Source organism: Flavobacterium sp. CFS9 (assembly GCF_041154745.1).
Taxonomy (GTDB): domain Bacteria; phylum Bacteroidota; class Bacteroidia; order Flavobacteriales; family Flavobacteriaceae; genus Flavobacterium.
Genome location: NZ_AP031573.1, coordinates 4,092,675 through 4,150,345, shown reverse-complemented (window position 1 = coordinate 4,150,345; position 57,671 = coordinate 4,092,675). Strand labels below are relative to the sequence as shown.

General features: G+C 37.5%; 47 protein-coding genes (2 of these 47 cut by a window edge). 27 read left to right on the top strand and 20 right to left on the bottom strand.

Annotated elements, in window-relative coordinates; translation table 11 throughout:
• The 3 genes from ACAM30_RS17460 to ACAM30_RS17450 all read left to right on the top strand — a co-directional run.
• A protein-coding gene (locus ACAM30_RS17460) for a RagB/SusD family nutrient uptake outer membrane protein (RefSeq protein WP_369615852.1) crosses the window boundary here: on the top strand, positions 1-388 show its 3' end. The gene continues 932 nt to the left of window position 1, outside the view; 388 of the gene's 1,320 nt are visible here — the last part of the coding sequence; its start codon lies beyond the left edge, outside the window; its stop codon occupies positions 386-388.
• A gap of 60 nt (positions 389-448) precedes the next feature.
• Positions 449-1,207 carry a LytR/AlgR family response regulator transcription factor gene (locus tag ACAM30_RS17455; protein ID WP_369615851.1) on the top strand — a complete coding sequence of 253 codons (759 nt, stop codon included), beginning with the start codon at positions 449-451 and terminating at the stop codon, positions 1,205-1,207.
• Between the two features lie 276 nt (positions 1,208-1,483).
• Positions 1,484-2,512, top strand: a complete 1,029-nt coding sequence (locus tag ACAM30_RS17450; protein ID WP_369615850.1) for an alpha/beta hydrolase — start codon at positions 1,484-1,486, stop codon at positions 2,510-2,512.
• Between the two features lie 193 nt (positions 2,513-2,705).
• Here ACAM30_RS17450 and ACAM30_RS17445 read toward each other — a convergent pair whose 3' ends face one another.
• Positions 2,706-5,057 carry a TonB-dependent receptor gene (locus ACAM30_RS17445; protein WP_369615849.1) on the bottom strand — a complete coding sequence of 784 codons (2,352 nt, stop codon included), beginning with the start codon at positions 5,055-5,057 and terminating at the stop codon, positions 2,706-2,708.
• Positions 5,058-5,267: 210 nt separating this feature from the next.
• Between ACAM30_RS17445 and ACAM30_RS17440 the strand changes: the two genes are divergently transcribed.
• A complete protein-coding gene (locus ACAM30_RS17440) occupies positions 5,268-6,356 on the top strand; it encodes a sensor histidine kinase (protein WP_369615848.1) in 1,089 nt (362 codons plus the stop codon).
• A 4-nt stretch (positions 6,357-6,360) separates the two neighbouring features.
• Positions 6,361-7,065: a LytR/AlgR family response regulator transcription factor gene (locus tag ACAM30_RS17435; RefSeq protein ID WP_369615847.1), complete on the top strand. Its 705-nt coding sequence runs from the start codon at positions 6,361-6,363 to the stop codon at positions 7,063-7,065.
• A 17-nt stretch (positions 7,066-7,082) separates the two neighbouring features.
• Here the strand turns inward: ACAM30_RS17435 and ACAM30_RS17430 are convergent, their stop codons facing one another.
• On the bottom strand, positions 7,083-8,096 hold the full coding sequence (locus tag ACAM30_RS17430) for a zinc-binding alcohol dehydrogenase family protein (RefSeq protein ID WP_369615846.1): 1,014 nt from the start codon (positions 8,094-8,096) through the stop codon (positions 7,083-7,085).
• A 200-nt stretch (positions 8,097-8,296) separates the two neighbouring features.
• On the opposite strand from ACAM30_RS17430, the gene ACAM30_RS17425 reads away from it, so the two are divergent.
• The 5 genes from ACAM30_RS17425 to ACAM30_RS17405 all read left to right on the top strand — a co-directional run bounded on the left by ACAM30_RS17425 (position 8,297) and on the right by ACAM30_RS17405 (position 11,895).
• Positions 8,297-8,734: a DoxX family protein gene (locus tag ACAM30_RS17425; RefSeq protein ID WP_369615845.1), complete on the top strand. Its 438-nt coding sequence runs from the start codon at positions 8,297-8,299 to the stop codon at positions 8,732-8,734.
• Positions 8,735-9,020: 286 nt separating this feature from the next.
• Positions 9,021-9,263, top strand: coding sequence for a hypothetical protein (locus ACAM30_RS17420; protein WP_369615844.1), 243 nt, complete (start codon positions 9,021-9,023; stop codon positions 9,261-9,263).
• A gap of 188 nt (positions 9,264-9,451) precedes the next feature.
• Positions 9,452-10,288, top strand: coding sequence for a sulfite exporter TauE/SafE family protein (locus tag ACAM30_RS17415; protein WP_369615843.1), 837 nt, complete (start codon positions 9,452-9,454; stop codon positions 10,286-10,288).
• Positions 10,275-10,682, top strand: a complete 408-nt coding sequence (locus ACAM30_RS17410) for a DUF1634 domain-containing protein (RefSeq protein ID WP_369615842.1) — start codon at positions 10,275-10,277, stop codon at positions 10,680-10,682. Before ACAM30_RS17415 ends, ACAM30_RS17410 begins: the two co-directional genes overlap by 14 nt.
• A 190-nt stretch (positions 10,683-10,872) precedes the next feature.
• Complete coding sequence (locus ACAM30_RS17405) at positions 10,873-11,895, top strand: LLM class flavin-dependent oxidoreductase (protein WP_369615841.1); 1,023 nt, start codon at positions 10,873-10,875, stop codon at positions 11,893-11,895.
• A gap of 167 nt (positions 11,896-12,062) precedes the next feature.
• Here ACAM30_RS17405 and ACAM30_RS17400 read toward each other — a convergent pair whose 3' ends face one another.
• Positions 12,063-14,450 (bottom strand): TonB-dependent siderophore receptor, encoded by a 2,388-nt coding sequence (locus tag ACAM30_RS17400; RefSeq protein ID WP_369615840.1) that lies wholly within the window; start codon positions 14,448-14,450, stop codon positions 12,063-12,065.
• Positions 14,451-14,658: 208 nt separating this feature from the next.
• Here ACAM30_RS17400 and ACAM30_RS17395 point away from each other — a divergent pair, with 208 nt between their 5' ends.
• The 4 genes from ACAM30_RS17395 to ACAM30_RS17380 all read left to right on the top strand — a co-directional run bounded on the left by ACAM30_RS17395 (position 14,659) and on the right by ACAM30_RS17380 (position 20,428).
• A complete protein-coding gene (locus ACAM30_RS17395; protein WP_369615839.1) occupies positions 14,659-15,939 on the top strand; it encodes an acetyl-CoA C-acetyltransferase in 1,281 nt (426 codons plus the stop codon).
• 288 nt (positions 15,940-16,227) lie between these two features.
• Positions 16,228-17,328, top strand: coding sequence for a hypothetical protein (locus tag ACAM30_RS17390; RefSeq protein WP_369615838.1), 1,101 nt, complete (start codon positions 16,228-16,230; stop codon positions 17,326-17,328).
• A 425-nt stretch (positions 17,329-17,753) separates the two neighbouring features.
• A complete protein-coding gene (locus ACAM30_RS17385; RefSeq protein ID WP_369615837.1) occupies positions 17,754-19,664 on the top strand; it encodes a fumarate reductase/succinate dehydrogenase flavoprotein subunit in 1,911 nt (636 codons plus the stop codon).
• Positions 19,665-19,681: 17 nt separating this feature from the next.
• The gene (locus ACAM30_RS17380) at positions 19,682-20,428 is read left to right on the top strand and encodes a succinate dehydrogenase/fumarate reductase iron-sulfur subunit (RefSeq protein WP_369615836.1); all 747 of its coding nucleotides are present in this window, start codon (positions 19,682-19,684) and stop codon (positions 20,426-20,428) included.
• Between the two features lie 225 nt (positions 20,429-20,653).
• Here the strand turns inward: ACAM30_RS17380 and ACAM30_RS17375 are convergent, their stop codons facing one another.
• Positions 20,654-21,403: a 4-hydroxy-tetrahydrodipicolinate reductase gene (locus tag ACAM30_RS17375; RefSeq protein ID WP_369615835.1), complete on the bottom strand. Its 750-nt coding sequence runs from the start codon at positions 21,401-21,403 to the stop codon at positions 20,654-20,656.
• Positions 21,404-21,876: 473 nt separating this feature from the next.
• Between ACAM30_RS17375 and ACAM30_RS17370 the strand changes: the two genes are divergently transcribed.
• From ACAM30_RS17370 to ACAM30_RS17330, 9 genes are all read left to right on the top strand, one after another.
• Positions 21,877-22,227 (top strand): hypothetical protein, encoded by a 351-nt coding sequence (locus ACAM30_RS17370; RefSeq protein ID WP_369615834.1) that lies wholly within the window; start codon positions 21,877-21,879, stop codon positions 22,225-22,227.
• Between the two features lie 293 nt (positions 22,228-22,520).
• Positions 22,521-23,216: an ABC transporter ATP-binding protein gene (locus tag ACAM30_RS17365; RefSeq protein ID WP_264529922.1), complete on the top strand. Its 696-nt coding sequence runs from the start codon at positions 22,521-22,523 to the stop codon at positions 23,214-23,216.
• Between the two features lie 33 nt (positions 23,217-23,249).
• A complete protein-coding gene (locus tag ACAM30_RS17360; RefSeq protein ID WP_369615833.1) occupies positions 23,250-25,550 on the top strand; it encodes a TonB-dependent siderophore receptor in 2,301 nt (766 codons plus the stop codon).
• 8 nt (positions 25,551-25,558) lie between these two features.
• Positions 25,559-27,007 (top strand): ABC transporter permease, encoded by a 1,449-nt coding sequence (locus ACAM30_RS17355; protein WP_369615832.1) that lies wholly within the window; start codon positions 25,559-25,561, stop codon positions 27,005-27,007.
• Between the two features lies 1 nt (position 27,008).
• Positions 27,009-28,364 (top strand): ABC transporter permease, encoded by a 1,356-nt coding sequence (locus tag ACAM30_RS17350; protein WP_369615831.1) that lies wholly within the window; start codon positions 27,009-27,011, stop codon positions 28,362-28,364.
• A gap of 289 nt (positions 28,365-28,653) precedes the next feature.
• Entirely contained in the window at positions 28,654-28,980 is a 327-nt protein-coding gene (locus tag ACAM30_RS17345) for an ArsR/SmtB family transcription factor (RefSeq protein WP_369615830.1), read from the top strand.
• A gap of 58 nt (positions 28,981-29,038) precedes the next feature.
• Positions 29,039-29,503 (top strand): DUF6428 family protein, encoded by a 465-nt coding sequence (locus ACAM30_RS17340; protein ID WP_369615829.1) that lies wholly within the window; start codon positions 29,039-29,041, stop codon positions 29,501-29,503.
• A 133-nt stretch (positions 29,504-29,636) separates the two neighbouring features.
• A complete protein-coding gene (locus ACAM30_RS17335; RefSeq protein ID WP_369615828.1) occupies positions 29,637-30,062 on the top strand; it encodes an arsenate reductase ArsC in 426 nt (141 codons plus the stop codon).
• A gap of 175 nt (positions 30,063-30,237) precedes the next feature.
• Positions 30,238-30,888, top strand: a complete 651-nt coding sequence (locus ACAM30_RS17330) for a VOC family protein (protein WP_369615827.1) — start codon at positions 30,238-30,240, stop codon at positions 30,886-30,888.
• 75 nt (positions 30,889-30,963) lie between these two features.
• Here ACAM30_RS17330 and ACAM30_RS17325 read toward each other — a convergent pair whose 3' ends face one another.
• The 9 genes from ACAM30_RS17325 to ACAM30_RS17285 form a co-directional block, all read right to left on the bottom strand.
• Complete coding sequence (locus ACAM30_RS17325; protein ID WP_369615826.1) at positions 30,964-32,952, bottom strand: heavy metal translocating P-type ATPase; 1,989 nt, start codon at positions 32,950-32,952, stop codon at positions 30,964-30,966.
• A 236-nt stretch (positions 32,953-33,188) separates the two neighbouring features.
• Positions 33,189-34,421 carry an efflux RND transporter periplasmic adaptor subunit gene (locus ACAM30_RS17320; protein WP_369615825.1) on the bottom strand — a complete coding sequence of 411 codons (1,233 nt, stop codon included), beginning with the start codon at positions 34,419-34,421 and terminating at the stop codon, positions 33,189-33,191.
• A 1-nt stretch (position 34,422) separates the two neighbouring features.
• Positions 34,423-35,685, bottom strand: a complete 1,263-nt coding sequence (locus ACAM30_RS17315; RefSeq protein ID WP_369615824.1) for a TolC family protein — start codon at positions 35,683-35,685, stop codon at positions 34,423-34,425.
• 132 nt (positions 35,686-35,817) lie between these two features.
• A complete protein-coding gene (locus tag ACAM30_RS17310; RefSeq protein ID WP_369618662.1) occupies positions 35,818-38,943 on the bottom strand; it encodes an efflux RND transporter permease subunit in 3,126 nt (1,041 codons plus the stop codon).
• 107 nt (positions 38,944-39,050) lie between these two features.
• Positions 39,051-39,374: a DUF6660 family protein gene (locus tag ACAM30_RS17305; protein WP_369615823.1), complete on the bottom strand. Its 324-nt coding sequence runs from the start codon at positions 39,372-39,374 to the stop codon at positions 39,051-39,053.
• A 1,170-nt stretch (positions 39,375-40,544) separates the two neighbouring features.
• A complete protein-coding gene (locus ACAM30_RS17300) occupies positions 40,545-41,594 on the bottom strand; it encodes an NAD(P)-dependent alcohol dehydrogenase (RefSeq protein ID WP_369615822.1) in 1,050 nt (349 codons plus the stop codon).
• A gap of 164 nt (positions 41,595-41,758) precedes the next feature.
• On the bottom strand, positions 41,759-42,163 hold the full coding sequence (locus ACAM30_RS17295) for a cupin domain-containing protein (RefSeq protein ID WP_369615821.1): 405 nt from the start codon (positions 42,161-42,163) through the stop codon (positions 41,759-41,761).
• A gap of 94 nt (positions 42,164-42,257) precedes the next feature.
• On the bottom strand, positions 42,258-42,674 hold the full coding sequence (locus ACAM30_RS17290; RefSeq protein ID WP_369615820.1) for a cupin domain-containing protein: 417 nt from the start codon (positions 42,672-42,674) through the stop codon (positions 42,258-42,260).
• Positions 42,675-42,857: 183 nt separating this feature from the next.
• Complete coding sequence (locus ACAM30_RS17285; RefSeq protein WP_369615819.1) at positions 42,858-43,730, bottom strand: helix-turn-helix domain-containing protein; 873 nt, start codon at positions 43,728-43,730, stop codon at positions 42,858-42,860.
• 291 nt (positions 43,731-44,021) lie between these two features.
• Here ACAM30_RS17285 and ACAM30_RS17280 point away from each other — a divergent pair, with 291 nt between their 5' ends.
• Positions 44,022-44,405, top strand: coding sequence for a hypothetical protein (locus ACAM30_RS17280; RefSeq protein ID WP_369615818.1), 384 nt, complete (start codon positions 44,022-44,024; stop codon positions 44,403-44,405).
• Positions 44,406-45,126: 721 nt separating this feature from the next.
• On the opposite strand, the gene ACAM30_RS17275 is transcribed toward ACAM30_RS17280, so the two are convergent.
• Together ACAM30_RS17275 and ACAM30_RS17270 are read right to left on the bottom strand one after the other, a co-directional pair.
• Positions 45,127-45,606: a hypothetical protein gene (locus ACAM30_RS17275; RefSeq protein ID WP_369615817.1), complete on the bottom strand. Its 480-nt coding sequence runs from the start codon at positions 45,604-45,606 to the stop codon at positions 45,127-45,129.
• Positions 45,607-45,658: 52 nt separating this feature from the next.
• Positions 45,659-46,153 (bottom strand): TlpA family protein disulfide reductase, encoded by a 495-nt coding sequence (locus ACAM30_RS17270; RefSeq protein ID WP_369615816.1) that lies wholly within the window; start codon positions 46,151-46,153, stop codon positions 45,659-45,661.
• Positions 46,154-46,382: 229 nt separating this feature from the next.
• On the opposite strand from ACAM30_RS17270, the gene ACAM30_RS17265 reads away from it, so the two are divergent.
• Both ACAM30_RS17265 and ACAM30_RS17260 read left to right on the top strand, forming a co-directional pair.
• Positions 46,383-46,682, top strand: a complete 300-nt coding sequence (locus ACAM30_RS17265; RefSeq protein WP_369615815.1) for an ArsR/SmtB family transcription factor — start codon at positions 46,383-46,385, stop codon at positions 46,680-46,682.
• 6 nt (positions 46,683-46,688) lie between these two features.
• On the top strand, positions 46,689-47,795 hold the full coding sequence (locus ACAM30_RS17260) for an NADH:flavin oxidoreductase (RefSeq protein ID WP_369615814.1): 1,107 nt from the start codon (positions 46,689-46,691) through the stop codon (positions 47,793-47,795).
• Positions 47,796-47,988: 193 nt separating this feature from the next.
• On the opposite strand, the gene ACAM30_RS17255 is transcribed toward ACAM30_RS17260, so the two are convergent.
• From ACAM30_RS17255 to ACAM30_RS17245, 3 genes are all read right to left on the bottom strand, one after another.
• Positions 47,989-49,125, bottom strand: coding sequence for an acyltransferase family protein (locus tag ACAM30_RS17255; protein ID WP_369615813.1), 1,137 nt, complete (start codon positions 49,123-49,125; stop codon positions 47,989-47,991).
• Between the two features lie 555 nt (positions 49,126-49,680).
• The gene (locus ACAM30_RS17250; RefSeq protein WP_369615812.1) at positions 49,681-51,897 is read right to left on the bottom strand and encodes a glycoside hydrolase family 3 C-terminal domain-containing protein; all 2,217 of its coding nucleotides are present in this window, start codon (positions 51,895-51,897) and stop codon (positions 49,681-49,683) included.
• A gap of 208 nt (positions 51,898-52,105) precedes the next feature.
• Positions 52,106-53,749 carry a DUF6377 domain-containing protein gene (locus ACAM30_RS17245; protein WP_369615811.1) on the bottom strand — a complete coding sequence of 548 codons (1,644 nt, stop codon included), beginning with the start codon at positions 53,747-53,749 and terminating at the stop codon, positions 52,106-52,108.
• 190 nt (positions 53,750-53,939) lie between these two features.
• Here ACAM30_RS17245 and ACAM30_RS17240 point away from each other — a divergent pair, with 190 nt between their 5' ends.
• Positions 53,940-54,284, top strand: coding sequence for a 5-carboxymethyl-2-hydroxymuconate Delta-isomerase (locus tag ACAM30_RS17240; RefSeq protein WP_369615810.1), 345 nt, complete (start codon positions 53,940-53,942; stop codon positions 54,282-54,284).
• A 234-nt stretch (positions 54,285-54,518) separates the two neighbouring features.
• On the opposite strand, the gene ACAM30_RS17235 is transcribed toward ACAM30_RS17240, so the two are convergent.
• On the bottom strand, positions 54,519-56,780 hold the full coding sequence (locus ACAM30_RS17235) for an acyl-CoA dehydrogenase (RefSeq protein WP_369615809.1): 2,262 nt from the start codon (positions 56,778-56,780) through the stop codon (positions 54,519-54,521).
• A 563-nt stretch (positions 56,781-57,343) separates the two neighbouring features.
• Positions 57,344-57,671: the final stretch of an EamA family transporter gene (locus ACAM30_RS17230; protein WP_369615808.1), read on the bottom strand. 590 nt of this gene lie beyond the right edge of the window; only the last 328 of its 918 coding nucleotides appear in the window; the start codon falls outside the window, past its right edge; its stop codon occupies positions 57,344-57,346.

Below are 57,671 nucleotides of genomic sequence, written 5' to 3'. Positions count from 1 at the left end.
AAAAGGTGGTGATATCGCTCAAAAATGTACTTTTAGAACCGCTGAATTGTATTTGACAAAAGCAGAAGCATCGGCACAATTAAACGATCTGCCAACAGCAAGAACAACAATAATCGCTTTCATCAAAAACCGATATAAAACTGTGGCTTTTGATCAGCTAAGTGCATCAATTAATACCATGACACAAACGCAGCTTCTTGATTTTATCGCTCAGGAAAGACAACGTGAGTTTGCTGTAGAAGGTCACCGTTGGTTTGATTTACGTAGAACAACTCAAAAACAAATCATTCATACTTTCAATGGAGAAAATTATACGCTAATAGAAAATGATCCGCGATATACATTGCCATTTCCTTTAGATGCCCGATTAAACAATCCTGAATTGTAAAATGAATTAGCTCCGTTTTTAACGGAGCTTTTTTTTTAACTTTACACAAAAATAAACGAAATGAAAGTAGTCATCATTGAAGATGAACATCTCGCCTCCACCTATCTCAAAACCATTTTGGAAGAGCAGACTATCCTTCCGGTCAGAGAAATTACAGTACTGAAATCTGTAAAAGATGCTGTTGCTTTTTTTGCAGGGAATACGGTTGATCTGGCTTTTATGGATATTCATTTGGGAGACGGTAAAAGTCTTGACATTTTTGAGCAGGCTCTGGTTTCATGTCCCGTTGTTTTTATCACTGCTTACGACTCTTATGCAGTAAAAGTTTTCAAGCATTTCACTATCGATTATCTTCTTAAGCCTTATGAGGAAGAGGAATTACTGGAAGCTTTACACAAATACAAAAACATAAAAGAAAGCTTTAACAGCAATTCAGTTGTCGAGTCTTTGGTTGAAATTGAGAATCAAAGTAACATTCAGCATCATTTTTTGGTGAGCCACAGAGACAAGCTCATTTCTGTTAATGATACTTCAATTCCCTTTTTCTTTGCCACCGGAAAACACCTGTTTATCTACACCAATTCCGGCAGCAGTTATCTGTACAATAGTAATTTGAAAGACCTCATCAATAAACTCGATCCGGTACTTTTCTTTAAAATCAACAGAAAGTATATTATCAGCCGTCATTCTGTTCAGGAAATCGTGAAGCATTCGAGTCAGAAAATCGAAATTTTACTGAAAGTTACCGTTCCGGATACCGAACCTATAATTCTAAGCAAAAAAGAAATCAATAATTTCAAAAATTGGCTTAATTCCTAAAAAAGTTTCAGGTTTAGAATATTTATAAAGTCTGTAAAATTTAAAACTTTTTGATCTTAAAGCTCCGCTGCCAGTAACAAATAACTCCGTTTAGTACAGCTGTTTTATCCAATCAACACCGCACCAACCAGGGATTTTAAGAAATTTGAGGTTCTGTGTAGAATGGAACAGTCATTTTGTATATTTGGCACCTTGATAAAACAAATTATTAAGGAGTAAAAGTTGCCGCTTCCACAAAGTAAGGGGACCTTAACAGCAAAAGTAAAAAGCATTAGGATGAAAAAATTTATACTAAAATTTACAAAATGGGCAATTTTTATCTGCCTCGCAATATTCATAGTTAAAGGATGTATTCCAACATCGCCTGATGTACCTTATATTAAACCTCGTACAACTACTCAATACTGGGATTTACCTACTGGTTCAAGAATTGCATACACACACATTGCAGGCAAAGGAGTTAAAAAACCATATCCCGTTATTTACCTGCACGGTGGTCCCGGGGGATATGTATATACCAAAAATATTGAAACATTAGGAAAACTTTCTGAGTCAGGGTATGATGTGTATTTATATGATCAAATAGGCTGCGGACTTTCGGAAAGACTTGAAAAAGTTAAAGAATATACTGCTGTACGACATATAAACGACCTTGAAGCAATTATCAAATTATTAGGTGCCGAAAAAGTAATTCTTGTTGGGCAATCCTGGGGTGGAGCATTAGCTGTATTATATTCCGCGGACCATCTGGACAAAATAGACCGAATTGTTTTTACTTGTCCCGGTGCTATTAAACCTGCAAATGAAGACTTAGAAAAAATTAAAGCACCCGACAGCCTGAATTTAAAAGAACCGGACAATCCAAATGCAAAAGTGCTTCCAATCGTTCTTAATCCAAGGTATGTTTCTATAGGAATTTGGGCAAGATTTTTTGGAAAAAAACTGGCTGATGATAAAGAAGCTGATGGTTTTCTGACTAGCATGGCTAATGTTTTTACAAAAGGTCTTGTTTGTGACCCGGCTAATGTGCTGAAGGAAGAAGGAGGTGCAGGCAGTTATTGTAATTTAATTACAAGCGTAAGTTATGGCGATTTAAAAGACCCCAGAATAAAACTGAAAAACAATAAAATTCCTGTTTTGGTAATGAAAGGACAATGCGATAATATTAATTGGGGCTATACGAAAGAGTATCTTGACTTGTTTAGCAATAGCAAGTTCAAATTGATTCCAAATGCAGGACATCAGATTTTTGCAGAACAACCGGAATTATATACGAAGACAATTAAAGACTTCTTAACGCAATAGTATCTTCTGTTAAGAGTCGCGTTTGTTACGTAACTTCTCCTATTTTAAAACAATCGAGCCAGAAAATCGAAATTTTACTGAAATTTTCGTTCCGGATACAGAACCGCTTATACTAAGCAAAAAAGAAATCAATAATTTCAAAAACTGGCTCGATTGTTAAAAATCAATTGGAGTAAATAATATAAATTTCAGACTATTCAGAATCCGGAAGTCTGTCAGCTTCATTCTTTTTTCGGTTGAAACGGTAAACTACAGTCAATCGGATGTATCTTCCCTGTGATCGAAACTCTGATTCTAAATAATAGAGCGGTGTGCTGACCGTTTGTTTGGTTATTTGCGAATTGAAAAGATTGTTCACATTTAAAGTAACTGACATTTTATCGTTAAAGAAGTCCTTGCTTACGCCAATATTAGCTGAATATTGTGCCTCGGTAATCGATTGAACTCCCTGATTTTTACCTCGGTATTTAAAACTAAAATCACCCGAAATGATTTTTGGAAACTTCACAACCGAACGAAAACTCGACAGCCAGGTTTCATCTTCCACATCATAGACTACCTCTTGGTAAGTACCTTGCTGCTTAAATTTATAATAATTAAAATCCAAAGACAGTCTCAGCCATTTTGTTGGGCTGTAAGTTGACGAAACTTCTACTCCGTAACGGTCTTCAGTGTCCAAATTTACCGGTGTTCTCACGAAATAGTTTTCATCGGTACGCTGTAGAATATATTCGAAAAAATCGGTAGTGTGCTGATAATAGACAGACGGATTAATACTGAATTTTCCGGGTTTGGCCAGTAAAGTCAATTCAAAAGAATTCGTAAACATCGGGTTCAAATCAGGATTTCCTACAGTAAGATTACGCAAATCTGAAAGCCCCGAAAAAGGATTCAGCTGCCAGAATCTAGGACGGTTGATACGTTTGCTGTAACTCAGCTGTAAGTCTGTTTTTTCGGTTAGATTGTATACCAAATGAACGGTTGGAAACAGGTTGATATAATTTTTAGTATTGCTGAACAAATTCTTTGAATCGGCAATTTTTATATCGGACAATTCCGCTCTCAAACCTGCCAGATAACTGAACCTTTTAATTTTACTTCCAAACTGAATGTAACCACTGTAGAGATTTTCGTCATATTTCAATTTATTGGTAAACTGATCCTGCAGCGCCTCATCCAAAATCGTGTAATAATCGCTTCTGATGGCGCGTAAATCGCTTCTGATTCCCATCTCTATTTTAGAATTTTCGTTTATCGGATTTACAAAATCAGACTTCAAAAAGATATCGTTACTGCTTTCAATATCGCGGCTGTACAGATTAGAAACTTCCGGTTCGTAGGGCATCGTTTTCTGCTGATCGATGTACTGATTCTCATCATCGTGCCAAAAATCATATTGCAGACTGGTCGTCCATTTTTTGTCCTTTTTATCAAATGTTTTTACATAATTTAACTCTAAGGCATTGTAAAACTTAGGCTCCTTATAATTTTCATAGCGATTGATGATACTGTCAATTGCATTATTGGCATTGGCATACTCGTACCCAATTGCCGTTTTGTAATTGTTGTTGTTTCTGTCACGATAATAGCTTCCGGTTAAGGTATTTTTAGCATTAATGTAATAATCTCCTCCTATGTAAATATTGTAAATGTTGTTATTTCTTCGGATATCATCGTATTGATTCAGCATGGTCACTACATTGTTACTGGTATTGCGCTGAAACTGTCTGTTAGAAGCAAAAACGTCAAAGTAACGGTATCCTATATTGGAAAACAGATTCACTTTTTCGGTTTTATAACTTACATTGGCATTCAGACTGTGGTTTGCCGGATTTCCTATTCCCGCCTGCAGTGAACCATTGAATCCCTGCATACTGTTTTTCTTTAGTATGATGTTAATAATTCCCGCACTCCCCTGTGCTTCGTAAGCCGCTGAAGGATTGGTAATGACTTCTACCTTTTCAATATTTCCCGCTGAAATTTGAGACAAACCGTTATTGGCAGTTAACATGGATGGTTTTCCATTAATTAAAACCGTAACACCGCTATTACCTCGAAGACTTACAGCCCCGGAAATATCCACATTCACAGAGGGAACGTTATTCAAAATATCATTGGCTGTTCCGCCTTTGGAAAGAATGTCTTTTCCAACGTTGAATACTTTCTTGTCCATTTTTAGTTCTACAGCCGATTTTTCAGCTACCACATTCACTTCATTCAGTTCATTGACTTCTTCTTCCAGTAAAACGTCTTTTAAAATCAGATCTTTCTGAAGTGAAATTGCGTTTACAGTGAATGGTTTGTAAGACATAAATTCGATTTTCAACTGATAATTTCCCGGAGGACTCTTGAAAACATAAATCCCGTTTTCATCAGAAGAAACTGTTCTTTTTTTCTGATCAGCCGATTCCAGTATAACGGTCACGTATGGTAGAGATTGTTTTGTTTTTGAATCCATAACTTTTCCTTTAAGCGTAAATTCATTGGTCTGTGCCACAGCCTCAAAGCCTAAAGAAAGGATGATGAGTAAGATGAGCTTTTTCATTTTTGGTTTCGTTTATAATTTTCACCAAAACTCTTCTTTAATTGTATGCAAAAATTAAGCGCATGACATACAGTTCTTTCAAATCGATAAATCCTTTCAAAACGAGTATTAACTGTGTTTATCCTCGCTTTTTATGCGTTAATGCCTTTTTTGAACCTGTTTGTCGACAAGCTCTTTCTCTTTCTAAATAAATACTAACTTTGGTCTACTATGTCAATATTCGAAAAACTTATCAACTATTCGTCAGCGCACAGGATTCCAACACATATTGTGTTTTGGTTCTGCCTGTATATCATGTTCCTAGGCAAAAACAATTTTGATGACCCTGCGTTAAATATTCCAAATGAGATGCTGGGAATTGCATTCGATCTGTATTTTTCTATGCTGTTTGCTTATTTCATTTCCTATCGCATTCTTCCGCGCTTAATGACAGCCAAAAATCATAGTATGGTGTGGCTGGAATTTATAGTGGGCTGCTATCTTATCTCGGCTATTAACCGAACTATGATCATTTATGTACTGGAACCTATTGTACGCACTCCTCCTTTTGCGCAGGAGCCTGTTTTTGAAATCTTTACTGACGTTTCAAAGCTGTTTCGATCGTATTTTATTCAATCCTTTTTTCTTTCTTTATTTTTTGTTTTTGTAAAACAACTTAAAAACCAGTATTTAGTTCAGAAAAAAGCATTGTTACTGGAAAAACAAAAGGCAGAAACGGAACTAAAAGTGCTAAAAGCCCAGTTGAACCCTCATTTTTTATTCAATACGCTCAACAATATTTATTCGCTTTCCCTTGTCAATTCACCCATTACCTCACCATCGATTGCAGTTTTGTCTGAAATATTAGATTGTATCTTATATCGCTGTAGCGGTACTTATGTTCCGGTTTCGCAGGAAATTGCATTGCTTAACAATTATATTTCACTTGAAAAATTACGATATGACGAAAGGCTCAGTGTCATTTTTAATACCGATGTGGATCATAATGATGTTATTGCGCCTTTAATTTTACTTTCATTAGTAGAAAATGCTTTTAAACATGGTGCCGGAGAAGATACAGATTCCCCGGTTATAGTTATTGATTTAAAACTAAAGAACAATCACTTTACCTTTACGGTAAAAAACACCATTGGGAAGAGTGAAACTGAATCTGAAACCGGTAAAATAGGACTGAACAATATCATACAGCAGCTGGACAAAATTTATCCGGAAAATTATACTTTTGAGGTTACCAAAAACGATACTCATTTTACAGCTCATTTAGAAATTAAGCTGCAAAACGATTCCAACCAAGCTTAGAAAAATGAAAATAAGATGTCTATTAGTCGATGATGAGCCTTTGGCCATAAACCTGCTGCAAAATCATATCAGTAAGCTGGATTATTTTGAGATTGTAGGAACCTGTCCGAATGCTTTAAAAGCTGCCGAAGTATTAAGAACTACGGCTGTTGACCTAATGTTTCTGGACATTAAAATGCCACAGATCACCGGAATTGATTTTTTAAAGACACTAAAAAATCCTCCGGCTATTATTTTCACTACAGCTTATCGTGAATATGCTTTGGAAAGCTACGAACATGACATTGTAGACTATTTACTAAAACCCATCACTTTTGATCGCTTTTTTAAAGCCACCGATCGTTATTTACGCATCAGTGGCCCAAGCAATACTAAAATTATAACGCCACCTCTCGAGAGTTTTATCTACATCAGAAGCGGTTCTAAGTTTCACAAAATCAATACGGACAGTGTTTTGTTTATTGAAAGTGTGAAAGACTATATTGTGGTTCATCAGAAGGAAGGTGTAAAACTTACTGCCAAATACAAGATCGGCGATATTGAAGTGGAACTTCAGGGAAAAGACTTTCTTCGGGTACACCGCTCTTTTATCATTAATTTAAAAAACATAACCGCTTTTACAGCTTATGATGTTGAAATTGGTTCCATAGAAATTCCTATCGGGGCAAGCTACAAAGAATATGTTTTTAAAATATTAAAAGGTTCATAGTCCTTCCCCAATTGTCTTTAGAACTTAATAGCAATTTTACCAATCGTCTTCCCTGATTCTAACAGTTCATGCGCTTTTTTAAAATTATCTACTGTTAGACCTGTTAACGTTAGATTTAGCGTTGATTTTAGAATACCCTGATCCAGAAGATCTGCCAGTTTGTTCAGAATAACATGCTGTTCCTGCATATCATCGGTTTCATACATCGATCGTGTGTACATAAGCTCCCATGAGAAGGAAGCGCTTTTATTTTTCAGTTTGTTCAGAGCCACAGGATCACTGCTTCCGGTAATAGATGCAATATGTCCTTGCGGTTTAATCAATTCGACCATAATATCCCAATAGGAATTCGTATCTACAAAATCTAAAATAAAATCAACCTGTTGAAACCCGGCTTCCTGAACCGAAGCAATTAAATTTCGATGATCGACTACGTAATCGGCGCCCTGTTCTTTGCACCAGACAATCGTTTCCGGGCGGGATGCAGTTGCAATAACAGTAAGGCCTGCCACTTTTTTGGCCAGTTGTATGGCGATCGAACCGACTCCTCCTGCCCCTCCAATAACTAAGATCGACTTACCCTTATCTTTTTCAGGATGGATTCGGATGCGGTCAAAAAGAATTTCCCAGGCTGTTAATCCGGTAAGAGGTATAACAGCTGCTTCTTCAATAGATAATGTCTTTGGCTTCCTGCCTACTATTCGTTCGTCAATAATCTGGTATTCGGCATTGCTGCCGGGTTTGGTAATATCTCCGGCATAGAAAACTTCATCTCCCACCTCAAAAAGGCTTACTTTCTCTCCTACCGCTTCAACAATACCCACAGCATCCCAGCCTATAATTTTCGGAGTTTCTAAAACGGTATCTTTTGTACTATTCTGACGAATTTTAAAATCGACAGGATTCACAGATACCGCACTAATTTTTACTAACAAATCACGTTCTCCCGGAATAGGTTTTGAAGCTTCAAATGCTATAAAGCTCTCTTCTTCAGCAATGGGCAACGATGTTTTAAATCCTATGGCTTTCATCTTTATCATTTTAAGTTGTACTATATACTACAAAGATAAATGCCTTGAGGATTTTAGAAACGGTATAATTTAAACTTAAACCAGTATATTCTTCTCAAAACTCAAAAGAAAGAGTCGTAACAATATTTCTCCAACTATCATCATGAAATTAACCGGCAAAATTGCCCAATATCTTGTTATCTTTACGTAAAAAGATCGAAATGGAAAAAGCGTCTACACTACAGGCAGGTTTTATTTTAAGAATTGTTTTAGGAGTTACTATGCTCTCTGCTGTTGCAGATCGTTTTGGCTATTGGGGTGCTCCGGGAGATCCGGGTGTGGCATGGGGCAACTGGGATCATTTTGTTACGTATACTCAAACCTTAAATGCTTTTGCCGGCAGATCATTAGCCGAAATCTTAGGTACTTTAGCTACTTTTTTCGAAATTCTCTTTGGTTTGTTTCTCATCATAGGATATAAAACCCGCTACATTGCTTTGGCAACTGCAGGTTTAATGCTGCTTTTTGCGATATCAATGGCCGTTTCTGTCTCTGTAAAAGCGCCTTTTGATTACTCAGTTCTAACAAGTGCCGCAGCTGCCTTATTACTTTCTTCTTTGGAGAAAACGTATCTCGCTTTAGACAATCGATCCAAATAAAATTCTATAAAACGCATTCAAAATAAAAATCCTCAAAAAATAACTACCTGCAAAAAGGACCAAAACACTGGGCTTTCAACAACCTGCTTATCTCAAATACAAATTTTATAAATCACAATACAAATTTTATAACAATTCCCAAATCTAAATTCTCAATTTAAACGTATGTATGAAAATACGATACTCTGGGGGAATTATGCTCAAATGGTAATGGTTTTTGGGGCATATTGAGCTTAATTACCTCCCGGGATATCGTTTATTAAATAATTTTAAACGAAGGAAAAGAGTGGAAAAGTTAAATGTCGAGAGATTAAAAAACAGTCTGGATTACTTGCAAAGCAAACAAAGGGAACTAAAAAGGCAAAATGAGGAAGATACCCGAACTCTCGAATCTCTCATAAAGTATTTAAAAAAAGACATGATTGATCAGTATAAATTAACCAAATATGATTTATACATCAAACAGGATGTTAAGGATACGGAGACTTTTATCAATAGTGTGCAGAAAATAATAGAAGACAACCATTAAAATCTTCCCTCTTAGCGCATCATCAATACTTCTGATTATTACCTAAAAATCAATCAGTTAGAATTTCTTTGTCATTATTTTTCCTCCTATACACTTTAGGGTGATTTTATTTTAGTTTTTAATTAAGAAATAAAACAGTTCCTCACCCAATATCAATTCGTAAATTAGCGGTAACAAAATCGATTCGAATGACAGTACTTACGTTTACCCTGATTATGATTCTTGGTGCTTTTTTAGCAGGTTTTATTGGCTCATTATCAGGTTTAGGTGGAGGAATTATCATAATTCCGCTTTTAACAGTCATTCTTGGTGTTGACATTCATTATGCAATTGGTGCGGCTCTGGTTTCCGTAATTGCAACTTCTTCAGGTTCGGCCGCAGCTTATGTCAGAGAAGGAATCACCAACATGCGAATGGGTATCTTTCTGGAAATTGCCACCACTATAGGTGCTGTTTGCGGAGCTCTGCTTTCAACCATCGCCCCTACTTCGTTTATCGCCGTTTTATTCGGTCTTACTTTAATTTTTTCAGCTATCAATTCCCTTCGCAAAAAAGAAGAACATATTGTTTTAGAATCCAGTTCTCTGGCTAAAAAACTAAAATTAGAAGGCACTTATCCCTCACACGACGGTAAAGTAGTTCATTACGGTACTAAAAATGTCATAGGCGGTTTCAGTATGATGGGAATTGCCGGAATGATGTCCGGTTTATTAGGAATTGGTTCCGGTGCTTTTAAAGTAATCGCTATGGACAATATTATGAGGGTTCCCTTTAAAGTTTCTACTACCACCAGTAACTTTATGATGGGCGTTACCGCAATGGCAAGTTCTGTCATTTATATTCAGAAAGGATATATCGAACCGGGAATCTGTATGCCTGTAGTCGTTGGTGTGCTTTTTGGGGCTATGGCAGGAGCAAAAGTTTTAGTGAAAACAAATCCTAAGAAACTGCGAATATTCTTTGCCTGTCTCATCTTTGTATTAGCAGTAAATATGATTTATAACGGAATAAATGGAAAAATCTAAGACTATGCAGCACGAAAAATTTGGAGAAAAAGATTTTCAAACCATTATCGGAAATTTATTGCGTTATGGCGTCTGGATTTCTTTATCCGTAGCCTTTATTGGCGGAATTGTTTACCTACTGCATCACAGCGCAGATATTGAAGATTATTCAGTCTTTCATGAAAATGACCGTAATATCTTTGAAGTAATTTCGGCAATTTATCAGGGTGTAATGCAGGGAAATGGTGAATCCTTAATCTTCTTTGGAATTATTCTCCTTTTTCTAACTCCGGTTTTAAGGGTTTTACTATCACTATTTTCGTTTTTACTGGAAAAAGATTATCTGTATGTAGGCATCACCTTAATTGTTATTGTGATTATTCTGATCAGTGTTTCCTTTGGTTTCTCACATTAATTATTGGCTGTAAGCTTTAAGCTATAAGCCCTAGGCTATAGGCAATAAGCTTACTAAAATAAACATATAACAACCCAATCCTACAGATTTTAAAAACCTGTCGGATTTACTGATAACTGCGACAAGCATTTGGATGTAGGCTTAATAAGATAGCGTATCGTCTAAAGCTTAAAGCCTAAAGCTAAAAAAAATGGAAATAGGAATTGACAGTTTCGCTTCGGCGATGTACGGAGACCACAATACCTTAAGCAGTGTTGATGCAATGGAACAGCTGCTGCAAAGAATCGAGCTGGCAGATCAGGCCGGACTTGATGTTTTTGGTATTGGTGAACATCATAAAAAAGAATTTTTAGATTCGGCAACTGCGGTGATTTTAAGTGCTGCCGCAGCGCGAACCAAACGCATTCGATTGTCAAGTGCTGTTTCGGTTCTAAGTGCCGCCGATCCGGTACGAGTTTATCAAAGCTTTGCAACTCTTGATTTAATTTCAAAAGGAAGAGCCGAAATTGTAGTAGGCCGAGGATCTTCCATCGAAGCTTACCCGCTTTTTGGATTTAATCTGAATGACTACGATGAACTTTTTAAAGAAAAATTAGATCTCTTACTTCAAATCAGAGACAATGAATTTGTGACCTGGTCGGGAAAATTTCGCCCGTCCATAAACAATCTTCCGGTTTATCCGAGAGCTTTACAGGAAAAGCTGCCTGTTTGGTTAGGTGTTGGCGGAACTCCTGAATCTTTTATTCGGGCCGGATCTTTAGGACTCCCTTTGATGGTCGCAGTTATTGGAGGTCAGACTCATCGTTTTCGTCCTTTAGTTGATTTGTATCGTGAAGCAGGAAAAGCTGCCGGATACCAACCCGAAGAACTTAAAGTAGGCCTGCATTCACCAGGATATGTAGCAAGCACAACCGAAAAGGCAATTGAAGAGTATTATCCCGGTTATGCTGAACTTTGGACAAAATTAGGCTTGGAACGCGGGTGGCCACCCGTTACCAAAACCAAATTTGACGGGTTAATTGACGATTTAGGTGTACTGGTTGTGGGAGGCCCTGAACGCATTGCCGATAAAATTTTGCGTCACAGCGAATCACTTGGAGGTATTTCGAGATTTACCTTTCAAATGGACAACGCAGGTCTTACACATACACAACTCATGAGTGCTATTGAATTTATAGGAGCAAAAGTAATTCCGCTCATTCAAAAAGGATAACTTTTTAGACGCAGATAACGGGTTAAAATTATTTTTAACTTTATAAAACGAAATAAACCCGACAGGTTTTTGAAACCTGTCGGGTTTGTCATTTAAAATTACAGCTAAAAACATTACAGCTAAAAACCTCTGTAACTTATTGCCTCAGCACCTTTGAACCTAAAAAATCAGAATTTATAAGTTACCCCCACTCTAAAGTTTCTTGGGGCTTCTGTTTGCCAGTAATAAGCAGAAAGCCACTCATAGTAAGATCCGCTGTACAGGTATTTATCCAGAATGTTAAATACGTTGGCTGTCACTTTAAACTTCCCGGTTTCATAAGATAACCCTCCGTCCAGTTTAAAGTAGTTTGGTAAGCTAATAGCTCCTACACTCCAACTGTCTGTTTGGCGGCCTGCAAGATAAGTTCCTCCTATAGAAGCTCCTAATCCTTTTAATTTTCCGTCCTGGATGCTGTAGTTCAACCATGCATTTGCAGTATGTTTAGCAAAACCCGGTACAACTGAACCTACTGTTATAGTTGAAACAACTGAACTTGTTACCACAGATTCTGTAAAAGCATAATTAGCAATAAGATTAAGTCCGTCAAATAACTTTCCTCTTACGTCAAATTCAATACCTTGCGCTCTTTTCTCTCCCAAAACAATTTTATAAACATCATTTGGTCCATTCTTAGGATCAGAAGTAAGCTCATTTTGTTTTACGATACGATAAGCCGATAATGTAGTACTCCATGATCCGTCAAACCAATCTTTCTTAACTCCAAACTCTAAATTATTTCCTGTAAGCGGTTTTACCTTATCTCCATTCTGAATAATTCCCGATTGTGGTATAAAAGCCTGATCGTATAAACCGTAAACAGCCAAATTATCAGTTACAGAATAACTGGCTCCTACACGTGGTGTAATATGACTGTCAGATTCATCCGTCCCCCAGCTGTTTTGACTAATCCAGGTGTATCGTGCCGCAAGAGTCAATCTCAACCTGTTTTCAAAGAACCCTAACTCATCCTGAATGTAACCTGCAGCGTATTTTTGCCCTAATCTGCCTCCAACTCCTGCTCTGACAGAAAGCGGTGTTGCACGATCGAAAGCCGGAAGACCATTAGAAGGTGTACCATAATTTGGATTGTAAACATTAAATGGATTAGCAGCCGTATCAAGATCATGAGACTGTCCCCAATCTGCCATATAATCTTTATTCCCCAAATCTAAACCACTTAGTATTTTATGTGTGACAGCTCCTGTATTGAACTTCCCGTTTACAAATATCTGACCTAAATACATGTTACTTTCTGCGTCCCAGATACCCACATTTCTAATAATGTTGCCTTTACCAAGAGTATTTTCACTGGAGCCAACGCTGGCTGGCCATGAACTGTAACCTTGCTGAATGTATTTGAAATAAGAAGTTTGTGCTGTCAGTTTCCAGTTATCATCAAACTTATGCTCAAACATAAAGTATCCGCTATGATCCTGAATATTAGTATCCGGAATACCAGGCTGAGTCAGAGTAAATCCAACCGGTAAAGTGGCATATCCATCAGCTTTGGGCCCAAATACATAATATGAACCTACTTCAGTCATGTTGGCATACTGAAAATTATACTCCGCCGTAATCTTTGTTTTATCATCAACCTGATACGTAAGTACCGGAGCAATTACATAACGGTTATTGTGTTCAAATGAACGGTGTGAGCCTCTGTTTTGAGCCGCAGCATTAAAACGGTACAATAACTTTCCTTTTTTGTCCAATTTTCCATCAAGATCAATACTCGCTCTGTAAAAATCATAACTTCCCGCAATTACAGAAGCTTCCCCCTTAGTCATTCCGGTTGGTTTCTTAGTTACCACATTGTACAATCCGCTTGGATCACCGCTGGAAAGCATAAATCCTGCAGGTCCTTTTACAAATTCAATATGATCGACAAAGCTCATATCTTCCGTAAGTGGTCCCCAGAAAGAAGTAACCACATTAAAACCATTACGGAACGCCTGAACTTGTGAACCACGCATTTTAATATTCGTGTACAAATCTCCCCAATGCTCAGAGCGCACGGCTCCACTCACATTTCGGATTACTCCGTCACTCATACTCACAATCTGCTGATCTTTTAATGTCTGACCGCTCACAATCTGAATATTTTGTGGAATTTCCAACACAGGTGTTTGAAGACGTAAGGACAAAGAAGGCTTGTCTTGCTTGTATTTGTTTTTAGTAATCACAACTTCATCCAAATCTTCCTGACTTTCCGAAAGCATGAAATTCTTCATTGTGGTTTGCTTTGCTGAAACTGTGATTTTATCTTCAACGGGACGAATTCCTACCGCACTAATGCTAATCGTGTAACTTGCCGGCTTAACATTTCTAATTTCGTACTGTCCGTGTTCATTTGTAATAGCACTATATTTTGTTCCTTTAAGCGCAACTGAAACATTTTCTGCCGGCACATTTCCGGTTAAAGAAACTCGTCCGGTTACTTTTCCTAATCCCTGACCCATCATCACTAATGAGTTTAGAAAAATTAAGGAAAGTAAAATTCTTTTTATTCTCATCGTATTCATTATTTTTTATTGGTTTTTATTTCGCTGGCAAAAGTAAGGGCTAAAACTTCGTTTTGCAAATTATTTTTAATTATTCTAAATAAATATAAATCAGAATCAAATCGTTGAATATCATCCCAAGACCTATTATTTTGAATCATAAAATCTTCAATAGTAAATAACTCTGCTTATCTTTAACGACAAAAACACCACCTGAGTTATGAATCACACAAACACAATCAAAAAAGTAGCTATTGTGGGATACAACCGTATTCCGTTTGCAAGAGCCAATACTGCCTACGCAGAAGTTGGAAATCAACAAATGATGACCGCCGCTCTCGATGGTCTTATAACCAAATACAATCTGAAAGGAAAATTAATCGGTGAAGTTGCCGGAGGGGCCGTAATCAAACATACTTACGACAATAATCTAATGCGAGAATGTGTACTGAAAACCACACTCGATCCCGCTACTCCTGCCTGCGATTTGCAACAGGCCTGTGATACCGGAATCGAAAGTGCCATTTATATTGCCAACAAAATTGCACTAGGTCAAATTGAGTGCGGAATTGCCGGAGGTGTCGATTCGATAAGTGATATTCCAATGGCGGTGAGTGATAAACTTCGAAAAATTCTACTCAATGCCAGAAATGCAAAATCAATTACTGAAAAAATAAAGTCCTTTCTAAAAATCCGTCCAAAAGATTTGGCTCCGCTGGTTCCTAAGAATGAAGAAGTTCAAACCGGACTTTCGATGGGAGGTCATACCGAAATTACTGCCAAACATTATAAAATCTCCCGCGAAGATCAGGACAACTTTGCGCTTAGAAGTCACCTCAATATGGCAAAAGCATACGATGAGGGTTTCTTTGACGATATGATTACTCCTTTTAACGGACTAGAAAAAGATAATAATTTAAGGAAAGACAGTACCCTCGAAAAACTAGCTAAACTAAAACCAGCCTTCGACAAAATCAATGGAACTTTAACTGCAGGAAATTCAACTCCACTAACTGATGGTGCTTCCTGTATACTTTTAGCCAGTGAGGAATGGGCAAAAGAACAAGGTTTGCCAATTTTAGCGTACATCACCTTTGCTGAAATTGCTGCCATCGAATATGTCAAAAATCAGCAGAATCTCCTATTGGCACCTTTGTTTGCTGTCAGTCGCATGCTGGATAAAGCAGGTTTGAGCTTACAGGATTTTGATTATTATGAAATTCATGAAGCTTTTGCCGCACAGGTTTTAGCGACTCTTAAAATCTGGGAAAGTACTGAACTAAGTACTCAAATTGGACTTCCTAAAACCCTTGGAGCAATCGATCGCGAAAAACTGAATGTAAAAGGAAGCAGTCTCGCAGCAGCACATCCTTTTGCTGCCACAGGAGGTCGAATCATTGGTGTTATGGCAAAGTTATTAAACGAAAAAGGATCCGGACGCGGACTGATTTCCATCTGTGCCGCCGGAGGACAAGGCGTGACCATGATAATTGAAAAATAATTAATTCCTATCGTTGTAAACAACAAACCGGACAGGTTTTAAAAACCTGTCCGGTTTAATTTTAAAAAAAGGATCCGGACGCGGCCTAATTTCAATCTGCGCCGCCGAAAGGCAAGGCGTGACCATGATAATCGAAAAATAATTAATTCTTATCGCTACGAACAACAAACCGGAATAAGTTTTAGAAACCTGTCCGGTTTATTATTTTTAAAACTAAACTGTAACAAAATCAAAAAAAAAGTCTCTATAGTATAAAAAATGCTAATACATTAATCCAAACATTGCTATATGAGAACTTTAAAACTTACCACTTTACTCATTTTCACTTTCTTTTCATTTTCGAAAATAAATGCTCAGACCACTCCAAGTGACAGTATAAAACTGGATTACACTAAAATCTACTCGCTGGCTTTAGATGGGAATCCGAAATCAGCTTTACCTCTATTGGAAATCGATGCCAACAAAAAAATAGCCGACAAAGACTTAAAATTTAAAACCAACTTCGAAAACCGATTTAAGTTTGCAGAAGATAAAAGTGATTTTCTGGAAACCCGAAAATCAAAAATAGATCAGTTATTAAAGATATACAGAGATTACTGGCGTTTCTCTTTCCTAAACAAAGAAAAGAAAACCGATACACTGATCCTGAAAAATGTTTCGAATTTTCTTAAAACGAATTTCCCGTCTGCCAAAAACTTAACGCTTAACGAAGACAGCATCAATGTCTATCAAAAAAAATATATCGCCAGTTTAGGTTATCACACTACCGGATTCGGAAAAACAGGAGGTTTGTATGACTTACTGGTTTGGAAAACAGAAAAAGACACCATCTACAAAGTTACGTACGACGGAAAAGAAACTCCGATCAAAATCTATTTTATGGATGATTTTGTAACTCTGGGTTGGAGCGAATATGCAACTCTGGGGCGCTATTATCCAGCAGGCTGGGCCACAAAAGAAGCTTTATTTTGCGTAAAAAAAGCCTATGACTTAAAATCGGAGAACTTTAGAGTAAGCTACATTGGTCACGAAGGAAGACACTTTGCCGATTATAAATTATTTCCGAAATTAAAAGGAGTTGGTTCTGCTGATCTGGAATACAGAGGTAAACTGACAGAAGTTTCCCTATATTCTCAGGAAGGTCTGATGAAACGTTTACAGTTTTTTATCAATACCGGAAACTATGATAGCGATAACGGTCATTCGATTGCTGCTTATTGTGTGATAAGAGATTTGTCCAAAGTTTTATTTGGAAACGACTTCGAAAAGGACATCAACAAATGGAAAGCACTTCCGGCAAGCAAAATAAACGAAGCCGCATCTAAACTCCTGGCAGAAAACACAAAAGCACTTGAAAAAATCCCGAATGTCGAAAAATACATTAAATAAAAATTCTAACAATTAAAAAATAATCTGCTCAGATCTGCCCAATCTGCGTGCTAAAACTCTAACACATAGAAACATAGATTTTATACTCAAAAAGAGTGCAAATAAAGAAATATATTTCCCTCGCATAGTCTCCTGGATGCGTCGGGATATTTTATTCAAAGTGTCCTCTCACTTTCACCCAAAAAACCTATGTCTCTATGTGTTAAAACAAAAACAACAAAAGTGAACCAACAACTGAAAAAATCTGCCAAATCCGCTAAATCTGGGTGCTAACCCCCTAAACCAATTATTTTGAATTGCAATAAACAGTTCAAATAATAGTTTTTTCTTTACAAAAAACCATTTTTTTATAGTAAATTAGACCTCCTTTTAAATCAAGTCACTTATAAAATTTGTGTATAAATTCATTTTAAACTAAAATAAAAATGATTGACTCCAAAATACCCGAAGGTCCACTAGCTGATAAATGGAACAATTACAAAGCAAAAGCAAAGCTTGTAAACCCGGCCAACAGAAAAAAACTGAACGTTATTGTTGTTGGAACCGGACTTGCAGGTGCTTCCTGCGCAGCGTCTTTGGCCGAACAAGGTTATAATATTCAATCGTTTTGTTTTCAGGATTCTGCCCGACGTGCCCACTCTGTGGCGGCACAAGGAGGAGTTAACGCTGCCAAAAACTACAAAAACGATGGCGACAGCACCTTTAGAATGTTTTACGATACCATCAAAGGAGGTGATTTCAGATCCCGCGAAGCTAATGTATATCGTTTGGCAGAGTGTTCGGCACATTTAATAGACCATGCCGTGGCGCAGGGCGTTCCTTTTGCGAGAGAATATGCCGGTTATTTAAACAACAGATCGTTTGGAGGTGTACAGGTTTCGAGAACATTCTACGCACGCGGACAAACCGGACAGCAGCTTTTACTGGGAGCTTATCAGGGATTATTGCGTCAGGTATCCTTAGGAAAAGTAACCATGCACACCCGTCATGAGATGCTGGAACTGGTTATTATTGACGGAAAAGCAAAAGGCATTATAGCCCGAAATCTCGAAACAGGAGCTTTAGAACGCCATGTTGCCGATGCAGTTGTGCTGGCTTCGGGAGGCTACGGGAAAGTATACTATCTTTCTACACTCGCTATGGGCTGCAACAGTTCTGCTATTTGGAGAGCACATAAAAAAGGTGCTTATATGGCTGGAGTAAGCTGGATTCAGTTCCACCCCACCTCACTTCCGCAACACGGAGCCAATCAATCTAAACTCACTTTAATGTCAGAGTCTTTGCGGAACGACGGTCGAATCTGGGTTCCGAAAAAAGCAGAAGACGCACGAAATCCCAATACCATCCCCGAAGAAGAACGGGATTATTATCTGGAACGCCGTTATCCTTCTTTTGGAAATCTCGCACCACGCGACATTTCCTCCAGAGCGGCTAAAGAACGAATTGACGCCGGACATGGTGTCGGACCAATGAAAAACGCTATTTATCTTGACTTTTCAGATGCTATAAAAGCACAGGGAAAAAATACTATTGAAGCCAAATACAGCAATTTGTTTGCCATGTATGAAAAAATTACCGGCATCAACGCTTACAAAGAACCCATGCTAATTTCTCCCGCTGCCCACTTTACTATGGGCGGACTTTGGGTCGATTATGAGTTAATGACCAGTATTCCTGGACTATTTGCTTTGGGAGAAGCCAATTTTGCCGATCATGGCGCTAACAGACTCGGAGCGAATTCTTTGCTTCAGGCTTGCGTGGACGGTTATTTTATAGCACCCTATACGATTCCGAATTATTTGGCAGGAGAATTAAACGCTCCAAAAGCCACCATCGACCACCCTGCTTTTAAAGAAGCCGAAAAATCCGTGAGAGCGCAGCTTGATCGTTTTTTAAACAGTAAAGGCACACTTTCAACCGATCATTTTCATAAAAAAATTGGACGATTACTTTATGAAAAATGTGGTCTTTCGAGAAGCAAAGAAAAACTGGAAGAAGCCATCGAAGATATAAAAGCGCTGAAAGCTTCTTTTGAAAAGGATTTACTGATTACCGGAGATGATACCTTAAACAGTGAACTCGAAAAAGCTGGCCGAATTGCCGACTACATAGAGCTGGCCGAATTAATGTGCTACGATGCTCTTCAAAGAGAAGAATCCTGTGGAGCTCACTTTCGTGAAGAATACCAAACTCCCGATGGCGAAGCGGTACGAAATGACGATGATTTCTGCTATGTTTCAGCATGGGAATGGAAAGGAGAAGCCAAACCACCTGAATTACACAAAGAACCTCTCGTATTCGAATCGGTTGAACTGGCAGTAAGAAGTTACAAATAATCAAAAGCTGAAGAAATATGAAACTATCTCTTAAAATATGGCGGCAATCGGATACTTCTGATAAAGGAAAAATGACCGATTATGAAATAGATGAGGTTTCAGAACATATGTCCTTTCTGGAAATGCTCGATCTTTTGAATGAATCTTTAATTCAGAAGAAAGAACGTGTTATTGAATTCGATCACGATTGTCGGGAAGGAATCTGCGGACAATGCGGTGTGATGATCAACGGAAGAGCTCATGGACCTCTAAAAAATACCACGACTTGCCAGCTTCATATGAGAAGTTTTAAAGATGGGGATACTATTTATATTGAACCTTTTCGGGCAAAAGCTTTTCCTGTACTGAGAGACTTAAAAATTGACCGTTCGGCTTTTGATACCATCATTGCATCCGGTGGCTTTATTGGAGCTTCAACGGGTCAGGCTCCTGAAGCCAACAGTATCCCAATATCTTACGAAACTGCCGAAGCGTCTTTTGATGCGGCAGCCTGTATTGGGTGTGGTGCCTGCGTAGCCACTTGTAAAAATGCCAGTGCGGCCTTGTTCACAGGAGCTAAAATCACCCATTTGGCTTTGTTGCCACAGGGACAAATTGAAGCCTCAAAAAGAGTACTGAGCATGGTTAGCCAAATGGATGCCGAAGGTTTTGGAAACTGCTCAGACACCAGGGCCTGTGAAATTGAATGCCCGCAAGGGATTTCGATTCTTTCGATCGCCAAAATGAATGCGGAATATACCAAAGCTTTAATTTTTAAAAAATAACATTTAAATCATTTAAGATACACATAGAAACATAGACGTATCAAACTCAGAAATACCATTTCATAAGTCGAAAATACAAGCAACAAGCCATGCGGAAGAAATGTATTTCATTTTGAAACCTTTTTGCCCCATTATTTCTATGCTTCTATGTGTTTTTTAAAATAAAATCGACATAAAAAACAAACCCGACAGGTTTCAAAAACCTGTCGGGTTTACTTTATTAGATCAGACGGTAAAATAAGGCGTTAAAATATCTTCAAAATTATATAACCCTTTGGGTTTGCTTTTCAGATTTTCGGCAACAAAAACAACTCCGTTTCCAAATGCTTCCCTCGAGATCGATTCGTGAATCAAACGAACCGTCTGATAGGGAAATCCAAATATAACCTCGTGCTTACCTACTATTCCTCCTGCCCTTACTGAGTTGATATTGTCTTTATCGATTTCCAGAGCTTCTGCAATTTTAACCGCTGTTCCCGAAGTTCCTTCTTTCTTCTTAAAATGTTCTTCATTTACTTCAATATCCACCCAGGGAGCAATTTTCTTTAAAAATTTAGCAGCAAAAAGCAAATAATTGACTCCAAGCGTAATATTGGGTGACCAAAAGACCGTCGTTTTATGTGCTAGTTTCTTTAGTAACTGCAGCTCTTTGTCTTTGTAGTGAGAAATAGCCGAGATAATCTTGACCTTTCGCTGTGCTGCCTGCTCTCCGTAGGTATAAATACCATCAGTTGAAGAGAAATCAATAATAACATCTACAGGATGTTTGTCCAGTAATTCCTCCATTGACGTTTTAGAACTCGAGTAAATTATCCCTTGTTCTTCTGACGGAATGCCCAAAAACTCTGAAACAGATCTCTTTTCCAGAACAGTACTTTTTCTTAAAACCCATTCCAGACAAAATTTATTGTTTTCCAGTAATACAGTTGCTACTGACTTTCCCGTTTTTCCAAATCCAATTAAACCTATTTTCATAATTTACTTTTTTTATGGAGCAGAACGCCCGTTTATAAAATTGACACTTTGTAGAGCTCATGTCAAATCAAGAATTGAATTGCCATCTAATCCGATCACTATCCGTTTCCTGTAAAAATAAAGAATCTATAACAGGATCACCAGCAATAACTTAGATAACTGCTAATAAACAACGATGTTAACACGAATAATATTGTCAAAATAGTTTCTAAAGTGTAACACTGATATTTTTGGTGCTGTCTATTTTAATTTTAGATTATTCCAAAAATGCTCCTCAAAAACGGCCTGAAATGCAACTGCATCTTATGAAAACTCAAAAAAACTACAGAAAAAAAGTTGCCCTATTCAGCCCTACACCATAAAATAATAAGCGATTCTGGTGCATTTTTAAATAAGATATCTATATTTGCAACAACGTTGCGTTAGTTTATAAGTTATCAAGTCCTTTAAAAATGGGACTTCTCTATTCAAGAATGAAAAAGAAAATTGTATTAATTCATCTTTTTATGTCTGTAACCGTATTGTTTGCAATGCTGTTTCAGACGCTGCATTCTTACGAACATGTTTACAAACAGCTAACCAGTAAACATTGCGAGCACTCTTACATTGAAGGACAAAAGCAAATCACACACAGCCACTCAGTAGACAACAACTGTCAGATTTGTCATTTTACCTTTAGCACCTTTATTACAAATAGCTTTCAAACGTACTCTTTTCTTAAAGTAAGTGTTGAAACTTTCAGCTTGTTCTTTTACGAAAAAACAGTTTCTGTTGTTTTCAAAGGCAGTCTTTTTGCTCTCCGGGCACCACCTTCTATTCTCTAGTTTACTGCATTTTCACCCGAAAAATTAAAAAATAACTTTTGCTTGTCTTTTTCAAAGATCAGGCAAAAACGTATTTGTAGTCTTACTTGGTCTGTTTTCAATACAACAGCTCCAATTTAAGATGCGAAAGGCATTCTGGTATATCCAATTTGCTTATCTCTTCGGCTGTTGTCAGTAAATTCTCTTCTCTTCCCATTTCGTCACCGATTAAAATGTTTCAGTTCTAAAAGCTGTCATTATAAGGTGCTGGAAATGAAAACCTGTACTAAAAATCATCCAAATACATCAAAACTATGCTTATAGCTGAAAATCTAACAAAAAAATATGGTGATCATATTGCTTTAAACAAACTCAACTTAACCATTAAAGAAGGGGAAATTTTTGCTTTATTGGGGCAAAATGGTGCCGGAAAAACCACCACAATCAACCTTTTTCTAGGTTTTATTGCTCCAACAGACGGAGAACTAAAAATTAACGACATATCCGTCATCGACAACGCACAGGAAACGAAAAAATATGTTGCTTATATCCCCGAAACCGTAATGCTGTATCCTAATCTTACCGGTCTGGAAAACTTAAAATTCTTCTCATCGCTGGCAGGATTCAAATATTCGCAGGGGGAACTGACTTATTTCCTGTCAAAAGCGGGGCTTCAGATCAAGGCGCACCATCAAAATTTAGGCGGTTATTCTAAAGGAATGCGTCAAAAAGTGGGAATTGCGATTGCGATTGCCAAAAAAGCCAAAGTGCTCTTACTGGATGAACCTACGAGTGGTTTAGACCCGAAAGCTTCCAACGAGTTTTCCCAAATACTAAAAGAACTTTCAGCTGATGGAACAGCCATACTAATGGCGACACACGATATTTTCAGAGCACGGGAAGTTGCTTCTCATATTGGCATTATGAGACAGGGAAACCTTGTTACCGTTATCGAGGCCGATAAAATCTCGGCAAACGAACTCGAAGATTTGTATTTACAAACTGTATAAAGAGAAATTACTTTCTCCATCCAATCCAAAAAAATGAAACACTATATTTTCTCACTATTTTTATTAAGTATTACTTCGTTTGCCCAATCGCAAACCGTTAATAAAAAGATATCGGATAGTATTCCGAAAGATTCTGTCAGGATAAAACCCGAACACACTCAATTACAAACGGTTGAAATCATTGGCCGTTCAACCAAAAAATACAATAGCGATTATTCTTTTGCAGCCACAAAAACAGCCGCTCTCAACAAAGATATCCCACAATCCATTTCCACGATCACCAAAGAACTAATTGCCGACAAAGGTGCTATTTATCTGGCTGATGCTGTAAAAATGGCCAGTGGCGTGATCCCGGCAAGTTATTACAATCAATATACTATTCGCGGAATCAGTCAAAATGAAGAAGGTCAGATTATAAACGGTATGCGAACGCGCCAATATTACTTTTTACAGCCGCTGACTACCAATATTGAAAGAGTTGAAGTGATTAAAGGCCCTTCGAGTGCTACATTTTCATCGGTAGATCCGGGTGGAAGTATCAATCTGGTGACTAAAAAACCATTGGCCATTGATCGAAAAGAGATAAGCCTGACCGCAGGAAGCTTTAGCACCTTGCGCGGAACCTTAGATTTTACAGGCCCATTGAACGAATCCAAAACACTTTTGTATCGCGTAAACGGAGCGTATCAGGAAGCCAAATCGTTTCGGGATCTGGTGCGTAACAAATCGTTTTTGATTTCTCCATCATTCAGTTACATTCCGAATGAAAAAACGGCGATCAATACCGAACTGATTTTAAGCAACATGACTGGAGTTCTGGATCGCGGACAGCCTATTTTTGGCGCCGTTGCAGGTGTTACAAGTCTAAACAAAACCCCAATTAGTCTGAACTTGGGAGCTCCAAGTGATTTTTTTAAATCGAAAGAAATGATTCTGATGACGAATTTTGCACATAAATTCAGTTCAAAAGTGGGTTTTAACGCTTCGTATATGAAACAAACCTGGACAGAAGATCTTCAGGAACATAGAACGACAAATGCTTTTGCTGTCGATATGAACAATAAACCGGTTAGCAATCTGGCCATGATGCAGTTTGTACAGCGTCAGCAGTATTGGGACATTGATAACTTAAGTGCTTATTTCAATTTTGATATAAAAACCGGAAAACTGAAGCATAAAGTATTGACAGGTTACGATTTGAGCAGCTGGAACAAAACCAAAGGCGGCGGACAAAATGCGGCAAGAGGTTATTTGCTGAAAGACGGAACGGTCGCCCCTTCATTTGTTGCTGCAAACTCAGCCAATTACCAAACCATTACAGTGGACGGAGTGGTTTTACCTAAACCCAATGTCAACTATTTCAACCTGAACAATCCAACCTATACTTTAACAAGTCCTGACGATTATACGCTGAATGTTCGTACAGCATTACCCTCTGCTTTAACCACTACGAACGCTATTTACATTCAGGATCAGGTACAATGGGAGAAATTTACCTTTTTGCTGGGGTTGAGACAAGAATGGTTTAAAGACATTACCAATTATGAGTCCAACAACGAACTGATCGTAAAAAAAACAGCACTCTTGCCGCGTATTGGGGTAACTTATGCCGTGAACAATCAGATAAATATTTACACCACTTATCTGGAAGGTTATCAGCCGCAATCGAACACAGTGACTTTGATGCCTCAAACCGGAAGCCTTCCGGCAGGAAGTTTGTTTGATCCACTGAAAAGTAATTTAAAGGAAGTTGGACTAAAGGCTACTTTTTTCGACAATTTGGTAAGTTTTAATGCTGCTGTTTACGAAATCAATCAGCGCAACATTCTCATGAATGCCAACGACCCTGCAAATCCGGATTTACTGGTAACCAGAGGTGCTGAAAGAAGCCGTGGCTTTGAGTGTGATATAGCCGGTTTTATTACGGCCGACTGGCAAATAAATGCTTCTTACAGTTATATTGATGCGAAAATCACCAACGATCGTGATCCGTCATTAATTGGTGCCCAAAAACAAAATACACCAAAAAACAGTGCTAATTTATGGACGAGATACAATTTCAATTCTGATTCGGCTTTGAAAGATCTCGGAATTGGTTTTGGAATGCAATACCAAAGCAGCAAAGTGCCTTGGTTCACAAGAGCCTTTACACTGCCTGATTTTACGGTTTTCGATGCCGCGTTGTACTATAAACCCAACAAAAGCAATATGCAAATTGCTCTTAATGCGGGCAATTTACTCAATAAAACGTACTGGCTGGGTGCTCAGAATTACCTGCGTCTGTTTCCGGGAGCTCCACGCAACTTCAGTCTTACTGTAACTTATAAATTTTAAACTGTATCATGTTACTACACAAAGAAATTTTAATTGCCGGACATTTAAAAAAGGCCGTTTTTAAAAATACAGCCGTCTATATCATTACAGCTTTTATTGGTATCATATTGCTTTACGCCGCTTTTTCAGGTTGGGAAAATTACAGCAACCAAAATCAGACGAGCGAAAAATACCAGCAAGAATCACGTGAAGACTGGCTGAATAATCCGGATAAGAACCCGCACCGAATGGCTCATTACGGGAACTTTGCTTTTAGAAAGAGTACTCTCCTGAGCGTTTTTGAATTCGGAATGGAACCGTTTTTCGGAAATGCGATCTTTCTCGAAGCGCACAAACAGAACAGTGCCAATTTCTCAGAAGCAGGTTTTTCTAACAGTATGCTTCGTTTTGGAGAGATTAGTATTGCCATGGTTTTACAGCTTTTATTGCCCCTGTTGATTTTTTTCTTAGGATTTAATGCTGTCGCAGCCGAAAGAGAAAACGGAACTTTAAAATTAATTTTAAGCCAGGGAATCAGTTGGAAACAACTCTTAAGAGGTAAAATATTAGGGGTTGCAAGTGCCATTCTGCTCATTTTTGTTCCTACTATATTGGTTCTTGTACTCCTTTGGCTGTTATTGCAGGATTTTACTATTTCAACCGATGAAACCATCAAAATGATATTGTTCGTACTGTTTCATTTTATTTACCTGATGTTCTTTTGTGTCATTGCTGTTTTGGTTTCCGCTGCGAGTAAAACTTCTAAAAAAGCATTGATTTCCTTAATCGGAATCTGGCTGGTTCTTACTATTATTTTGCCTAGAACCACTCAGGCAATTGGCGCCTATCTTTACGAAGCCCCTTCCAAAATACAGTTCAACAGTGATATTGAGAAAGACATTCTGAAACAAGGCGACAGCCACAACCCGAACGACATTCACTACAAAGCCATAAAAGATTCTTTGTTACGCGCCTACAAAGTCGATTCGGTACAAAAACTGCCGTTTAATTATTCGGGATTTATCATGACGGAAGGAGAAAAAATCAGTTCGCGTATTTATAACGAACATTTAGAGAATCTTTTAAAAGTTTACGACCAGCAGAACAGTTTTTCTAAAGCCGTTTCATTCCTGAATCCTTATATCGCAATCCGAAACCTTTCTATGGGATTATCGAATACAGATTATAGTTCCTATATCGATTTTCAGAAGCAGGCTGAAATTTACCGCTATACAATGGCGCAAAAGATGAATGCTCTTCAAGTTAAATACATCAGTAATAAAAAGCCGGGACCAAACGACAAGCCTTTATCCATCAGCAAAGAACACTGGGCTGATCTGGAAGAATTTCATTATGAGCCAAAAGAAATCCCGGCTATTTTAAAATCCGAAATCCTCTCTATAGTCTCTATTTTTCTATGGATCATAGCGCTTTTTATTCTTCTTCGAATTGCAGCCAAAAACCTTAAAGCCATCTAGTATGTTAGTATTACTTTTTAAAAATTTCATTCGATCAAAAGGCGCCAAAATTGGATTGGTATTTCTGTTACTCATCGGATTCATCGGTATTTTAATCGGACAGCAGTTTCAGCAAAAGCAGCAAAACAATATTGCAGAGGCTGCGCTGTACCAAAAAGAGCATATCGCACGAAATGCCGCTTTTCACAAAGACGAAATGGGGCTCCTGCTCTACTACATCAAATTTTCACTTATCAATAAAACATTGCCTCTGAATCCTCTCGCCATTGGTCAGCGCGATGTAAATCCGTCGATTCAAAGCGTTACAATTCGGGGGTTGGAAGGTCAGAAATACGACGCAGAGCTCAATAACCCGAACAATCTTTTATCCGGAAATATCGATTTTAGTTTTGTCTTGATTTATCTGTTTCCCCTTTTAATCATTGCATTCTCATACAATCTGGTTTCGGAAGAAAAAGAAAGCGGTACCTGGAAGATTGTTTCTACACAAAGCGAGAACACTTTTGTATACATTCTGAAATTGTTTTACATCAGGATTTTAAGTTTGATCGTGTTGTTCACTTTTTTACTTTTATTAGCTGTTCTTATTTTAGCGATTCCGCCTGATTTCTCACTTCTCACCTTTTACGGAATAAGTGTTTTATACATTTTGTTCTGGTTTGCAGTCAGCTTTTTTATCGTTTCTCTTCAAAAAAACTCCAACTTCAATGCGGTTATTTTGCTCACGATCTGGCTGTTTCTGATTATAATTCTGCCGGCGGTAATCAATACGTATATCGTAAATAAATATACTATTCCGGAAGCTTTGGAACTGACTGTCAAACAACGAAATGCTTATCATGAAAAATGGGATATGGATAAGAAGATCACAATGGATAAATTCTATCAGCATTATCCGCAATTCAAGCGATATCCTTTACCCCATACAGAGTTTAACTGGCTTTGGTACTACGCCATGCAGCAGGCGGGCGACGACGATTCGGTAAAACAATCTCAGGAACTGCAAACTAAACTGGAACAGCGCAACAAGGTCAGTCAGTTGATTGCCTTGTTCGTTCCAACCTTGCACGCACAGCTCCAACTGAATGAAATTGCCAAATCTGATTTAGGAAACCAGCTTTTATTTTTGAAGGAAACCCAGCGTTTTCATGAAAAAATGAGGCTTTACTTTTATCCAAAAATATTTGAAAATGCCCCAGTCGTAGAGGAAAACTGGTCAAAGTTTAAGGTAGAGACTTTCACCGATTCCTCACAAACTAATTGTCTAAAAGCCTTTTTGCCATTGTTGCTTTTTAGTCTGTTATTGATTGGTTTGGGCTGGGGAAATTTCAAAAACAATAGAAAAGAAGCTTTTTAAAGGGGGATTTTCTCAACTTAAAAATTTTAAACACATAGAAACATAGATCGAAATGCAGAAAAAGGCGTTTCACTTCAAATAAAATGTCCCGATGCCTCGGGACGAAAGAAATGAATTTCTCTTTTGTTCTCTCTTTTAAGAATACAAATCTATGTTTTTATGTGTTTCATAATTTTAGCGTTCCAACATCGGAATCAATAATTCAACTCACCTTATTTAAAAATTCTAAAATAAATCCTTTGATTTTAAAGTTTATATCGTAATATTGCAATATTATATTTTAAATCACATGGGAGCTTCTAAAACAGAACATTTTACAGATAAACAAAATCAGATCGCCACTATAGCTAAAGCACTGGGGCATCCGGCCAGAATTGCTATAATTGAATATCTGTTAAAAGTAAACGAATGTATTTGCGGGGATATCGTAAATGAGTTGCCTCTGGCACAGCCTACAGTTTCCCAACATCTTAAAGAACTAAAAAATGCGGGACTTATAAAAGGAAATATTGAGGGCAACGCCATCTGCTATTGCATTAATGAAGAAACTTTTGACCTTCTAAATACCTACTTTTCCGGTATTATTACCATTGCAAAAAATCAAAAATGCTGTTAAAGGCTTTTTTTAGCTTACTATATCGCAATATTGCATTATATCTATAAACATAAAGAAGATGAAACTATCAGACATTAAAAAATTACTGCCTACTCTTGAAAAAGTAGAATTTCAACTAGAAAACGGAGCTTTTGTTCCGGAACACTTTCACGTTACTGAAGTGGGAATGATTACTAAAGATTTTATCGATTGCGGCGGTGTAATTCGTCATGAAAAAAGTGTCAACTTTCAGCTTTGGAATGCAGACGATTATGAACATCGGCTAAAACCCGGCAAACTTTTACACATCATTAAGCTTTCAGAAGAAAAACTAAATATTGAAGACCTGAATATCGAAGTTGAATATCAAAATGAAACTATCGGGAGGTATGATTTAGAATTTAATGGCAATCATTTCGTATTGAAAAGCAAAGTCACAGCCTGTCTGGCACAAGATGCCTGTGGAATTCCATCACCATCTGGTTTTATTGAATTAAACAAGGACAAAACAAATTCCTGTTCACCTAATTCAGGCTGCTGTTAAGCCATGGGCACTCTCTTTCATACCTATAAAAAACCAATTATAATCACTACTGCTGTTATTGTACTGCAACTGATTTATGGCTTCGAACCTAAATTTTGCATTATCAATATCATCTGGTTACTCGTTTAAAACTATGACAAAAAATATTTTAGTGCTTTGTACAGGAAATAGCTGTCGAAGCCAGATCGCCGAAGGTTATTTACGTCACTTTTTAAGCGATAAGGCTCAGGTTTACAGCGCCGGCATTGAAACTCATGGCGTTAATCCAAAAGCTATAGCGACAATGAAGGAGGATGGAATTGATATTTCAGGACATACTTCAAATCACATTGATGAATACCAAAACATCCATTTTGATATTATCCTGACAGTTTGTGATCATGCTCATGAAAAATGTCCTTTTCTTCCAAGTAAGGCTCAAAAATTTCATCAAAATTTCCCGGATCCGGCCAAAGCAACAGGAACAGAAGCCGAAATTATGCAGGAGTTCCGCACCGTAAGACAACTGATTAAAGACTATTGCGGAACGTTTGCAAAAACGATCAACACAAACTATTAAATACAAATCTATGTTTCAATGTGCTAAATAACCTTATCAACGAGCTGTTTCTCATCATAATTTACAATACATTCATCGAAGTATAAAATGATACGATCGTTAGAATACCAATGGCCTTTTTTAAATTTGTTGGAAATGAAAAGAAGCTTCTGCCTCTTTATAAATCTACCTCATCATGAAATTACATCACCTTCAGATTCAAACCAGCAATATTCAGGAAACAGCAGCATTCTATCAAAACGTACTTAATCTTCCTATTCTTGAAAAAGATTCTAAGTCGGTTACTATTGAGGCAGGTAAATCGGTTTTAAAATTCATCGAAAATCAGCAATTCAACTCTATCTATCATTTTGCTTTTAATATTCCTCAAAACAAGCTGCAAGAGGCTATTAAATGGGCTGAAGACAAACTGGAGCTAATTGTTATTGAAGATACTACTGTTATTGCTAATTTTGAGAACTGGAATGCCAACGCAATCTATTTTTATGATAACAATGGTAACATACTGGAATTCATCGTCCGATACGACCTCAACAATGCTCAAACGGAACCTTTTAGTTCTCAATCGATACTCAACATTAGCGAAATTGGAATTGTCAATGAAAATCCTCTGATCCTCGCGAACCAACTAATAACCCAGCACGGTTTAGAATTCTTTAGCAAAAATGACAATAGTGAACTCTTTGCTGCGCTTGGAGATGATGAAGGTCTGCTAATTATGGTACGCCCCAATCGAAACTGGTATCCAACTCAAATACCTTCCAAAAACAATACAACCGAAGTGCGATTGGAGAATAACGGAGCTTCTGTTGAATTAAAGTTTTAGAAAATAATAATCAAAAGGCATTAATCCTATAAAAAAAGCCGTTTCAGATTTAACTCTCGAAACGGCTTCTTTATCTTAAAACTTCATCTTCTGAATCCGTACAGCATTCAGAATAGCCAGTAAGGCTACGCCAACATCAGCAAAAACAGCTTCCCACATGGTCGCCAGTCCGCCGGCACCCAAAATAAGTACGACCGCTTTTACAACAAAGGCCAGAGTAATATTCTGCCAGACGATTTTCTTAGTCTGCTTTCCAATGTTTATCGCCATCGGAATTTTGCTTGGTTTATCGTCCTGAATCACCACATCGGCAGTTTCGATCGTGGCATCACTGCCCAACCCTCCCATCGCGATTCCAACCGTACTTAAAGCAATTACCGGAGCATCGTTTACACCATCCCCCACAAAAGCAACTGTTTCGTTTTTATCTTTAATTTCATTCAGTTTATTGACTTTATCTTCTGGTAATAAATCTCCAAAAGCGTTTGTAATGCCTAAAGTTCTGGCAACAAACCCCACCACATTGGTTTTGTCACCGCTCAACATCGTTACCTTAACTCCGAGCGCTTTCAGTTTCGTTACTGCCTCTTGTGCATCTGCTTTTATTTCATCAGCTATCGTTAAGTAACCGGCAAACTTATTGTCGTAAGCAATAGCAATGGTCGTATAAACCACGGCATTGGGATCAACATTGTAAGTGATCCCAAATTTATCCATCAGTTTAAAATTCCCTACATGCAGTTCTTTTCCGTTTATTTCCGCTTTCAATCCGTGTCCGGAAATCTCTTCGACATTTTTCAATAGTATCGAAGAATCAATTTGTCCTACATAATTGTGAATCGCAGTCGCAACGGGGTGTGTACTCTGACTTTCGAGTACATTGACCAATTTTAAAATTTCGTTTCTCTCAAAACCGTCCTGAATAATCACTTCCTGAACTTTAAAAACACCTTCGGTCATCGTACCTGTTTTGTCCATGACAACATTCTGAATGGTTGAGATACTGTCTAAAAAATTACTTCCTTTAAACAGGATACCATTCTTGCTCGCCGCTCCGATTCCGCCAAAATAACCCAGCGGAATGCTAATTACCAAAGCACAAGGGCACGAAATTACCAGAAAAACCAATGCTCTGTACAACCAGTCACTAAACACATAATCGGATACGAAAAGCATCGGCAGTAAGCAAATGGCAATCGCCAAATAGACTACAATCGGCGTATAAATTTTAGCAAACTTTCGAATGAACAATTCTGCCGGAGCTTTTTTTGTCACAGCATTCTGAACCATTTCCAGAATCTTGGACAATTTACTGTCATTATACGCTGCAGTTACTTTTACCAATGCAATGGTGCTTCCGTTGATCATTCCGGCCAAAACAGTTTCTCCTTTTACTTTGGTGTCCGGTTTACTTTCTCCCGTAAGTGCTGCGGTGTTAAAAGAAGCCGAATCAGAAAGTAATTCTCCGTCCAGTCCCAGTTTTTCTCCTGCTTTCAACTGAACGATTGCTCCAATGGCAACATCGGCTGCTTTGACTTTAGTCGCAATATTATTTTCCAGAACACTTACCTCATCAGGGCGCTGATCCAGTAAGCTTTTAATGTTTGATTTGGCACGACTGACGGCCATTCCCTGAAAGTTCTCCCCAATGGTGTAAAACAACATCACAGCAACCCCTTCCGGAAATTCTCCAATGGCAAATGCTCCGATGGTGGCAATACTCATCAGGAAAAACTCTGAAAACACATCGCCTTTTCTGATGCTTTCGTAAGCTTCTTTTAAAACAGGGAATCCTACCGGCAGATAAGCAATGACATACCAGGCGATTCTAACAGGTCCTGAAAACCATTTCTGCTCAAAATACTGATCGAATCCAATTCCAATCAGCAATAAAACAAAGGAAATAATAGCGGGTAAAAACATTCTAAACCATCCGCTATCCGCACTATGACTGTGATCGTGCCCGTCATCGTCTGAATGCACAGGCTCGTCGTGTGAGCAACAGGAACCGGGTTGATTTATTTTATTCTTTTTAATCTTTTCTTCTTTATGTAGATGTTCCATGAGAAATTTAAAGTTTTAGGTTGCAAAGTTTCAAGTTTAAACTTTGTTTCAATAATGTTCTAAATTTACGGATTTTGTATTAATAGTTTGATGCAATAGAAAAGAGATTGTAGATTAATGATTGTAGATTAACGATTTTTGAATTGAGTATTAATAAAATGATGCATTTCCAAGTTTCATAGATCAAAAATCGTTAATCAAATATCTGCAATCTAAAATCTGCAATCAATCCAAATCTAATGATCATGTTCTCCCCCGCCTTTCATAGCCGAAAGCAAATAGAAAGCTCCTTTTGTTACGATTTTTGCATTTGGTTCAACATTTTCTACAAATTTGATTTCTGTAAAGCCCAGATCTGTTGTGCCCGGAATGACTTCCACAGCTCTAAAATGAACTTCTTTTTCATGATTTCCTTTTTCCGGTGTTTTCTTTTCTTCATGTGCTTCTTCTTCCACATAAACAAAATACTTATCGGCATTTCGAACTACAGCATCTTTTGGTAACGCAGGAACAGTAGCATTTGTGATGTTAATGTTCGCCGAAACGTACATACCCGGAATCAGTCCTTTGGCATCGGCAGATTCAATCTTAGCATGCACCGCAACGGTTTTACTTTCGTTTGAAAAGGACTTATTAATTCCGAAAATCTTCCCTTTAATGGATTTATTCGACTGATTGGTCAAAACAAAATCTATCACCTGACCAATCGAAATGGACCCCAAATCTTTTTCATACACGTTCAAATCCAAATGCATCTGACTGTTATCCACTACTTCAAACAAAACTACTCCGGTTTGGGCATAAGCCCCTTTTGCGATGCTTATCTTCCCTACATAGCCATTGATTGGTGCTACAACCGGAACTAACGAAGTACTTCCTTTAGTGCTTACGTGCAAAGCCTCCAATTTATTCTTCGCAGCCTGTGCACGGGCTCTTTCTGCCGCTAATTTTGATTTTACTTCCTGAAATGTTTTTCTTGGATTTACATTTTCATCGCTCAGTGTTTTTTGGCGGTTGTATTCCAATTGCAGGTATTCAATATTGGCTACAGCCGAATGGTATTCTTCCTGCATTTCGATTACTTCCAGATTCTGAATGGTTGCCAGTACTTTTCCTTTGTTAACATATGTTCCTTCCAAAACAAAAATATCCTTAACTGTTCCTCCGATGAGAGTTGAAACTTCGGCTGAATTTTGCGGCGGTACTGTGGTGTAACCGTTGGCTTTGATGACTTTATTCAGGTTTCTGTCTTCTACCAGACCTGTTTCAATCCCAACCGTTTTATATTGCGATTCGTTTAAAGCAATTTCTGTTTGCGATTTTTCTTCTTCGGGTACTTCTTCTGTTTTCTTTTGACCACAGGACGCTAAAACCATTATCGAAGCTGCCATTAATCCCCAATAAGCGAACTTTCTTTGCGATAAAACCTTTATTCTTTTTGCCGTTGTATTATTATTGATCTGTTTCATTTTAATTGTTTTTGATGGTTGGAAATTGCAATTCGATTGCGCTTTGATTAAAGTTGTGTGTGGCCTCTGTATATTGTTTCTTAATATCAATTGCCTGATTTAAGAAACTGATGTACGACCAATAGCTCAAATCGCCATTGGCATAACTTTTTTGGGCTGTACTGATAATCTGATCGGCATACTGCAATCCTTCTTTTTGAAAATAGTCCATTGCTTTTTGCTGCTTCTCGAAATTGTTTTGCAATTCCTGTTTTTGCAGATTCAACGTTAACTTATTTTTATCCAATGCCAGTTGCGACTGTGAAATACTGATTGCCGAAGCCTTCGCTTTTGCGGTATTTACCCCTCCAAACAATGGTATCTGCAATCCTGCCGTGAATCCCTGAAACAAGGATTCTGTGTTGATGGTTTGTGCAAAATATCCCAATCCAACTTTTGGTGTTCGCATGGCTTTGTGTGTATTGGCTTCTTTTTGATACACCGAGATCTGCTGCTGATAAAAATCGGTCATTAAAGTCTCTGCTTTTGAACTTCCTTCTTCTTTAACCATTACATATTGCAAGGCAGTTTGATCATCAGGAATGACATTTTCATCGGTTTGTACAAAAAACTGCAGCTGCTTTTGGTAAATCGCCAAATCAAATTCTAATTGCGCTTTTTGTGTTTCGATCTCCTTCACTTTCGCCTTAGCACTGATGACTTCTATGTTGCCGCTTTCTCCGGTTTTAAAACGAAGCTCAGCGTTCTTCAGGAACTTGGTATAAATTTCATTCAGTTCCGAGTTTAACTTTTGAATCGAAACGCCGTACAGGTATTGATAATATGCAAGAGTTACCGCTTTTTCTACTTCATAAGTCGATAACGCTTTTCGTTTTTCGGCCAATTTTGTCAGTTCTTCCTGTAATTGTCGATTGGCTTTTGTGATGTTCCCTAACGGAAAAAACTGCTGTACGGAAACATTATGGTCGTAATCGGCACTATTGAACTGTCCGCCCTGGTATTGTACCTGAAGCGGATCTGCCTGAAATGCCGTCTTTTTCAAAACGGTTTGTTTTTCAATTTCTTTATCGGCAATCTTCAAATCGATATTGTTTGATTTTGCCAGTTCGATTGCTTTTTCCAAACTGATTTTTTCCTGTGCCATTGTTACTGTAGTGGTTAACAAGAGTGCAGGCAGGAGCTTGTTTAACCGCAAAGTACTCAATGTTTCTTTCGCAAGGTGCGCAAAGAGGGAGCTGTTTATATGCTTTAGTATGTTTTTCATTTTAATATTTTTTGTTTCTCGCAGATTTTGCTGATGGAGCAGATTTTTTGCTTTTTATAATTGAAGCTGAATCTGCGAGAAAAATCATTTTACACTAATTAGTAATGACCCTATATCTAATTAACTCACTATCTAATTGTCTTTTTTATCGTTAAACTTCTTCTCCAGTAACAAATACAGAATTGGCAAAACAATTAAGGTTAATAAAGTTGCTGAGACTAACCCTCCAATTACTACGGTTGCCAAAGGTTTTTGCACCTCTGCTCCTCCGCTTGTAGACAATGCCATTGGCAGGAATCCTAACGAAGCTACGGCTGCAGTCATTAAAACCGGGCGCAATCTGGTTTTGGTCCCGATTAAAACTCTTTGTAAGGGATCGAGAACTCCCTCTTTTTTGAGCTGATTGAAATACGAAATCAATACAATTCCGTTTAAAACCGCAATTCCAAACAAAGCAATGAAACCAATACCGGCTGAAATACTAAACGGCATTCCGCGCATCCAGAGTGCAAAAACTCCCCCGATTGCTGATAATGGAATGGCTGTAAAAATCAATCCGGCCTGTTTGAAGCTTTTAAAAGTAAAATACAGCAACACCAGTATCAATCCTAACGCGATTGGAAGCGCTACCGAAAGTCGTTTGGTGGCTTCGATTAAATTTTCAAACTGACCTCCATAGGTTACATAATACCCTGCCGGAAGTTTGTAGTCTTTGTCCAGTCTTTGCTGAATTTCTTCCACAACACTTTTAATATCGCGGCCACGAACGTTTAGTCCGACCGTGATTCTGCGTTTTCCGTTCTCCCGAATAACCTGTACAGGCCCTTGCTCGTACTCGACTGTAGCCACTTGCGAAAGCGGTACCTGCTGTCCGTTTGGCAGCGGAATAAACAAGTTGCTCACATCTGTAATATCGGCACGATTGTTTTCGTTCATGCGCACTACAACATCAAACCTTTTGCTTTCATCATAGATTTTCCCGGCACTTTCTCCCGCAAAAGACGAACGTATAATTTGATTGATATCTGAAATATTCAATCCGTATAAAGCGATTTTATTGTAATCGTATTTCACCGTAATTTGCGGTAAACCGGTTACTTTATCCGCTTTTAAATCACCAATTCCTTCAATACTTTTAATTTTTGAGATTAACTCTGCTGCTTTAGCGTCCAGAATCTCCAGATCGTCTCCAAAAATCTTAATGGCTATATCGCTTCGGCTTCCGGTCATTAATTCGTTAAATCGCATCTGAATAGGCTGAGAGATCTCGATATTGGCTCCCGGAATAACTTCCATTTCTTTTTTCATCGCATTGGCCAAATCTTCCCAGTTGTCATATTTGCCTTTCCATTCTTTTTTGTCTTTCAAAACAATGATCAAATCGCCGCTTTCAATAGGCATCGGATCGGTTGGAATCTCCCCGCTTCCAATTTTGGTTACGATGGTTTTAATTTCGGGAAATTTAGCTTTTAAGATCTGTTCGTACTTAGTGGCAGTTTCCACCATTTGCGTCAGTGAACTTCCGGTCATGATGGTGGCATTTATAGCCAAATCACCTTCTTCGATAGTGGGGATAAACTCTCCTCCCATTGAATTGAAAACGACTAAACCTAGGGCAAACAACCCAAGTGATATTCCTAAAACCACTTTTTTAAACTGTAGCGCTTTTTTTAAAAATGGTGTATAGATAGCTTCCAGCCGCGCCATCATTCTGTCGCTGAAATTTTCTTTGTGTTGGGTACTTTTAGACAAGAACATGGCACTCATCATGGGTACATACGTCAAAGAAAGAATAAAGGCTCCCGCAACCGCAAAACCTACCGTCATTGCCATTGGTTTAAACATTTTACCTTCAGTTCCAACTAAAGCAAGAATAGGCAGGTAAACGATCAGAATAATAATTTCTCCAAAAGCGGCACTGTTTCTGATTTTCGAAGCCGAATTGTACACTTCAGCATCCATTTCGTTTTGTGTTAGTTCTTTCTTGCGTTTGAGCTGTTGCAGGTGGTGCATGGTGGCTTCCACAATAATTACAGCTCCGTCGACAATGATTCCAAAGTCGATCGCTCCAAGACTCATCAGATTTCCGCTTACGCCGAAAGCATTCATTAAAATAACGGCAAAGAGCATGGCAAGCGGAATAACCGAAGCTACAATTAAGCCTGCACGAAGATTCCCCAGAAACAAGATCAGTACAAAAATAACGATCAAAGCCCCTTCTAATAAGTTCTTTGAAACGGTTCCGATAGCGCTGTCTACTAACTTTCCTCTGTCAATAAAAGCTTCGGCAACGACTCCTTCGGGCAGACTTTTATTGATCTGAATCATTCTTTCATGAATTCTGTTGACTACGGCGCTGGAATTCTCTCCTTTCAGCATCAAGACCATTCCTGAAACAATTTCTCCTTTTCCGTCCTTGGTTGAGGCTCCGTAACGCAGGGCAACACCTTCGCGAACTTCGGCTACATCGCGAACCAGAACGGGTGAACCATTTCGGTTTTTCACTACTACATTTCCTAAGTCTTTGGTTCCCTTCGCCATACCAACACCACGAATGAAGTACGCAAACTGGTCTTTTTCGATATAGGCACCTCCTGTATTTTGATTGTTTTTTTCGAGGGCGTCAAAAATCTCTGTGATGGTAACGCCTAAACTGTTCAGTGTATTTGGATTTACAGCGATTTCATATTGTTTTAGTTTCCCTCCCCAGGTACTAACATCAGCTACACCTCTGATTCCCTGCAATTGCGGGATAATGATCCAATCCTGAATGGTACGCAGTTTTATCGCATCGTATTTGTCTTCGTAACCTTTTTTGGCATAAACGTCGTACTGATAAATTTCTCCTAAACCGGTACTGATTGGGGCCAATTCGGGCGAACCGGCATAAGCAGGGATATTCTCCTCGGCTTGTTTAAGACGTTGAAATATCTGTTCTCTAGCCCAATAGATATTCACATCGTCCTCAAAAACTACCGTAACTACCGATAATCCGAAACGTGAAATACTGCGAAGCTCTATGATATCCGGAACTGTTTTTACAGCTTGCTCTAAAGGATAAGTTATTAATTGCTCGACTTCCTGACTGGCCAAAGTTGGTGCTGTGGTAATAATCTGCACCTGATTGTTGGTTACATCAGGCAAAGCGTCTAATGGCAATTGTTTGATCGAATAGCTTCCCCAGGCTATTAATACAAGGGTTAATAGTAGTATAACGAACTTATTCTTTATACTAAACTGTATGATTTTATCTAACATTTTAATGGTATAATGATGTGAGAAATGAGGCAAGGTATTGCCTATTTAAATACTGCGGAAGATCCGCAACGCTCCAACCCACATTCCGACTTATCGGGTGGGCATCATTATGCTATTTGTGGGGGCTGCCATACACTTCCGTAGAAACTGGAAGCAAAAACAGAATTGTAGTTGGGTAATGGAATTGAGATAATGGAATGTGCCACAGGAAAATCAAAGCTTAAGAAAGTCTGATAACTTAAAACCTGTGCTCCACAACAATTGCACGCACAGAAAGGCGAGCATAAATCATTGTCTTTATCGTGTGAGTGATTCGCTTCTGAAGAAAACTGAGCTGTTTTGTGAGCAGCACTGTTGATTTCCATATCTGCACAAGGCATATTGGAAATCGTCATTAAATAAATCGATAATATGATTGTTATCCATTTCACGACACAAAAATAGTATTTATTTCAATTGAAAAACTGAATTATTAAATTTGATCGTTCTAAAAAAGACCAACAAATCAAAAAAATTAACAGAATCCCCTGTATTTCAAAATTACTTTCTTAAAAAAGCAATACCGCCAATTCAAAAATTTGGTCAACTTTAACAACAATTAACATTTTATTCTAAAATTTCTCTTTGTACCAAAACACCCTATTCCGCTAAAAAATAAAAGCTTCCCATTTTCTCATCAATACATCAGCTAAGCGAAAGAAATGTATTTCACTTATAGGTTCTTTGATTATATTAAAAAAACAATGTTGTTAGGTGTTGAGTATTATTTCAAAAATAAATTTTAAAAAAATACATATATTACTATTTTAAAACCAGTTATAGCAACCAATTAAAACTTTTACTTTACATTTAAAAACAACTACTGCAACATTGAAAATAAAAAAATTACAATCAAAACCAATAATACCCCTTATCAGAGCTTCTAAAACCAATATCACTTAACAAACTCATAAACAAGTCATTAAAATGAATTCAATTGAATTTATTTTAATGACTATATTCTTCAGTTGGACAAAATTTAAAATTAAAACTTCAAGCACTTTTTTCTCTTCAAAAAAATACTTTTTCGTTAAAGAGATTAAGGCTAAAATTAAAATTTTTCATTTTTTTCTGTTTCGACCTTAAGTCGTATCAGTCTCAAAAACTACTATAAAGTTAAAATTTAACCAAACAATAACAAAACACTGGAAATAAAACAATTAAACACATCTAAAAAATACAACAAGACAAACTGTCAGTATCAAAAAAGGGGCATTTTACCCTCAACAACTCCATTTCTTAACTCTATTTTATCACAAACAAATATCCCTTCTTGAAACATAAAAACTCATCGTAATTTACTCCACTCAATCCCAAAAACTAAAACATAAATAACACCTCAACTCATCTCCTGTTCCCTCCAAAAAACAACAAACCCCTTAAGAAATTTATCTCTTAAGGGGTTTATTATTTACAGCAAATTACACCGTTTCAACGAAACTTAGCATCTCAGCACCTTAGTATCTCAGCGCCTTTAAAAAAAACTTCATCGTTCCAACAAAACTTAGTACCTCAGCAACTTAGCAACTTAGCAACTTAGCACCTCAGCACCTTAAAAAAAACTACAAAGAAGCCATATCAATTACAAAACGATACTTAATATCTCCTTTTAACAGTCTTTCATAAGCATCATTTACTTCGTTTACACCAATTAATTCAATATCGGCAGTAATATTATGTTCCGCACAAAAATCAAGCATTTCCTGAGTCTCTTTGATTCCACCAATGGCAGACCCCGCAAAACTTCTTCTTCCTAATAAAAGACTGAACGAAGTCACCGGAAGAGGTTCCATCGGAGCACCAACCAAGGCTAGAGTTCCATCCACTTTCAACAGATTCAAATAGGCATCAATATTATGTTCTGCCGATACACAGTCCAGAATAAAATTCAGGCTTTTAGTGTATTTAGCCATTTGCTCAGGGTCTGTAGATAACACTACCTCATCTGCCCCCAGACGCTTTGCATCTTCGGTTTTAGACAATGAAGTCGTAAAAACAACCACATGAGCTCCCATTGCTTTCGCTAATTTAATTCCCATATGACCCAAACCACCAATTCCTACAATTCCTACTTTTTGTCCGGGACCTACATTCCAGTGTCTTAATGGTGAATAAGTTGTAATACCTGCACAAAGCAAAGGTGCAACACCCGCAAGGTCTAATTTATCTGAAATATGCAGCACATAATTCTCATCAACTACAATACTTTGCGAATACCCTCCAAACGTCTGACCTCCTAAATGTGTATCCGGAGAATTAAAGGTCAAAGTACTGCCGGCATCACAAAACTGCTCTAAATCGCCTTTACAATGCTCACATTCTCTGCAAGAATCAACCATACAGCCTACTCCGGCCAAATCACCCACTTTGAAATTCTTTACGTGATCTCCCACTTTTGTTACTCTCCCCACAATCTCATGCCCCGGAACTATTGGATAAATTGTCCCGTGCCATTCATTTCTGGCTGAATGCAAATCGGAATGACAAATTCCGCAGTATAAAATCTCTATTTCTACATCATGAGCCAATACCGCTCTTCGTTGAATGTCTAATGTCTGCAACGGTGCATCCGCAGCCTCTGTTCCAAAGGCTTTTATGTTTTTTACTTCCATGTTTTTATTTGTTTTTTAGTTTTATTTGTTTCAGGTTTCAGGTTTCAGGTTTCGCGTCTCACATTTCACATTTTACATTTCACATTTCACATTTCACATTATCAAAACACAAACCTCCCATTTGGAATTTTCTAATTATCAAATTGTCTGATTTTCTAATTCAATCATTTTCCAAAACTGTAATACTCCTCATCTGTCACACTATCGAGCCAGATTGCAGCTCCTTTATCAATTTCTGTAATAATAGCAATGTGTGAAAACGAACTGAAAGGCGTCGCGCCATACCAATGTTCGATTCCCGGCAGAATGGTAACTACTTCGTCTTTATGAAGCAATCGGATAGCTTTTCCTTTTTCCTGAAAATAACCGATCCCGTTTGTAGCAATAAACAATTGCAGTGTTGGGTTAACATGCCAGTTACATCTTGAACCCGGTTCAAAAGAAACTTCTTTAACAACAGTATTATCCGGATGAATGGCACTAGTTTGCTTTTTATAAGAAACATCACCAGTCATATAGGTATTCGGGATTTTTCCCTCTTCAATAACAGAAGTGTAAGGTGTTGACATAAAATTGATTTTTTGAGATTGATTTCTTTTTTAAAATAACCCGACAATAAAAGCTGCTTTCAATTGCCGGACAGCACAACACTTACGCCTTAAATCATTTAAAGCTGTTGTATTGTTCATCAGTAACCGACTCAAGCCAGTTTACAATACCGTTTTCGGTACGGGTACTAATGGCAATATGAGTAAATTCACCATCGGGAGAAGCCCCATGCCAATGTTTTACTTCCGGCTGAATATTCACCACATCCCCTTCCTGAAGCAGTTGGATCGGCTTTCCTTCTTCCTGATAAAAACCCTTTCCCTGAGTGACGATCAAAATCTGTCCGCCGGGATGTGTATGCCAATTGTTGCGTGCTCCGGCTTCAAAAACGACATTTCCTACTGCAGTATTTAAAACCGGATCATTGGGAACCAGCATTTTTACCCATGCTTTTCCTGTAAAATAATCTGCAGGAGCTAAGTCTCCTTTAGGAAAAATGGTTTTAGCAATTTGATTCTCCGTAGTACTCATAATGATTTGTTTTACCATCAGTTTAAACTAAATCATAAAAGCGGGAATCTGCTTTGTGAAGTTGTATTTAGCTTATCGAAAACTGACTGCTGATTAATACTAATTATTTCAATGCAAATTTACACAGGCAAAGACGCAGAGAGATAACAATAATCAAACAAAAAATTAAGAATATGAAACAATTTACACTCTGAGTGATTTTGGAATTGTTCCTGTAATTCTTTTAAAGTAATTATTAAAATAGCTTGGATATTCAAATCCTAAAGAATAACCGATATCCGAAATACTCCAATCTGTATGCTGTAGTAAAGCTTTGGCTTCACCCACAATTCTTTCTGAAATATGCGCCGTTGTTGGTTTTCCGGTCACTTCTTTAACGGAACGGTTTAAATGATTCACATGAACAGCAAGACTTTGAGCGTAATCCTGCGGCGTTTTTAAGGCCAATGGTTCGTTTTTAGTCTCTATAGGAAACTGTCTTTCCAACAATTCTAAAAATAAGGAGGTAATTCGCGACGAGGCATTTCTGGGCTTAAAGAAATTCTCAGAAGGCTGCATTTTCATAGATTCATGCAAAATCAAATTGATATAATTGCGAATCAGATCGTCTTTGAAGACATAATCTGTTTCCTGTTCTTGTATCATTTTTTGAAACAAAGAATCTATAAACAACTTTTGTTCAGCCGATAAAGAAAATATTGGTGTACCGCCAATTTTAAACAAGGGCGACTCGTGAAGGCTTTCAGAACGATCTTTTACCTTTAGAAAATCCTCTGTAAAAACACAGGCATAACCCTCATACGAAGGTGAAATAATTTCCCAGGAATACGGAATATGCGGATTCCCGAAAAATAATATTGTTCCGTCCGTTTCGATCCCTCTGTCGGCATAATGAATAAAGCTTTTACTGGTATTGATGCAAATTTTGTAAAAATCCCTGCGGTTATACGTTGGAATCTTGCTCACATCACCGTTTACCTCATACACTTTAAAACCTTTTAGCTTCAAATCACTAATTCCAAGTTCTGAACCCTGTTCTTCTAATTGCTCTTTCATTTTACAAAGTTATGAAAATCAAACAAAACTATTGAAGTTGTTTTTTTTGTTTCAGGTTTCAGGTTTCAAATTTTCGATGAGAATCTGTTTTGCTTCAAATCCATCCCAAAAAAGAAAACCAATACTATGCCCATCAAACATTAGAAAACTGATCTTTCTTTCTGATAAACAAGCTCCTAAAATCCGTCAATAAAATTTAGAATCATTCTATTGCCTCTCTTTTAACGATTCATTTTGTTTTGATGTAATTTTATATTGAAATTAACCTAAAAACAAAAACAGCTATTAGTCATGAGTGTTATTAAAGATGAGAATAAACTTATTAGCACCATTAAACGAGTTGATCAGAAAATCGACAAGCTTAATGATCAAAAGATCATTGCTTTTTTTGAAGCCCTTGGATTAAATGAAAGAGCAGATGTTCCTAAAAATTACCTGGAATGGGAAACGATTCTTATTGTAGTTCCGGATCGGCATATTTCTCATGAATTAAAGTATTACAAATATTCTATTGCAAGACTTGCTTTTGTAACCAATCCGAATGCAACTGAAATTCATGCTTTTAATTTCAATGAATGGAAAAAAGTAACTCAGAATAAAACACAATTTCAAATCAGAGAGTTTCTAAAAAACAATTTTGGCGGCGTTCGGAATCATGCGGATAGGCTGAATTAAGCAAATAAGTTCATTCAGCTTCAGGTCATCACCTAAATAATAAAACCTTTGTCAATTCTGTATTTTGGCAAAGGTTTTGTTTTTAGAGTTCTATCTGTTTTGGAAATATTGCTCTGAAAAAGCTTTAGCAACAGGATGGTGTGCAGCACCATCAGTAACGACAACAAATATCGGTTACACCCTGAAAGGGCACAAGCTTATACGCAAAAAATTGGTTTTACATCATTTTGAATTATATTTTTATAAATAAAGAGTGGTTTGTTCTTTATTGAAAATTATAGTTTGCTTTTCCCCTTTCAGGGCAATTCTGCATCTTAATCTAATTCATAGTGCTACGCACGATGCTATTGCTTTTGGGCTTTCAGCCCTTTCTCCCTAACTTTTGTTCCAGGATACTTCTCTGGCTTTCAGTCTTTATTGGTATTTATTTAATTTTGGGAATATTGCTCTGAAAGAGCTTTAGCAACAAGATGGTGTGCAGCACCATCAGTAACGACAACAAATATCGGTTACGCCCTGAAAGGGCACAAGCTTATACGCAAAAAATTGGTTTTACATCATTTTGAATTATATTTTATAAAAAGAATGGTTTGTTCTTTATTGAAAATTATAGTTTGCTTTTCCCCTTTCAGGGCAATTCTACATCTAAATCTAATCCATGATGCTTTTACTTTTAGGCTTTCAATCTTTTCTTCCTAACTTTTGTTATTGATTAGCTCTATCACCAGTCCCTTTTAATTTCAAAAATCCTGAGAAACTTTTTTTCTAATTTCCTCCGCCTTCTTTCTTCTTTCCATCTGGAATAGAAAATGGTAAAAAGTAAAAACAGATTCACAATAGTAGAGGCTCTCCGCAATCCTTTTGCAAACAAAATAAAAAACAGATTAATTAGAATTATACCAACTAAGGGCGAATATTTCACCCAAAATAATTGGATTTTACTGTTTGGCTCAATCGTATAATTTACTTTAAGTCTGTTATCAACATTTTTGTAGCTTCCTTTTACGATAAAACAAGTGGGAGATGTTGCCGAATTCATAGTCAAACGAAAACTTTTATCATCAAAAAGACCGTAAAAAGGCTTTACTTCGCCATATCTTGGAAATATTCTCAAGTGGCTGAATTTTACTTTCAAAGAACCAATTTCAGTATTGTTTTTTAATCTTGCTCTAAATTCGGCTATACTTAGTTTTGACTCCATTCTATCCGTTTTATATTCTTCTGCCCCACGGTCTTTCTTAAAACTTTTATTTCTATTGAGCGGCAAATAAACTTTTCAGCATTTCATTCAATGCATTTCCATGAATGTTTTTGGCTAATATAATTCCGTTCTTATCAATCAGAAAATTTAATGGCACTGATTGAAGCATATAATCGCCAACAACCGGAGAATTCCAGTATTTTAAATCGCTTACCTGAGTCCATGGCAGTTTTTGTTTTGCAATAGCTCCCGTCCAAAGAGCTTTTTTCGTATCCATTGAAACACTGTAAATTGAAAACTTACCGGAATACGTGTTGTACAGTTTTATCAATTCGGGCTGCTCTTTTATGCAAGGACCGCACCAGGATGCCCAAAAATCGACTAAAACAACCTCTCCTCTTAAGGAAGAAAGCACAATATTATTTCCTTTTGTATCCGGTAAATCAATTTCGGGAGCAATGTCGCCAATATCAGTTCCTACCACCTGTGCCGTTGTACTTGTTACAACACTGCATAAGAATCCTAAAATAAGTAGTGTTTTTTTCATAATCTTCATGAATAAATTTGGGGTTATTTTCTCGACAGCTCTTTCAAAAACTCAGTAATGACAATGTATTAGCTTTTACAAATCCTGCAATTCCATCGTCAAAAAAGCGCTGTTTTCAAGTGGAAACAAATATAAATACTTCTCACACAAATTGCATCCCTACTCTTAAAATTATACTAAATAACTTTCTTTAAATTGGTATATCGGGAAAAGTCGATATATTTGCTCTATGGAATCTATAGAAATCTTTAAAGCATTAGCCAACAAATCCAGATTACAGATGCTGGAATGGCTAAAAGAACCCGAAATCAACTTTCCCGATCAACTGCAATCGGGATTTGAGCATGGGGTTTGTGTGGGCCAGATACAAGCCAAAGCGGGTCTTACCCAATCGACAGTCTCAGAATACCTGTCTATTTTACAACGCGCCGGATTTATCGAATCCAAACGTGTTGGACAGTGGACTTACTATAAACGTAACGAAGGTGCCTTTGAAGCACTCAGTAAATTAATTCAATCTAATTTGTAAATTATTATGAGTACAAACAACCTGTTTTCGCCATTTAACTTAAAAACGTTAAATCTTAAAAACCGAATCGTAATGGCGCCTATGACGCGCTCTTTTTCTCCAAACGGAGTTCCAACTGACGAAGTAGCTTCTTACTATCAAAAAAGAGCTGAAGGTGAAGTTGGTTTAATATTATCCGAAGGAACTGTTATTGACAGACCTTCGTCTTCAAACGATGCCAATGTTCCTCATTTTTATGGAGAAGAAGCCTTAAAAGGATGGAAAAAAGTAATTGAAGAGGTTCATACCGCCGGAGGTCAAATGGGGCCGCAAATCTGGCATATGGGAATTATGGACAATCATCATTCAGGATGGATTCCGCCAACACCTTTTGAAGGACCGTCGGGCTTAAACCGACCTGGTTTTAGCAATGGGAACACCATGACAGAGAAAGACATTGAAGATACTATTATCGCTTTTGGAAAAGCAGCTGCCGATGCTAAAAGACTGGGATTTGATACAATCGAAATTCACGGTGCGCACGGTTATCTAATTGACCAGTTCTTTAGAGCAGAAACTAATTTGCGTACGGATATTTATGGTGGGAAAACATTAGCAGAGCGCAGTCGTTTTGCTATTGAAGTCGTAAAAGAAATCAGAAAGCAAGTGGGTAATGATTTTGCTGTGATTATGAGATTCTCTCAATTTAAACCTTCTGATTACAACTATAAACTGGCCAAAAATCCGCAGGAATTAGAAGCCTGGCTAAGCCCTATTGCAGATGCCGGAGTAGATATTCTACATTGTTCGCAACGTCGTTTCTGGGAGCCTGAATTTGAAGAATCTGATCTGAATTTTGCAGGCTGGGCTAAAAAAGTTACCGGAGTGCCAACGATCACAGTAGGTTCTGTTGGACTTTCAAACGATTTCTTTGGCGCTTTTGCAGGAGAAAGCTCTGAACCAACTTCTTTAGAGGAACTAAACAGACGTTTCGACAGAGGTGATTTTGATTTGGTTGCTGTTGGAAGACCTCTTTTATCAGATCCTAACTGGGTGGCTAAAATCAAAGCGGGACATACCGATCAATTAAAAGGTTTTAGCAAAGAGGCTTTAGGACAGTTGATTTTAGAGTAAATTTAGGTTCAAAGGGACAAAGGTTCAAAGTTGCAAGGTTTTCCCTGTTTGAACCTCTTATTAAGAACTTTTATACAACAAAAAGGGATGAAAATAACAAAATTTTCATCCCTTTTTGTTAGATTCAAAGGCTCAAAGCAGCAAAGTTTTTTTCCCTTTGAACCTTTGAACCTTTGCAGCTCTGAACCTCCTTTTAAGAATCTTTTCTCTTTTGAAATTTATTCTGAAGCCAGTTACGAACAGGCTCATCATAAAACTTCAGACACAGGTATGCAATTACGATACTGGAAACTAAAACTCCGATTCCCACAACATAACCGTCTTTCAAAGGAATTTTATTATCAAATACCCAAGCCATATAACAATAAATCAATGGGTAATGGATAATGTAAATTGGATAGGAGATATCACCTAATGCCTTGCATATTTTTAGCGAAAGCGGATTTTTTATCTCTCCTCCTGCTCCAATAGCTACAATTAAAGGAAACAGCAGTATAATGGAAATGGATTCATACAGACCGTTTATCCACAAACTGTTTTCATCACCCAATCTCGGGATGCTGAAAATAACGATTATAAGAATGCTGCAAACCCAGAAAGCACCTTTGATATGAATGAGTTTTCCTAAACGGGAAAGTAAAATCCCGGCAAAAAACGGGTATAACAAACGGGTAAATCCAACATATAATTCCTGCATCGTTAGTGACCAGCCCCCAATAACATCTCCTTTCGGACCAAAAACAGTATATTGAACAAGCATTCCAGCGAAAATCAATACCAGAAATCCTAAAACTTTATTCGAGAATTTACGAAAGAACAATGCATACAGAATATTGGCAATGTACTCAAAGAAAAGCGACCATGCCGGTCCGTTAAGCGGAAATGTTTCTCCCCAGCCTCTGATTTCCATCGAAGGCGGAAGCGGTATCAGTACAAACCCGGCCAGCATCACTAAAATCAGTTTCCATACGGGCATTGTGGCAATTTGCGGGAAAGCGACTTCCGAAGCCTGAAAGTAATAGAACAGTGCGCCAATAACCATTCCCATTATAACCATAGGCTGCAATCGGATTAAACGTCGTTTGTAAAACTCCCATTGTGACATTTTCTCCCAACGATCGTCATAGGCGTACGCTACCACAAATCCTGATAAAAGAAAAAAGAAGTCGACTGCCAAATAACCATGATTCATGATCTGTTTAAATCGGCTTCCTTCATTAAAGGCTTCCAGAATATGAAAAATAACTACTAAAATTGCGGCTACTCCGCGTAAGCCGTCTAAAATTTCATAATGCTTTTTGGGTGTAATTTCCATTGAACTTGAACTCATAAAATACTTGTGGTTGTTAAAAGGTTAGATAATTTTTTGGTGAAAGCTAAAATAGCGATATTCCCTTAATTCACTGAATGTACAGCGCTTGTAATCATCAAAAAAGCGGGATTATTTGTTACAATAATCACAGTAAACACGGGAAATAATCGATAAATGCACTTTGGTGGTTTATTCTTGTTTTTTTAGGTGAAAATGTGCTTCTGTTTGGTAAATATTTGGTGCGTAATTTTTTAAATTATTGTTTTCTTTCTATCGTTTTATTTTAACACATAGAAACATAGGTTTTCTCTCTGAAATTAAGGCGTTTCACTTTAAATAAAACACTTATTCCTATGCGAAAGAAATGTATTTCTTTAAGACATTCTTACACAGCTTAAAAAACTATGTTTCTATGTGTTTAATGTTCGGCACGCAGATTTAGCAGATTTTTTTTTTACTGCTTAATACTTCCTAACACTGATTCTTTTGGTTCTAGTTTCTGAATTTATAAAAGTAAAGCTGCAACGTTATACACCTGCAGCTTTACAACCAACCAATTTTAGAAACATGAAATTATTGAAGTGAAAAACTCACTTTTGACTTTACATTGCTAGAAGATGCTCCGATAATAGCTTCAAAAGCTCCCGGTTCAGCTACCCAGTCGTGCTTTTTATCGTCGAAAAAGCTAAGTGCCGTTTTATCAATAGTAAAAGTCACTGTTTTTTCTTCTCCGGCCTGAAGGGAAATTTTCTCAAATCCTTTCAATTCCTTAACCGGACGCGGTAATGAAGATTTCAGATCACTGATATAAAGCTGAACGACTTCTGAACCTTCTCTCGTTCCGGTGTTTTTTACTTTTACCGAAAAAGTGATCTGATCTCCGGCTCCCATCTGTTTTTTATCAGCAGTTACTTTTCCATATTGAAAAGTCGTATAACTCAAACCATGTCCAAAAGAGAATAATGGTTTTACTTTTTGCTTGTCAGCCCAACGGTAACCTACGAAAATACTTTCTCTATAGGTAACATCATCGCCACCCGGAAATTCGCCTAATGCATGAGCTCCATTATCTGATAACTTTACAGGGAAGGTAAACGACAGTTTCCCTGAAGGGTTCACATCTCCAACCAAAACAGCAGCTAAAGCATTTCCTGCTTCTGTGCCTAAAAACCAGCCTTGTACAATTCCCGGAACGTCTTTTACCCATGGCATTGCCACTGCATTTCCGGAAATATTTACAAAAACAATGTTTTTATTTACTTTCACCAATTCTGCTATCAACTGATCCTGACCGTACGAAAGACCTAAATCCAAGCGATCAAAACCTTCAGCGTCTTGTTTATCACTTTTATTCGTACCTCCTATGAACAAAACAACATCTGTGGCTGCAGCTACTTTTATAGCCTCAGCTGTTAACTCGGCAGCAGAACGTTTGTCTTCCAGACTTACTTTAGCTACTACACCATTATAATTACTTGTCGGATCTCCCACATACCCTCGAGCATAAGTAATTTCGGCCTGATTTCCTATTCTTTTCTTTAATCCTTCAAGCGGTGTAATTTCGTATTTGGCTTTTAGCGAAGAACTTCCACCTCCAACAGTCATCATTTTGATGGCATTTTCTCCAATCACCGCAATTTTCTTTGTTTTAGAAAGATTAATTGGCAAAATGTTATTGTTGTTTTGGAGTAATACAATTCCTTCCTCAGCGATTTTCAAACCTGCTTTGGCGTGTTCTTCTGTTCCAAAAGAACCAAAAGGTCTGTTCTTGTCCATCGTCGTTAAGAATGACAAACGTAAAATACGACGTACTTTTTCGTCCAGTTCCTTTGTTCCAACCTCACCTTTTGCAATCATAATAGAATATGGTTTTGCCAAAAAGTAATTGTCATAAGCATTGCTGGTTCCCCAGGAAAGCCCATTCGTCCAGGAACCGAACTCCATATCCAACCCATTGTAAATGGCTTGTTTGGTATCATGAACTCCTCCCCAATCTGATACTACGACTCCTTTGAAACCCCATTCTCCACGCAGAATATCATTCAGTAAAAACTCATTATGACAACAGTGCTGTCCTTTGTACTTGTTATATGCTCCCATAATTGCCCAGGCATCTCCTTCCTGAACGGCAGCTTTAAAAGCCGGTAAATAAATTTCGTACAACGCACGATCGTCAACAATTACATTAACAGTATTACGCCCTATTTCCTGATTGTTTAAAGCGAAATGTTTCACACAGGCAGCTACTCCGTTTGCCTGCACTCCTTTGATATAAGGAACTACCATTTTCGAAGTCAGGAAAGGATCTTCTCCCATATATTCAAAATTACGGCCGTTTAGTGGTGATCTGTAGATGTTAACTCCGGGTCCTAATAATACATTTTTGTTACGGTAACGTGCTTCTTCCCCTATAGATTTACCGTATAAAGAGGATAATTCTTTGTTCCAGGTAGCAGAAAGTGCGGTTAAGGCCGGAAAAGCAATACAGGAATCATTAGTCCATCCTGCCTGATCCCATTCGTCCCATAAAACTTCGGTACGAATTCCGTGTGGCCCATCTGTCATCCAGTTTTCCGGAATCCCCAGACGCGGTACACCCGGTGAGCTAAATTTGGACTGCGCATGTATCATGGCAATTTTCTCGTCGGTTGTCATTCTTGCAAGGGCATCTTCTACGCGTTCATTAATCGATTTTTTATCGTCTAAATAAACCGGAATTTTATGCTGTGCACTTACACCGACAGAGCTCAACAATAGTAAAACAACAATTGTTTTAACGTTTTTAAACATAACTATATTTATTAAAGCATTTAATTTACAATCAGAAGAAAGTATAAGCAGTACTTCTCTTTTTAAGAATACTGTAAAGCTAAAACGTTATAGTTTGTTCTGGATTTCTAAATGAAAAAAAGTAGTGATTTAAAAACACAACTCAATGTATAACAATTGTTTACAAAAAACAAAAAGCCAAAAAAAGTAGTGATTTTAGAAGGATTTTCTAAACTTTTACGGATATTAAGCCAATTTTTGTGACCATTTCTTCAAAATCATTTCGGGAAACTGCGGCTTTATTTCGTGCTCTGGTTCGGTAATTGTAAATCGTGCTCAAAGAGTAACGTAAAAATGCTGCAATTTTTACACTGTCTGTAATTCCCAAACGAATCAAAGCAAAGATTCGAAGTTCTGTATTCATGAGTTCTCCCTGCTTTAAAACGATTTGCTCTTCCGGAATTAATAGTGCGTTGAAATCTTTTACGAAGGTGGGATATAAATTCAAAAAGATGATGTCAAAGTTTTTGTATAATTCTTCCAGTTCGTTATCTACAAGTGTGGTTGATTTCAATACTTTGTAGATCTCATCAAATTGTTTGGCAGTCGCTTTTTTGTTTAAAGTAATGCGGTAATTTTCTAATTTGTTGATATAAGCAGAACAAAGACTGAAAAAATGGGCAATGTATTCTTCTTTAACATGGTTGGATTCTGACAATTGTGCATTTCTTTCCTGCAGCTGATTGTTGGTTTCTGTAATGTCTTTGTTTAATTCGGCTAACTTTTGACTTGTATGATACAGTTCTGTCCTGATTCGCGATACTTTTTTCATTTGTTTGTAAACGTAAATGACAGCAACTACTAAAAATGCCGACAACAAACTGATGCACAAAAGGTACAGTTGAAGCTCGGTTTTTCGCTTAGCTTCTTTCTCTAAGTACACGGTGTTGATGATCGAATATACCTCTGACATTAAAAGGGTACGAAACTGAACGTTGCAATATAAAGCGTCTTCAATAGCCGACTGGGTTAGTTTATAGGCCATGTCAACATCATTGGCTTCATAAAAAAACAAAGCCAGTTCCTGAAGAGAAGCATTATCCTTGTTTGCGGTTTTTAAATCAGCAGTGGCCGAAAGTGCATAGTATTTCTTTTGAAGCTCGAGCTGCCGTGTTTCTTTATAGATGCTTGCCAAAAGATAGGTAATCATGGCATATTGGGGATGATCCTCTTTTGCATTTTTCAATAAATCCAACAGTTTTTTTTCAGCCGCAGCAAACTTTTTCTCCGACATCTCCTGCTCAATTCTGGTGATTCGATAGTTTAATGTAGAAGGATCTAAAACAGTTAGCAGCGAATCACGGTATTTGTTAATTTGCTCAATGTAGCTTAAATCGTCACTATTGGCAGCATAATGCTCTAAAAACTCGCGATAGGCAATATAATAATTAGGAAGTAGTTTTTTAGGCAATTCTTTTTTAGGAATGCTTTTTAAAATAGCTTCAGATTCGCGATATTTTCCCGATGAAGAGTACAATGTTACCAATTGCAGACTGGCCAGGTTCAGTAAATCCGTATTTTGAAGCTCGCTGGCGATTTTCAGGTTTTTTTTAACATACACAATAGCCGAATCAGAATTGAATTTCAGATATTGACTGTACAGACTTCCGTTGTAATTGTACTCCTGTTCTTTCGTTAAATCATCGGATTTGATTTTTTTAAAATTTAAAATTCGTTCTTCTCTCAAACGAACATAATGAGCTTTGTTTTTTAAAACTTCGTTTAGTTTATCGATAATACTATCTGTGCCGTCCGCTGCATAAACAGGACTTCCTAAAAAAGCAAAGAGAAAAAAGAGCAGATAATTTTTCAAACCAATTAAAGATATAATGAGACTCGCAAATATAAGAAAGTGCTACTAGAAAAAGGAAATATTTAGCAGATTGAAAATTGTGTTTTTTGTACTAAATAAAAGCTTCCGAAAAAAATAACGACACTTATTCTCCATCAGATTTTTGTAAATTTGTTGGTACTTCATTTTTTCTAATTTAAACATTATACTCATGCCACACTTTGTTATTGATTGCTCTGAAAATGTAATCCGACTAAAATCTGCCGACGATATCATGCAGGAGATTTACCATACCGCTTTAGCCACTACTCTTTTTGTTCCTACCGATATTAAGGTTCGTATTCATCCTTTCAGCTATTACAATAATGGAAATTCTTCAGACGATTTTATTCACGTCTTTGCCTACATTCTGGAGGGTCGAAATAACGATCAAAAAGCAGGATTATCAAAAGCAATTGTTTCTAAACTAAACGAGATACTTCCTGAAGTCCCTATAATTTCTATTAATATCATGGATTTTGAGAAAGCCAGCTACGTCAATAAAGCTATGGTTTAAAGACTTCATGATATAACAAAAAACAATAACAAAAACTTCTTGTTGCTACAAAACAAAATACCTAATCCGCAATAAACCAACAATTTACCCTCTTTAAAAAGAAACTACAACTAAAAAAATAAGCCACGAATTCACGAATTTTTTATGCAAACAGATTACAATAAATTCGTGAATTCGTGGCTGTTTATTTCAAGCTCTTCACATTTTACATCTCACATTTCACTCCCAAAAAAACTATTTAACCGCAATAGGTGCTGACAGACAACTCTCCGGAATATCAAAAGCATTCACCAGAGCCACCGCATCCGGTCGAATGTCCCAGCAAAGCTGATTGACTATTTTACGAATTGCTTTCGTTTTAATGGGTTCCATATAACCATCCTCAAGGTACCAGGCTCTGCTTTTTTCTAACTGTGAAAGCGCGTATAACTGATTGAGTTTCGTCAGAATTTCTTTGGTTTTACTATCTTCTACTGATTTAACTGCCAATTGAAATTGCTCCAGCACCACTCTGTCCAGATAAGCCTGAGCCACGTCGATCATTTGGTGCTGCACGACATTAAAAGCATCGTAAGGTTCTAAACCTCCATCAACCAGTTTCTTGATGCGTCGTGCTGCCGAAGCTAAAATTGTTCTCTCCCTGTGCACAAACGCCTGCAAATGAAACTCTCCATCCAATAAATGTTCCTCATCCGTTTTTCTGGTTGCTATCGGATTTTTCTCCGTAAGTGCCGTTTTCGCATTTTCATATACATAATTGATAATCCCTAACGAGCCCATTTCTCCGAATGACTTTCTGAATTCTGAGAGCCTGTTTTTGGCTACCAATTGCATCAAAACAGTATTGTCACCTTCAAAAGTGGTGTAAATTTCGGTATCGTTTTTTAATGCATTGATTCGGTTCTCTGATAAATATCCTTTTCCACCACAGGCTTCACGGCATTCCTGCAGTATATCCCTTGTGCTCCAGGTTGAGTAGGATTTCATTCCTGCGGCTAATGCCTCAATTTCCTGCATTTCAGCTTCAGTTCTGTTTAAAAAGCGATTGGTAAGGTACTGCAGCGCAAAATGTACCGCATATGTTTTTGCTAATGGCGGAATTAATCTACGCTGGTGCATTCTGTAGTTCAGAATCGGAACTTCTGACCCGCCTTCAGGTCCAAACTGTCGACGCTGATCGCTGTATCGAATAGCAATTGTCAGTCCGGATTTAGCAGCCGCCAACGCTGAACGGGGAATCCCAATGCGACCGCCGACCAAAGTCCCTAACATGGTAAAGAAACGTCTGTTGTCACTGGGAATCGGGCTTTCAAATTCTCCTTTATCATTTACAGAGGCAAAACGATCCAACATGTTTTCTTTCGGAATCACTACCTGATTGAAACTGATAGTTCCGTTGTCTACTCCATTAAGTCCCATTTTATGTCCGCAATCTCCAATTGTAACTCCCTTTAGTACAGTCCCATTGATATCTCTTAATGGAACAACAAATGCGTTCACGCCATAATCGTGATCGTCTATAATTAGTTTTGCGAAAACAGTTGCCATCTGCCCGTGAACAGCCGCATTTCCGATATATTCTTTTTGAGCATTTTTATTGGGTGTATGGATAATAAAAGTCTGATCTGTATGATTGTAAGTTGCTGTAGTTTCCAGTCCTTTTACATTAGAACCATGATGTGTTTCGGTCATCGCAAAACAACCCGGAATTTTTAATGTTCCAATATCCCTTAAATATTTGGCATAATGCTTTTCTGTTCCTAACGATTGTACACTCATGCCCCAAAGTCCGAACTGAACGCCAAATTTGATCACCAAACTTAGATCATGGTAACTCAAAGTTTCCATAATCGCAAAATAATCGGCTATGTTTTCTCCTCCTCCATATTCTTTTGGGGACGCCATATTACCCAGATTTTCGTCAGCGAGCAGCTTGCACCACTTGTAAACCGTCTGACGATAAATCGTAATATCTGTGGAAGTTTCGTACGCAAATTCAGGTCTTGAAATAATTGCTTTTACTCTATTGATTATCGCAGCTTCTTTACCATTTAAAAGAGCTGTAATTTTTTGAACATCAAACTCACTGTTGGTTTGAAAATTTGCCGTAAAAGAACCCGCTTTGGTTTTAAAGTTTTGGAGCGCTTCTTCTCCTAAAATCCCAAGATCGTTTTCCAGTTGAACAAAATTTGATTTTAAAGTTGAAATGTCAAGATCCTTTTCTGAAAGTGCCACCGCAATATCAAAAATCGACCTAATATCTTCTTTATTTTCAATGCTTTTCTCAATATCCAATTTCCATTGCGTGAGTTCATTTCGTCCCGGCGGATTTGAAATATCAACTCTGGAAAGTAATTGCTGCTTTTCTTCGGGCGAAAGCCAGCTAAGATCATTGATAAATTTCTGAATGGTAACAAACTCTTTCTGAGTTAGCAAATCATCGGACCACACCAAATAAAACAACGGAATAAAGGCCTGGAGCTTGGTATTTTTCATAAGAATATTGGTTTTTAGGTGTCGAAACATCAATTTTCAGCGAATTACGTCGCTTAAATCTCTTTTATATGTACAGTTTATGTGATATTAAAAAGTAAAAATGAAAATACTCATTCCTGTTTACATACCTTGTTAAGATTGTGGTAATTTTAATTTCATTTTGGAAAATTACAATACAAAATAAGAGAATTGTTTTTCTTTGGGATTAGGCTTTTGCCCTTTCAGGGCAATACTTTCTTTTAACTTAGATCATAGTGCGTTGCACTATGCTTTTGCTATTGAGCTTTCAGCCCTTTTAGCTGTTTGAATACTTATACTGAAATGTGAATAATCTTAAAAAGCTAAGTATTTTAAAAATGTTGCTTTGAAAGAGCTTTAGCCATAGCATAGTGCGGAGCACTATGAATGATAGGAAAGATCGTTACGCCCTGAAAGGGCAAAAGCAAACAGAGATGAGAACACATAAAAAAACAGGAATGAAAAATATTCATTCCTGTTGACACATCTAATAAGATTCTAATACTTTAGATTCTAAACCAATAAAAAACATAAAGCATTTCAAATTACTTGAGAACCTTAGGATATTGCGCTATTTTTTGCCTGATAGCAAAAATATGATGTGAATTAAAAACCAATACAGCCAGAAAAACAATACTATAAGCCACTATTTGTACAAATCCGATCGGTTCATGATACCAGAAGAGCGCCAATAAAAATGCAATCATCGGATTGATATTTAAGAGCATCCCTACCGTTGACGAGTTGATTCCCGAAAGTGCATATAAATTAAGAAACAACGGGAATATGGTAAACAGAATCGCAATAGTTTCGATACAGAAATAAAATTTGAATTCTGTTGGAACTGGCCCGCTATAAGCCGGGTAAAACGGT

What these genes read in the sequence shown, in the direction of transcription:
- ACAM30_RS17455 (WP_369615851.1), top strand. Translation starts at nt 449, where the DNA reads ATGAAAGTAGTCATCATTGAAGATGAACATCTCGCCTCCACCTATCTC.
- ACAM30_RS17450 (WP_369615850.1), top strand. Translation starts at nt 1,484, where the DNA reads ATGAAAAAATTTATACTAAAATTTACAAAATGGGCAATTTTTATCTGC.
- ACAM30_RS17445 (WP_369615849.1), bottom strand. Translation starts at nt 5,057, where the DNA reads ATGAAAAAGCTCATCTTACTCATCATCCTTTCTTTAGGCTTTGAGGCT.
- ACAM30_RS17440 (WP_369615848.1), top strand. Translation starts at nt 5,268, where the DNA reads ATGTCAATATTCGAAAAACTTATCAACTATTCGTCAGCGCACAGGATT.
- ACAM30_RS17435 (WP_369615847.1), top strand. Translation starts at nt 6,361, where the DNA reads ATGAAAATAAGATGTCTATTAGTCGATGATGAGCCTTTGGCCATAAAC.
- ACAM30_RS17430 (WP_369615846.1), bottom strand. Translation starts at nt 8,096, where the DNA reads ATGAAAGCCATAGGATTTAAAACATCGTTGCCCATTGCTGAAGAAGAG.
- ACAM30_RS17425 (WP_369615845.1), top strand. Translation starts at nt 8,297, where the DNA reads ATGGAAAAAGCGTCTACACTACAGGCAGGTTTTATTTTAAGAATTGTT.
- ACAM30_RS17415 (WP_369615843.1), top strand. Translation starts at nt 9,452, where the DNA reads ATGACAGTACTTACGTTTACCCTGATTATGATTCTTGGTGCTTTTTTA.
- ACAM30_RS17410 (WP_369615842.1), top strand. Translation starts at nt 10,275, where the DNA reads ATGGAAAAATCTAAGACTATGCAGCACGAAAAATTTGGAGAAAAAGAT.
- ACAM30_RS17405 (WP_369615841.1), top strand. Translation starts at nt 10,873, where the DNA reads ATGGAAATAGGAATTGACAGTTTCGCTTCGGCGATGTACGGAGACCAC.
- ACAM30_RS17400 (WP_369615840.1), bottom strand. Translation starts at nt 14,450, where the DNA reads ATGAGAATAAAAAGAATTTTACTTTCCTTAATTTTTCTAAACTCATTA.
- ACAM30_RS17395 (WP_369615839.1), top strand. Translation starts at nt 14,659, where the DNA reads ATGAATCACACAAACACAATCAAAAAAGTAGCTATTGTGGGATACAAC.
- ACAM30_RS17390 (WP_369615838.1), top strand. Translation starts at nt 16,228, where the DNA reads ATGAGAACTTTAAAACTTACCACTTTACTCATTTTCACTTTCTTTTCA.
- ACAM30_RS17385 (WP_369615837.1), top strand. Translation starts at nt 17,754, where the DNA reads ATGATTGACTCCAAAATACCCGAAGGTCCACTAGCTGATAAATGGAAC.
- ACAM30_RS17380 (WP_369615836.1), top strand. Translation starts at nt 19,682, where the DNA reads ATGAAACTATCTCTTAAAATATGGCGGCAATCGGATACTTCTGATAAA.
- ACAM30_RS17375 (WP_369615835.1), bottom strand. Translation starts at nt 21,403, where the DNA reads ATGAAAATAGGTTTAATTGGATTTGGAAAAACGGGAAAGTCAGTAGCA.
- ACAM30_RS17370 (WP_369615834.1), top strand. Translation starts at nt 21,877, where the DNA reads ATGAAAAAGAAAATTGTATTAATTCATCTTTTTATGTCTGTAACCGTA.
- ACAM30_RS17365 (WP_264529922.1), top strand. Translation starts at nt 22,521, where the DNA reads ATGCTTATAGCTGAAAATCTAACAAAAAAATATGGTGATCATATTGCT.
- ACAM30_RS17360 (WP_369615833.1), top strand. Translation starts at nt 23,250, where the DNA reads ATGAAACACTATATTTTCTCACTATTTTTATTAAGTATTACTTCGTTT.
- ACAM30_RS17355 (WP_369615832.1), top strand. Translation starts at nt 25,559, where the DNA reads ATGTTACTACACAAAGAAATTTTAATTGCCGGACATTTAAAAAAGGCC.
- ACAM30_RS17350 (WP_369615831.1), top strand. Translation starts at nt 27,009, where the DNA reads ATGTTAGTATTACTTTTTAAAAATTTCATTCGATCAAAAGGCGCCAAA.
- ACAM30_RS17345 (WP_369615830.1), top strand. Translation starts at nt 28,654, where the DNA reads ATGGGAGCTTCTAAAACAGAACATTTTACAGATAAACAAAATCAGATC.
- ACAM30_RS17340 (WP_369615829.1), top strand. Translation starts at nt 29,039, where the DNA reads ATGAAACTATCAGACATTAAAAAATTACTGCCTACTCTTGAAAAAGTA.
- ACAM30_RS17335 (WP_369615828.1), top strand. Translation starts at nt 29,637, where the DNA reads ATGACAAAAAATATTTTAGTGCTTTGTACAGGAAATAGCTGTCGAAGC.
- ACAM30_RS17330 (WP_369615827.1), top strand. Translation starts at nt 30,238, where the DNA reads ATGAAATTACATCACCTTCAGATTCAAACCAGCAATATTCAGGAAACA.
- ACAM30_RS17325 (WP_369615826.1), bottom strand. Translation starts at nt 32,952, where the DNA reads ATGGAACATCTACATAAAGAAGAAAAGATTAAAAAGAATAAAATAAAT.
- ACAM30_RS17320 (WP_369615825.1), bottom strand. Translation starts at nt 34,421, where the DNA reads ATGAAACAGATCAATAATAATACAACGGCAAAAAGAATAAAGGTTTTA.
- ACAM30_RS17315 (WP_369615824.1), bottom strand. Translation starts at nt 35,685, where the DNA reads ATGAAAAACATACTAAAGCATATAAACAGCTCCCTCTTTGCGCACCTT.
- ACAM30_RS17310 (WP_369618662.1), bottom strand. Translation starts at nt 38,943, where the DNA reads ATGTTAGATAAAATCATACAGTTTAGTATAAAGAATAAGTTCGTTATA.
- ACAM30_RS17300 (WP_369615822.1), bottom strand. Translation starts at nt 41,594, where the DNA reads ATGGAAGTAAAAAACATAAAAGCCTTTGGAACAGAGGCTGCGGATGCA.
- ACAM30_RS17295 (WP_369615821.1), bottom strand. Translation starts at nt 42,163, where the DNA reads ATGTCAACACCTTACACTTCTGTTATTGAAGAGGGAAAAATCCCGAAT.
- ACAM30_RS17290 (WP_369615820.1), bottom strand. Translation starts at nt 42,674, where the DNA reads ATGAGTACTACGGAGAATCAAATTGCTAAAACCATTTTTCCTAAAGGA.
- ACAM30_RS17285 (WP_369615819.1), bottom strand. Translation starts at nt 43,730, where the DNA reads ATGAAAGAGCAATTAGAAGAACAGGGTTCAGAACTTGGAATTAGTGAT.
- ACAM30_RS17280 (WP_369615818.1), top strand. Translation starts at nt 44,022, where the DNA reads ATGAGTGTTATTAAAGATGAGAATAAACTTATTAGCACCATTAAACGA.
- ACAM30_RS17275 (WP_369615817.1), bottom strand. Translation starts at nt 45,606, where the DNA reads ATGGAGTCAAAACTAAGTATAGCCGAATTTAGAGCAAGATTAAAAAAC.
- ACAM30_RS17270 (WP_369615816.1), bottom strand. Translation starts at nt 46,153, where the DNA reads ATGAAAAAAACACTACTTATTTTAGGATTCTTATGCAGTGTTGTAACA.
- ACAM30_RS17265 (WP_369615815.1), top strand. Translation starts at nt 46,383, where the DNA reads ATGGAATCTATAGAAATCTTTAAAGCATTAGCCAACAAATCCAGATTA.
- ACAM30_RS17260 (WP_369615814.1), top strand. Translation starts at nt 46,689, where the DNA reads ATGAGTACAAACAACCTGTTTTCGCCATTTAACTTAAAAACGTTAAAT.
- ACAM30_RS17255 (WP_369615813.1), bottom strand. Translation starts at nt 49,125, where the DNA reads ATGAGTTCAAGTTCAATGGAAATTACACCCAAAAAGCATTATGAAATT.
- ACAM30_RS17250 (WP_369615812.1), bottom strand. Translation starts at nt 51,897, where the DNA reads ATGTTTAAAAACGTTAAAACAATTGTTGTTTTACTATTGTTGAGCTCT.
- ACAM30_RS17240 (WP_369615810.1), top strand. Translation starts at nt 53,940, where the DNA reads ATGCCACACTTTGTTATTGATTGCTCTGAAAATGTAATCCGACTAAAA.
- ACAM30_RS17235 (WP_369615809.1), bottom strand. Translation starts at nt 56,780, where the DNA reads ATGAAAAATACCAAGCTCCAGGCCTTTATTCCGTTGTTTTATTTGGTG.